The following is a 57,671-nucleotide window of genomic DNA, read 5'->3' as shown; positions in this document are numbered from 1 at the left end:
ATTTCATCAACTATTAATCAGTTGCCTTCCTATTTAAAAACGACTACAATTTTACTGTTATATATATGAACGAAAAAAATAGAATAGGAGGGGAAACTATGCCAAGGAAAGTATGGCTATTAGTAGCTGGGATGATTATTAATGTCACGGGTGCTTCTTTTTTATGGCCTTTTAATACAATTTATTTGCATGATCACCTAGGCAAATCTTTATCTGTGGCCGGAATGGTATTAATGATCAACTCGCTTACTGGTGTAATCGGAAACTTGCTCGGCGGTGTTTTATTTGATAAATGGGGCGGTTATAAATCAATTTTAGTAGGGATTGTCATTACACTTGTATCGATTTTAGGTCTTGTGTTCTTCCACGGTTGGCCGTTATATGTTGTGTGGCTAGCGTTAATCGGCTTCGGTTCTGGGATGGTCTTCCCATCGATGTACGCGATGGTTGGTACGGTTTGGCCAGAGGGCGGAAGACGAGCGTTTAATGCGATGTATGTTGGACAAAACGTCGGTATTGCGATTGGAACAGCGTGCGGTGGTTTAGTTGCTTCATATCGTTTTGATTATATTTTCTTAGCGAACTTTATTTTATACTTTGTTTTCTTCTTAATTGCTTTTATCGGATTCCGTGGTATGGAAGACAAGAAAGAGCCAGGAGTGCAAAAAGAAGTCGAAACGAAAAAAGGGTGGTCACTTACACCTGGATTTAAAGCACTTCTTATCGTGTGTGTAGCATATGCTTTATGCTGGGTTACATACGTACAGTGGCAAGGAGCGATTGCAACACATATGCAAGAATTGAATATTAGCCTTCGTCACTATAGTTTATTATGGACGATAAACGGAGCGATGATTGTTTGTGCGCAGCCACTTGTTAGTATGCTAATTCGTTGGATGAAGCGTTCTTTAAAACAGCAAATTATGATTGGAATCTTCATTTTTGCGGCGTCATTCATTGTGTTAAGTCAAGCGCAGCAATTTACGATGTTCCTCGTTGCGATGGTAACATTAACAATTGGTGAGTTATTTGTATGGCCTGCGGTTCCAACGATTGCAAATATACTTGCACCAAAAGATAAATTAGGGTTTTATCAAGGGGTCGTAAATAGTGCGGCGACTGTAGGGAAAATGTTCGGGCCGGTCGTTGGCGGAGCAATTGTGGATTTATACAATATGGAAGTATTGTTTATAGCAATCATGGTAATGCTTGTAGTAGCGCTTATAGCAACGAGTATTTATGATAAACGAGTAAAAGTAGAAGAAACAGTTGAAGAAAAAATTGCAGTTTAGTTTGACGGAACATGTTCACATGTTTTAGAATATATTTAAATAAAACAACCTTTAGAACAAGGGAGATAGCTCGGCTGTCTTAAGATGAATTCGTTAGTTATTAAGAGTAACGATTAACCGAGAAGTCCTCGCTTTAAGTAAGCCCTTAAGAGATACTAGGTGAAGGATAGTTCACTTAACTTATATGTGTAATAACAGTGAGAAGGAGTAGTAGTAATAGAAGCTGGTTTAGAGAGTTGACGGTCGGTGCAAGTCAATCCACGTTTCGTTATGAACTCGCCTTTGAGTTGCAGTTGTGAAACTAATAGTAGCAATTGCCGTTAATCCACGTTACGGATCTAAGCGAATGTATATTTTTACATTAATTTAGGGTGGTACCGCGGGAATCTATAACCTCTCGTCCCTTTCTAGGGATGAGAGGTTTTTTGTATTTTGGGCGGTGAAAATAAATAGAATTTCAAGGAGGGTATCTCATGAGCTTTAATCATCAAGACATTGAGAAGAAGTGGCAAGGGTACTGGGAAGAGAATAAAACATTCCGTACGCCAGATGAGACAGAAAAACCAAAATTTTATGCACTAGATATGTTCCCATATCCATCAGGTGCAGGCTTACACGTAGGACATCCAGAAGGTTATACAGCGACAGATATTTTATCTCGTATGAAGCGTATGCAAGGATATAACGTTCTTCATCCAATGGGATGGGATGCATTCGGTCTTCCAGCCGAGCAATATGCACTTGATACTGGAAACAGCCCAGCTGAATTTACAGAGCATAATATTAATACATTCCGTAATCAAATTAAATCATTAGGTTTCTCTTACGATTGGGACCGTGAAGTAAATACAACAGATCCAAACTACTATAAGTGGACACAATGGATCTTCCTGAAATTATTTGAAAAAGGTTTAGCTTACGTTGATGAAGTACCTGTAAACTGGTGCCCAGCACTTGGTACAGTACTTGCAAACGAAGAAATCATTGACGGTAAGAGTGAGCGTGGTGGACATCCAGTTGAGCGTCGTCCGATGAGACAGTGGATGTTAAAAATTACAGCTTACGGAGATCGTCTATTAGAAGATCTAGATGAGCTTGATTGGCCTGAAAGCTTAAAAGATATGCAACGTAACTGGATCGGTCGTTCTGAAGGAGCAGAAGTACACTTCAACATCGACGGTACAGACGAGAAGTTCACGGTGTTCACAACGCGCCCTGATACACTATTTGGTGCAACATACTGTGTACTTGCTCCGGAACATGCACTTGTTGCAGAAATTACAACAGCAGAACAAAAAGAAGCGGTAGAAGCTTACATTAACGCTGTAAAAATGAAGAGTGACCTAGAGCGTACAGAACTTGCGAAAGAGAAAACTGGTGTATTCACTGGTGCTTACGCAGTTAACCCAGTAAACGGTGAGAAATTACCAATCTGGATCGCTGACTATGTTCTTGCAACTTACGGAACAGGTGCTGTAATGGCAGTTCCAGCTCACGATGAGCGTGACTATGAATTCGCATCAGTATTTAATCTTCCAATGAAGGAAGTTGTAAAAGGCGGAGATATTACGAAAGAAGTGTACACAGGTGATGGTGCACACGTAAACTCAGCATTCCTTAATGGATTAAATAAAGAAGAAGCAATCGCAAAAATGATTGAATGGCTTGAAGCAACGAGCGCAGGAAATCAAAAAGTAACGTACCGTCTACGTGACTGGTTATTCAGCCGTCAACGTTACTGGGGTGAACCAATTCCAGTAATTCACTGGGAAGATGGTACAATGACAGCTGTGAAAGAAGAGGAATTACCATTAGTTCTTCCGAAAACAGAAAACATCCGTCCTTCAGGTACAGGTGAATCACCACTTGCTAACATTGACGAGTGGGTAAATGTTGTTGATCCTGAGACTGGTAAAAAAGGTCGTCGTGAAACGAACACAATGCCGCAATGGGCTGGTAGCTGCTGGTACTACCTACGTTACATCGATCCAAACAATAGCGAAGCACTTGTAGATCCTGAAAAAGTAAAACAATGGCTTCCAGTTGATATTTATATCGGTGGTGCAGAACATGCTGTACTTCACTTACTATATGCTCGTTTCTGGCATAAAGTATTATACGATATCGGTGTAGTTCCAACAAAAGAGCCATTCCAACAATTATTCAACCAAGGTATGATTCTAGGTGAAAACAACGAGAAAATGAGTAAATCAAAAGGTAACGTTGTAAACCCTGATGATATCGTAGCAAGCCACGGTGCAGATACACTTCGTCTATACGAAATGTTCATGGGCCCATTAGATGCTTCAATCGCTTGGTCTGAAAATGGTCTTGACGGAGCTCGTCGTTTCCTAGACCGCGTATGGCGTCTATTCGTTCAAGATAACGGTGAATTAAGTGAGAAAATTACTGATGCACCAAATAAAGAACTTGAAAAAGCTTACCACCAAACAGTGAAGAAAGTAACAGAAGACTATGCAGAACTTCGCTTCAACACAGCGATTTCTCAAATGATGGTATTCATCAACGATGCATACAAAGCTGAAACACTTCCGAAAGAATATGTAGAAGGTTTCGTAAAAATGATTGCACCAGTTGCACCTCATATCGGGGAAGAGCTATGGAGCAAACTTGGATACAATGAAACAATCACATATGCAAGCTGGCCAACATTTGATGAGTCTAAACTTGTAGAAGATGAAGTTGAAATCGTTGTTCAAGTTATGGGCAAAGTTCGCGCAAAACTAACAATGAGTAAAGACGCATCAAAAGAAGAAATGGAACAACTTGCACTTGAAGCAATTCAAGACCAAATTGAAGGGAAAACAGTTCGTAAAGTAATTGTTGTTCCTGGAAAACTTGTTAACGTTGTTGCAAACTAAATCATTTAAAAAAGCTCAGAGCGTTTATGCTCTGAGCTTTTTTGTGTAGAAAATAATCTCAGGGTCACCTTCATCTAAATTTTCAATTATTCCACTACGTACAAATAAAAGAGCGGAATTCCAATACAGACAAACACCTATTTTTCTATAGGAAATATGATAAAAAAGGTAGGCTAAATTGAGTAGAAGAGGTGAAAGGAATGAAAGGGATGGACAATAATGCACCACATGGTTTCTTCGGGAGTGGGTCGGATAGTTATGAACAAATGATGTTAATGGGAGGAGGACAACAAGGATACGGTGGAATTCCGAGCTGGATGGGCGGAACACCTGGAGGGTTTTCTACATCAGTAGCGGGTGTACAAACTGGAATTCCAACATTAACAGGAGGATTTCCATCATCGGTAGCCGGAGTGCAAACTGGAATCCCGACATTTGTTGGCGGAGCAGCGGGAGGAGTACCAGTAGGCGTACCAACTGCATTTCCATCTTTCGTTGGAGGAGTACAGACAGGATTTCCTGTACCAGGAGTAGGTGTTATAGCAGGAGGAGTAGGTGGATATCCGCAAGTAGTTCACGGTTACCATGGTCATCATCACCATCATCAAGGTCAACATGGCCATCATGGTCATCACCATCATCAAGGTCAACATGGCCATCATGGTCATCACCATCATCAAGGTCAACATGGCCATCATGGTCATCACCATCATCAAGGTCAACACGGCCATCATGGTCATCACCACCATCAAGGTCAACACGGCCACCAAGGTCATCACCACCATCAAGGTCAACACGGCCACCAAGGTCATCACCATCATCAAGGTCAACATGGTCATCAGGGGCAACAAGTACATCACCAAGGCCACCACCACATTCATCCGCAAGCTGTTCTTTATCAAACTCATCAAGTCCAACACGGTCACCATGGACAGCACCACCAAGGCCAACATCATGGACACCATCACCAAGGCCATCAAGGCCAACACGGTCACCAAGGTCATCAAGGTCAACATGGCCACCACGGTCAACAGCACCAACAGCACCAACAATATCAGCAATATCAACAACAGCAACAATCTTCTCCTTGGACAGGTGGAATTGGAGCAGGGGCAGCGGCAGGAGCAGCTAGTATTAGTGGAGCAGCAGGACACGCGGGGCACGCGGGTCATTAATGAGTTGCAGAAAAAAAAACATAGTAAAAAACTGCTAGGAAATCCTAGCAGTTTTTTTCAGCTTCTTGGCGCTGACGTTCGATTTCAGCACGAAGTTGTGGCTCTGGTGCTTGCCAGCCTTCTGGCTTTAGAATCTTACCGTCGCCTTCACGGAATCGAGGCTTCCCATCAGGGAATAGTTTTGCCATGTTGGCATTGTTTACAATTTCGAATCCTTTATCTGGACGTACACCCATTTCTGTAAACGTTCCGAATGCAAAGTAAATAAGGTCAATCAGTGCATCGTATTGATCTTCAACAGTTGTTGCTTCTAGAAATTCTTCTAGCTCTTCTTGCATAAAACTCGCACGAATTTTTGCGCGCTCTTCTGTTAATTTTGTTGGAGTATTTGTCACAGGATGTCCGAATACTTCATGCATTTTCGCAACAAGTTCGTATCCTTTATCTAAACCTTTTTCGTTTGTCATGTTGTTTCAATCCTTTCTCGTTTTCTGCCGAATTTCATTGTAACATAAGGTGATTATGAAATGAAAAGAACATCTTATCGAAATAAGATGTTCGCTCGTTATTCTTCTTTTTTTATTAAAAGGGATGAAATAAGATCGATGCCAAAAATACCGACCAGTAACATTGGTATAACGACAAGCAAGTAACGTGTGAAGGAAACATTTTTTAAGTATGTATGAGCAAATAAAAAGACGCCGAGAAATAAAATACCATTTAAAATAGGCTTTACTAATTTTTTAGACATAAGCTCCCCCATAAATATCTTCTCTCTCTATTTAATAATAAAAAACTCCTCTCTCCGTTGTATCATGCTGGAGAGAGGAGTTCAATCATTTCTCATTCAATGACACCAGAATTTGTAATATTTACGGTGTATTTTATATGAACTGGAACATCTTTATACATTTGTCTCCATTCTTCTAATTTGAATGGGCGATAATGTTGCTTATACTTTGCACCTAGCCCGAGAGGATCGACGTTTAAAGATTTAAACTGCTTAATTAATTTGGCAGCCTGTATGTCCAATTGTTTTTGGACATTTTTTTCAATCTTTTTTGTGTTCTTGTTATTTTCTAAGTTAATTTGTTTCGATAGTTCTTGAATACGTGCATCAAGATGAACGTGAATGAAAAAGGAAGGCTTCCCGTTTTTAATTTTTATATCGTAAGTTGGAACAGAACGAATATTATTAATCATTACGTACGCAGAATCTGTTTTAAATTCATGTGAATCTAATTTATGTTTCTCTAATAGTCCTTTAAATATGAACATATCTTTTTCCGCAATTTTACCGATATATTTATCCTTTTTAAAAAGGCCAATTCCGGTAATTTTTATTTTATCACCATGCTTCTTTAGAATGGGAATATAGTAGTCTTTTCCTTCTTGATAATAGCGAAATGCTCCTATATGTAGATTATCCGCTGGTAAAGGTCCGGTCTCCATGTTATGTTCTAGCAATTTTTTTATATAAATTGCAACGTTGTATGAAGTCGAATATTTGCCTTTTAAAAGTTCAGTACCATTCCCATCTAATAAAGCAGCATATAAAGCGTTCCCTATATTCACATCTCGAAGTAATGTATCGAATGAAGTAGACATTCCTGTTTTGGCAAGTCTTATTGTATATAGAGCGACACGCATTTGTCCGCTAGCAAATGGTTGAGAAGACTCTAAAGATGTGTCTGCTTTTACTTGTTTTACCGCATTTGCACTGCCTTCAAAAACTTGAACTTTATTTCCTTTTTTCTGAATGGGACAAACGAATGTCACTTTTACTTTATTATCTTTTGCGACATCAAAAACGCTTCCTTGAATAAGTTGTACATCATCGATAATATTTTTTTGTAAACATCCAGTTAGACTGAAGAATGTTATACAAGAAATAAGTATTAATTTACTTGTGCTTTTGATTTTTTCCATTTTCTTTTCACCCACACAATAATAAATAGGATTGGGATGTATACATAAATGAGCCAAGAACTAACTTTTGACGCATTACTAATAAAATTATTAATATCATGTCTGTTTGTTAAAAGTTGTGAAACAATGACAGTGATAAGGAAGAAAGCAATTAGAACACCTCTTTGTTTCACGCGAAATATTTCGTGAGTTCCTCTCGTTGCCGCCCATAAAGGAAGGATGAAACTTGTAATAATAACGAGTGCATAAGCCGAAATTGCAATATATTCTAGCCTTTCTATGAATGGTAATTGAATGACTTGGGTCATAGAAAGTTGTGCCCATATTGTTTTTAACAACTGCTTCTCACTAAAAAAGGTAAAGGCTAAAAGGGTACTAAATAAATATAAAAGGTTTGAAAATAGTGCTCCGTATTGAGCGAATTTATGAGATTGCATAGGTTTTTTCACAAAAGGATAAACCATGAGATAAATCTCAAACCCTGTCATACTGTAGATTGACAGATGCGCTGCTTTTAAAATATCTGAAAAAGAATGTGTAAATATAGGAAGTAAATTATCCCAATGTGAGTATTTCAAAACAAATAGGCTAAGAAATAAATAGCCCAATGTACCGCCAACTGAGATTACGCAAATACCGGTAATGACACGAAATCCAGAGGAAATAATGTAATAACTAACTAAGCATAAAAAGAGTGTTAACATAAAGGTGGAAGCGGTCGGAAACATCCATACTTGAATAATTTCAACATATGTTCGGATGACCGAAATACTAACGATTAAAAAATAAGCCATAAAGATGATGCTAATGCCATTTCCTAGCCATTTTCCAAATGTTTGCCGATGTAAATCAACTAAATTCCCATTTGTTTCTTTTAATAAGACATACATCATCCATATAAGAATATGGATGAAAATCCCTGTGATTATAACCCCCATCCAGCCGTCGTATCCAGCAGCTTTTGCGATAATTCGAGCGAATCCGAGAACTCCAGCACCAAACTGTGCACCGTGAATTAAGAAGAAAACAAAGATAGGAGATATTTGATATTTTTCTTGAACTTTACTCATCAATGCACCTCATTTCTCAATCATCAAAATCTGATCTATGTTTTGTTGAAATTCCTTTCGCAGCCTTTTTGACATGTTGTGGCCTTGCTTGTACATCTCTCGTATCAATCATTGTTAATGGAAAACGGATCCAAGAATCTTTAACTGATTGTTGCCTTGTCGGATAAAATAAAGCGTACGGCTTACGTAAGGAAGTAAGCCGGAATAGATGAGTAAATAAGAAGATAAATCCAAGAGAAATCCCGAACAATCCACCTATTTCTGCAAACATAAGAAAAGGAAAGCGTAGTAATCGAACAGCGTTACCCATTTTATAAATAGGTGTAATAAAAGAAGCGAGTGCTGATAGTGCAACGATAATTAATAAAATGTTACTCGTTAACCCAGCTTGTACAGATGCTTGCCCGATTACGATACCGCCTACAATACCGAGTGTTTGTCCAACTTTCATCGGTAACCTTGCGCCGGCTTCTCTTAATAAATCAATTGCGAGTTCTAAAAAGAGCGCTTCAATTAAAGGTGGGAATGGTACCTGTGCCCTTGATAAAATTAAAGTTTCAAGTAAATCACTTGGAATAAGTTCATAATGATAATTTAAAACTGCAACGTATAACGGTGTAGCGCAAATTGAAAATAGAACGGCGATTAATCTTAAAATCCTTGAAAATGTAGCGTATAGCCAAGAGACGTTATAGTCTTCTGGTGAAATGAAAAAATCGAAATAGGATACAGGTGTTAGTAGAACGCTTGGAGAACCATCAACAAAAATAGCGATTTTCCCATCAATTAGTGCTTTTGTGACTCTATCAGTACGTTCTGTATTGATATAGAGAGGGAAAATCGATTTTTCACCCATTAATTCTTGTATATAAGCACTATCATTAATTTGATCATACTCAAGAGCACGTAATGATTCCTCGAGGAAATCTACATTATCTTTTTCAGCGAGGTTGTCTAAATACATCATGACAACTTTTGTTTTGGAAAACTCGCCGATAATCATTTCTTTAGTTTGTAAATCCAAAACAGGAAGACGTTTTCGAACTAAATTAATGTTCGTATCAATATCCTCTACGAAACCTTCTTGTGGACCAATAACAGTTGATTCGTTTAAAGGAGGGGTTGGCGCACGATAATTATCAATTGCAATGTTTGCAAGCATACATTTTTGATCTTGCTGATTTAATTGAATGATCGCATGCCCCTTTAAAACCATATCCTCAATTTTTTGTAAATCGTTCGTAATTGTAATGCCGCTCATCGGAATATGTTCTTTTAGTTGTTCTAGAGAAGCACAAGGTTTCTCTAAAAGAGTAGGCATTAAATATTTCTGTAATTTCTCTCCATCAAGTGAAGGGCGATAGTAAGAAATCCAATAAGGCATCGTTTCATCGTCAGATGTATGGTAATTAATAAAATCACTAGACTTTTTAAGTTTCTCTATTAAATCTTGTAGGGAATGAATACGGTCTTTTTCTGGTTTTGTAAAGTCATAAATACTATTACCTCCAGAGCTTTGTTGCTTACTTTGAGAAGGTTCATCTTGCTTAGTATTTTGTTTTTTATCCTGAGAAGAATCACCTTGCTTAGCGCTTTGTTGCTTATCCTGAGAGGAATCCTCTTGCTTAGCGCTTTGTTGCTTATCCTGAGAGGAATCCTCTTGTTTAGCACTTTGTTGTTTATCTTGAGAGGAATCACCTTGCTTAGCGCTTTGTTGCTTATCCTGAGAGGAGTCCTCTTGTTTAGCTTGTTGCTTATCCTGAGAGGAGTCCTCTTGTTTAGCTTGTTGCTTATCCTGAGAGGAGTCCTCTTGTTTAGCACTTTGTTGCTTATCCTGAGAGGAATCCTCTTGTTTATCGTTTTGTTGCTTACCTTGAGAGGAATCCTCTTGTTTAGCGCTTTGTTGTTTATCTTGAGACGAGTCCTCCTGTTTAGCACTTTGTTGCGTATCCTGAGAAGAATCTTTTTGCTCGTTATTTTTACCTTTATTATGTTTCATACTTCTAGTCTGTTCTTCGTTATCATCCTCTTGATTGTTAGAATGCTGCTCCCAGTTATCTGTTTCGTTTGCTTCTGGTGTATTTGATTTTTTTTTCTTACGTAACCAATTCCAAATCATATGTACGCCCTCTTTAATCTTGTAATATAGTGCTATTTTGTGGCTAATTTTGTATATTATTCATTTATTTATGAAAAGAAGAAGGAGATTAGTTTACATAGAAAAAAATCTTTAGTAAGCAGTTCATACTATAACAGGGAGAGGGAGAGTCTGTGCAAATTGTAAAAAAGGAGAAGTTCGTTTTAAAAGAGTTTATGTTTGAAAATGGCAGAGAAATTCCTGTTCAAATGGGATACGAGACATATGGTACGTTGAATAGAGAAAGGTCAAATGTGATTTTGGTTTGTCATTATTTTAGTGCAACAAGTCATGCGGCAGGAAAATATACAGTGCATGATGAGGAGTCTGGTTGGTGGGATGGGCTCATTGGACCTGGGAAAGCAATTGATACAAATAAGTATTTTGTTATATGTACGGATAACCTTTGTAATGTGCAGGCGAGGAATCCATATGTGATTACAACAGGACCGAAATCGATTAATCTAGAAACTGGAGAAGAATATGCTATGGATTTTCCGGTTTTTACATTTCTTGATGTAGCTCGTATGCAATATGAGTTAATAAAAAGCATGGGAATTTCAAGGTTACACGCTGTAATCGGACCGTCGGCGGGGGGAATGATTGCACAACAATGGGCGGTTCACTATCCACATATGGTAGAGCGGATGATTGGCGTTATTACGAACCCACAAAATCCAATTATTACGTCGGTAAACGTAGCGCAAAATGCGATTGAGGCAATTCAACTGGATCCAAGTTGGAAAGATGGAAAATATGGAGAAGAGCAGCCTATAAAGGGGCTTCATTTAGCGAGTAGAATGATGTTTATGAATGCGTTTGATGAGCATTTTTATGAAATGGCATTTCCTCGTAATAGTATAGAGATAGAACCTTATGAAAAGTTTTCTACATTAACATCATTTGAAAAAGAGATAAATACAGCGACATATAGAAGTATAGAGTTAATAGATGCAAATTCATGGATGTATACTGCGAAGGCAGTTTTATTGCATGATATTGCACATGGGTTTTCTTCACTAGAAGAATCTCTTTCTAACATAGAAGCGAATGTACTTATGATTCCGTGTAAACAAGATTTGCTTCAGCCGTCTCGTTATAATTATAAAATGGTAGATATTTTGCAAAAACAAGGAAAATATGCGGAAGTGTATGAGATTGAAAGTATAAATGGGCATATGGCAGGAGCATTTGATATTCATTTATTTGAAAAAAAGGTTTATGAATTTTTGAATCGGAAAGTATCTAGTTTTGTGTAAAAGACAAATGATGGGGAAAAGGTGCAATGTTTGTAGTAGGCACCTTTTTTTACATAATTTGTAGACGGAAAATATATGTAGCGATTGCTATACCGAAAAACGCTATGCTGAGCAATAGAAATAAGAATGACATTTCTTGTGGGGAGTTTATTTTTCTATTATTTTTCATACTAAGAGCAATAATTGCAGCGAGTAAGAACACAATGCCCATAATGAAAAGAAAAAGCGTCATTTTAATCGACTCCTTTCATAAAACAAGTATATTGAGGATACAATGTGCTAGTTATGTTTGTAAAGAATAAATTTTTAGAGAAAATTGAGAAATAGTTTTTCGATTCTTTGCGTTCTTTCTTTTGCGTGCTAAAATTGGTAGAGAATGTTTGTGAAAAAGAAACTAAAGGTTTTATTGTATATAAGGAGGAACTACATATGACAGAAGTTAATACAATTACTACAGAAGAGGTACAAGAGCGTTTAGAAAATGGAGAAACGTTATTTCTAGTAGACGTAAGAGAAGATGAAGAAGTAGCGGCAGGAAAGATTCCAGAAGCTGTACATATTAAAATGGGCGATATCCCACATAAAGTAGATTTCTTTAATAAAGAGAATGAATATATCTTTATTTGTCGTTCGGGAATGCGCAGTGAAAATGTATGTCATTATTTAAATGAGCAAGGGTTTAAAACAGTGAACATGGTTGGCGGTATGCTTCAATATGAAGGTGAAACGAAATAGTTAATAGTTAAAAACTTGAAGCGAGTCTGTTTCAAGTTTTTTTCTTTTGCATACAGTATAAAAAAGGAGGAGGGGGAAATGGGAATTAATTTGCGTAAAGTGAAAATTATTAATAATACAGGCGCTGTTAATGTCGGTGACTGTTATGATATCTCGCCTTTAGCTGTGGCGAAAGTATATGCAGGTGCTGGAGGATCGAGTGCGGCTATTTTTTTAAATGGAAAAAGGCAGCCAGAAGCGGTGATTAGAACATCGGTATTTCTTCCGCCTTTGGCAACAAGTACACGTACGTTAGGTTCATAAAGGAAAGGTAGAGTGTAATTATGCCTGCGCATATAAAAGAATTTGTTATTGTTAATAATACTGGGAATATATTTACAGGTGATAATTTGAGTGATACTTCATTTACTGCTTCGAAATCATATAGTGGTTCAATGGGGTGCACTTGGATTGATGTTGTTACAGTAATAGGGACGGAGACGAAGCTTTGTTTACAGCCGGGTGATTCGGTGACGACAACATATACAAGAGGCACTCCTGCTGGTACTGTAACAGGAACAAATATGGGGCAAAGTGTAAATGCATCGGGTATAGCACAAGCTGTCCCTAATACAGATAATATGGATTCAATTGCAGGACTCCCTTAAGGAATTAAGGGAGTTTTTATTTATTTGAAATAAAAATAGTCTTGGAGATTATTTTTGTAAATAGATTAAGAAGAGGTTTATTTATTATGAAAAAGACGGTTTGTAGGTGGTGAAAGTGTGAAGAATCGTGATAATAATCGGAAGCAAAATTCGTTAAGCTCTAATTTTAGAATTCCACCCGAACTTATTGGACCTACGTTCCCCCCTGTTCCAACTGGATTTACAGGTATAGGGATTACTGGTCCAACAGGTCCACAAGGTCCGACTGGACCGCAAGGACCGAGAGGATTTCAAGGTCCAATGGGGGAGATGGGTCCGACTGGACCTCAAGGTGTGCAAGGGATTCAAGGGCCAGTTGGACCAATAGGCGCAACGGGACCAGAAGGGCAGCAGGGAGCACAAGGATTGAGAGGACCACAAGGAGAAACTGGAGCGACAGGACCTCAAGGGGTGCAAGGGTTACAAGGTCCGATTGGTCCAACGGGAGCGACTGGGGCACAAGGTATACAAGGAATACAGGGATTACAGGGGCCAATTGGAGCGACGGGACCTGAGGGACCTCAAGGAATTCAAGGCGTCCAAGGGTTACCGGGTGCAACTGGTCCACAAGGAATACAAGGAGCACAAGGGATACAAGGAACACAAGGACCGAGTGGAAATACAGGTGCAACCGGAGCAACGGGTCAGGGGCTAACAGGTCCGACTGGAATAACAGGCCCAACAGGGATAACTGGACCATCTGGAGGACCTCCTGGTCCAACGGGGCCAACTGGTGCGACAGGTCCGGGTGGCGGACCGAGTGGAAGTACAGGTGCGACTGGAGCAACGGGAAGTACTGGGGCTACAGGAAGTACAGGGGGAACAGGAGCAACGGGAACTACAGGTCCGACTGGAAGTACGGGAGCACAGGGCTTGCAAGGAATACAAGGAATTCAAGGGCCAATTGGCCCAACAGGTCCAGAAGGACCGCAGGGGATTCAAGGTATTCCTGGTCCGACAGGAATAACTGGTGAACAAGGAATCCAAGGAGTTCAGGGTATTCAAGGGGGAACGGGAGCAACAGGAGATCAAGGTCCACAAGGTATACAGGGGGCTATAGGTCCTCAAGGGGCCACAGGAGCAACAGGAGATCAAGGTCCACAAGGAATTCAAGGAGTACCAGGGCCATCAGGAGCAACAGGACTACAAGGAGTTCAAGGGATACAAGGTCCAATGGGCGATATAGGACCAACAGGTCCAGAAGGCCCAGAGGGACTTCAGGGCCCGCAAGGAATACAAGGAGTACCGGGGCCAGCTGGAGCAACGGGTCCAGAGGGGCCACAGGGGATACAAGGCATTCAAGGACCGGTAGGAGCAACAGGCTCACAAGGTCCCCAAGGAATTCAGGGAATTCAAGGTGTGCAAGGGATAACGGGAGCAACAGGAGTACAAGGAGCAACTGGAATTCAAGGTATACAAGGAGAAATAGGAGCAACGGGTCCAGAGGGTCCCCAAGGAGTGCAAGGTGCTCAAGGGGCGATTGGTCCAACAGGTCCAATGGGCGCACAAGGAGTGCAAGGAATACAAGGGATTCAAGGCCCAACAGGTGCACAAGGAGTGCAAGGTGCTCAAGGAATACAAGGAATTCAAGGTCCGACGGGTGCAACAGGAGATACGGGAGCAACTGGGGCGACAGGGGAAGGCACTACAGGTCCAACAGGAGTAACTGGTCCGACAGGGGTAACAGGCCCATCTGGAGGACCAGCAGGACCGACCGGCCCAACGGGGCCATCAGGTCCGGCGGGAGTGACTGGTCCATCGGGTGGACCACCTGGCCCGACAGGAGCAACTGGGGCGACAGGAGTAACAGGGGATACCGGGGCGACGGGCTCAACTGGAGTGACAGGAGCGACAGGAGAAACGGGAGCAACCGGAGTGACAGGGTTACAAGGTCCGCAAGGAATCCAAGGTGTGCAGGGAGAGATAGGTCCGACGGGTCCCCAAGGTGTTCAAGGTCCCCAAGGAATTCAAGGAGTAACGGGGGCCACTGGAGATCAAGGTCCGCAAGGGATTCAAGGCCCACAAGGCGATATAGGTCCAACAGGCCCACAAGGAATTCAAGGCCCACAAGGTTCTCAAGGAATCCAAGGAGCGACAGGGGGAACAGGAGCACAAGGCCCACAGGGAATCCAAGGTCCGCAAGGTGACATAGGTCCGACTGGGCCACAAGGTCCAACTGGAATCCAAGGGATACAAGGAGAGATAGGTCCAACAGGTCCAGAAGGCCCAGAGGGACTTCAGGGCCCGCAAGGAATCCAAGGTGTGCCAGGGCCAGTTGGAGCAACGGGTCCTGAGGGTCCTCAAGGGATACAAGGCATTCAAGGACCGGTAGGAGCAACAGGCCCACAAGGTCCACAAGGAATACAGGGAATACAAGGTGTGCAAGGGATAACGGGAGCAACAGGAGCACAAGGAGCAACTGGAATTCAAGGGATACAAGGGGAAATAGGAGCAACAGGTCCAGAGGGGCCCCAAGGAGTGCAAGGTATACAAGGGGCGATTGGTCCAACAGGTCCGATGGGCGCACAAGGAGTGCAAGGTATACAAGGGATTCAAGGAGCAACAGGAGCACAAGGAGTGCAGGGACCACAAGGAATTCAAGGAGTGCAAGGTCCGACGGGAGCAACAGGAGAAACGGGAGCAACCGGAGCGACGGGAGAAGGAACTACCGGTCCAACAGGAGTAACCGGTCCAACAGGGGTGACTGGCCCGTCAGGAGGGCCTGCAGGACCGACCGGCCCAACGGGGCCATCAGGTCCGGCGGGAGTGACAGGTCCATCAGGTGGACCACCTGGCCCGACAGGAGCAACAGGTGCGACAGGAGTAACAGGAGATACCGGGGCGACAGGCTCAACTGGAGTGACAGGAGCGACAGGAGAAACGGGAGCAACCGGAGTGACGGGTTTACAGGGTCCGCAAGGAATCCAAGGTGTTCAAGGAGAGATAGGTCCAACCGGTCCACAGGGTATTCAAGGTCCGCAAGGAATCCAAGGAGTAACGGGGGCAACAGGAGCACAAGGTCCACAAGGAATTCAAGGCCCACAAGGCGACATAGGTCCAACCGGCCCGCAAGGAATTCAAGGTCCACAAGGTCCTCAAGGAATCCAAGGAGCGACGGGGGCAACAGGAGCACAAGGCCCACAGGGAATCCAAGGTCCGCAAGGTGACATAGGTCCGACCGGCCCACAAGGCCCGCAAGGAATTCAAGGCCCGCAAGGAATCCAAGGTCCAACGGGAGCAACAGGAGCAACCGGAGCGACCGGTCCCCAAGGAATTCAAGGCCCACAAGGAATCCAAGGCCCGCAAGGAATTCAAGGTCCAACGGGAGCAACAGGAGCAACCGGAGCGACCGGTCCCCAAGGAATTCAAGGCCCGCAAGGAATCCAAGGTCCAACGGGGGCTACAGGAGCAACCGGTTCACAAGGTCCAACTGGAGATACAGGTCCAACCGGAGCTGGAGCAACAGGAGCGACCGGGGCGACTGGAGTTAGTACAACTGCAACGTATGCGTTTGCGAATAATACATCAGGAACCGCTATTTCCGTTTTATTAGGTGGTACGAACGTACCATTACCGAACAATCAAAATATTGGCCCAGGAATAACCGTTAGTGGTGGAAATACTGTATTTACAGTTGCGAATGCAGGAAACTATTATATAGCCTATACAATTAATTTAACGGCAGGTTTACTTGTAAGTTCTCGTATAACTGTAAATGGCAGTCCGCTTGCGGGAACGATAAATGCCCCGACAGTCGCTACTGGTTCATTTAGTGCAACAATAATCGCTAACTTGCCTGCTGGAGCTGCTGTTAGCTTACAGTTATTTGGAGTAGTTGCAGTAGCTACATTATCTACGGCAACGCCAGGGGCTACTCTAACTATTATTAGATTAAGTTAATAAGCAGAAAACCTTGAAACTTTTATGTTTCAAGGTTTTTTATCCTTGTATTTGTAAGTAAACTCGTTAACCAGGGGGAGTGGATACCCTCTAATTATTTAAAGTTTCACTTTATTCACTTGAGCAAAAACATCGCAGTTCGAAAATATATTATAATAGAATGAAAAGAAAGAAATTTGGCAGAAAGGGAGGGTGGCGATGCAGGAGATGGTTAAAGATTTTTTTGGACGCCCACTTCAAGATTTACGTATATCTGTCATTGATCGTTGCAATTTTAGATGTACATATTGTATGCCAGCGGAAATATTTGGGCCAGATTATGCTTTTTTGAAAGATGAGTTTTTACTAACTTTTGATGAAATTGAGCGTTTGGCAAAATTATTTGTTAACATCGGTGTACGAAAAATTAGAATTACTGGCGGTGAGCCACTACTTCGTAAAGATTTAGCAAAACTTATTGCACGTCTTGTGAAAATTGATGGGCTAATAGATATAGGGTTAACTACAAATGCTATCCATTTAACGAAACAAGCGAAGGCATTAAAAGAAGCTGGATTACATAGAGTGAATGTTAGTTTAGATGCGATAGATGACGACATATTTAAGAATATTAATGGTCGAAATATTAATACGAAACCGGTGATTAAGGGAATTATAGCAGCTAAAGAGGCGGGGCTGGAAGTAAAGGTAAATATGGTTGTGAAAAAAGGGATGAACGATCATCAAGTACTTCCGATGGCTGCGTATTTTAAAGAGCAAGGAATCACGCTTAGGTTTATTGAGTTTATGGATGTTGGTAGTACAAATGGGTGGAATTTTGATCAAGTCGTTACAAAACGAGAATTGATTGAGATGATTCATAAGGTGTATCCGCTTGAGCCAGCTGAAGCCCATTACTTTGGTGAAGTTGCGAAGCGATATCGGTATGTTGGAACAAATGTTGAAGTTGGTTTTATTACATCTGTTTCTGAGTCATTTTGTGCCTCTTGTACGAGGGCGAGAATTTCGGCAGATGGAAAGTTTTATACGTGCTTATTTGCGACAGAGGGTTTGAATGTAAGAGAACTTCTTAGAGGGAATCTTTCGGATGAGGAGTTATTAAGTGTTATACAAGATGTATGGATGAATAGAAAAGATAGGTATTCGGATGAACGGACAGAAGAAAGTGCAAAAAATCGTCCGAAAATCGAAATGTCTTATATAGGAGGATAAGAAAGGGGGCTATCGCATGCAGGAGCGATATTCAAGACAAATATTATTTTCTGGTGTTGGAGAAGAAGGACAGAGAAAAATAAGAGAGAAGCATGTGCTTATTATTGGTGCTGGTGCTCTCGGTGCGGCAAATGCAGAAGCGATTGTTAGAGCAGGGGTTGGAAAAGTAACGATTGCTGATCGTGATTATGTAGAATGGAGTAATTTACAAAGACAACAACTATACACAGAAGAAGATGCAAAGCAGTATAAACCGAAGGCGGTAGCGGCTGCAGAGCATTTAAAAGCGATTAATTCTGAGGTGGAAATAAATCCGGTTGTGACGGATGTAACGGTGCAAGAAATGGAAGAATTAGTGAATGATGTAGATTTAATATTAGATGCGACAGATAATTTTGAAACGCGTCTTCTCATTAATGATATTTCACAAAAGTATAATATTCCATGGATATATGGTGGTTGCGTCGGGAGTTACGGAGTAACGTATACAATTTTACCAGGGAAAACACCGTGTTTTCGCTGTTTAATGGAGCATCCGGCGAGCGGAGCAACATGTGACACAGCTGGTATTATACAACCGGCAGTACAATTAGTAGTTGCGCATCAAATTACGGAAGCGCTGAAAATATTAGTAGAAGACTTTGGGGCGCTTCGTGAAACGATGTTATCGTTTGATCTTTGGAATAATCAACAGATGGCATTTAAAGTGAATAGGCAGAAAAAAGATACTTGTTTATCTTGCGGAAGGTTACGTACATATCCGAGCTTAACATTTGAAGCACAAACAAAAACAGAAGTGTTATGTGGGCGAAATACAGTACAAATTCGCCCGGGTGTGCGGAAGAATTTTAATTTAGAAGAAATTAAAAAGCGCTTACAAAGAAGCGTAGAGATAAAGGCGACACCTTATTTATTATCATTTCCGGTAGAAGAATATCGTTTTGTTTTATTTACAGATGGCAGGGCGTTTATTCATGGGACGAATGATATGAATGTAGCGAAAAGTTTATATGCAAGGTATATAGGTTGAACCTAAAGGAAACCCTTTAGGTTCAACGGAGAGAGGATTATGAATTTCTCGTATAATCTCCACTTTTTCCACCTGTTTTTTCAAGTAAGTACGTTTCGCCGATAATCATACCTTTATCGACAGCTTTACACATATCATACACAGTAAGAGCGGTAGCGGAAGCAGCTGTTAAAGCTTCCATTTCAACACCGGTGCTACCTTCTGTTTTAACTTTTACTTCAATGAGTAAACGATATTGTTCTTCTGATTGTTTCCAATCGAAAGAAACGTCAACACCTTTTAATAATAAAGGATGGCACATTGGGATAATATCAGAAGTTCGTTTCGCGGCCATAATGCCTGCGATTTGCGCAACTGCTAATACGTCACCTTTCCCAATTTCATTGTGAGAGATTTTATCGTAAATTTCTTTCGTAACGACAATGCTAGAGCACGCAATTGCTGTTCGAACGGTTGTTTTTTTATCGCTTATATCAACCATTTTTGCGCGTCCTTGGTCATTAAAATGTGTAAATGAAGACATGGAATTCCTCCTTGAAGTAATTTCTATTGAATACATAAAGTTTAATCGAGATAAAAAAAATTGCAAATATGAGGTGAGAAACGATGGTAGAAAAACGAATTCCAATTCAAGTTGCTGAGGCAGTAGAACGGGTAATGAAATATGCGAAGTATGGTGAAGTAGAAGAAATTTCTATTACGGAAAGTTACGGGAGAATTCTCGGGGAAGATGTTGTCTCAGATCATGACGTTCCTCATTTTGATCGTTCCCCTTACGACGGTTTCGCCATTCGAGCAGAAGATACGAAAGGAGCAACCCAAGAAAATCCAATTGAATTTGAAGTAATAGGAGAAATCGGGGCGGGGTCTGTTTTTTTAGAAGAAGTAGGAGCTTTTAAAGCGATTCGCATTATGACAGGAGCAGCTATTCCAGAAGAATGTAATGCAGTCGTAATGCTCGAGCTGACAGAAGGGTTTGAGAAGAACGGGAAAACATATATGAAGTTAAAACGCCCTTTTAATAACGGTGACAATGTGTCGTTTAAAGGAGAAGACATAAAACAAAATCAAGTTCTCGTTAAGAAAGGTGTTGCAATTAATCCAGGTGTTGCGGCCTTACTAGCAACGTTTGGATATAGTACTGTGAAAGTTGTAAAACAGCCTGTTGTCGGTATTGTAACAACAGGAAGTGAATTACTAGAAGTACATGAGCCGTTACAGCCGGGGAAAATTAGAAATAGTAACTCGTATATGATCGCAGCTCAAATTATGAAAGCTGGCGGGAAAGTTCGTTATTATGGTCAACTCGCCGATGAGCTAGATGCATGTTTTACAGCTGTTCAATTAGCGATGGATGAGGTCGATATTTTAATTACAACAGGCGGTGTATCAGTAGGAGATTATGACTACTTACCAGCTATTTATGAAAGGTTACAGGCGAATGTACTCTTTAATAAAATAGCGATGAGACCGGGAAGTGTAACGACAGTAGCTGAAGTTGATGGGAAGTTACTTTTCGGTTTATCAGGAAATCCGTCTGCTTGTTATGTAGGCTTTGAATTATTTGTGCATCCAATTATAAAAACGTATTTGTATGCGAAGGAACCTCACGTATATAGAGCGGATGCTATTTTACAAAAAGATTTTTCAAAGCCAAATCCATTTACTCGTTTCGTAAGAGCAAACGTAACGATTGTGGACGGGGCGTTACAAGCGATGCCGGTTGGTTTAGATAAATCGAGTGCGGTATCTTCACTTGCAGATGCGAATGCTTTTATCGTGTTACCTGGAGGAACGAGAGGATTTGAGACTGGGATGAAAGTATCCGTATTATTGTTAGAGCACTCTGAGGGATGTGATTGGCCATGGGCAAAGCCCCTTCAATCTTACAAATAGTAGGATATCAAAATAGCGGAAAAACGACACTTGTAGAGAAAATTGTGCATGTGTTAGCTGAAAGTGAAATAAAAGTTGCTACAATTAAACATCACGGGCACGGAGGTTTTCCAGAAGTAGCGCAAAAAGATAGCGAAAGACACCGTAAAGCTGGTGCTGTCGTAAGTAGTGTAGAAGGTGCTGGATTGCTTTCACTTTCTTCACTAAGAAAGAAATGGTCCTTGCAAGAAATTATTCGCTTATATGAGTTTTTTGAAGTGGATACAATTTTAATAGAGGGCTATAAAAAAGAGAACTACCCGAAAGTAGTGTTACTTCGTTCTGCGGAAGACGTTGAACTTTTACATAAAGTAGAAAATATAGTGGCGATTATTACGTGGTATGATGTCCCGGCAAATATACGAGAAGAATATGAAGTATTTCATATAACAGAAGAAGAGTTGTACATAGACTGGTTTTTACAAGCGGTTAGGAGTGCGAAATGACAAATACATATTATGAAGTAATTGATACAGAAATCTCGATTGAAGAGGTAACGAAGAAAGTGATTCGACGTGAATGCGGTGCTGTTACAACATTTATTGGAACGGTTAGAGAGTTTACGAAAGGGCGTCGTACATTATACTTAGAGTATGTTGCTTATAAGACGATGGCAGAAAAGATGCTAGAGAAAATTGGTCTGGAAGTGAAAGAGAAATGGCCGGGTACATATGTTGCGATTACACATCGCATCGGTACGTTGCAAATTTCTGATATAGCGGTTGTTGTTGCTGTTTCAACACCACACCGTAAAGCGGCTTATGAAGCAAACGAATATATTATGGAACGCATAAAACAAATTGTTCCGATTTGGAAAAAGGAGTTTTGGGAAGATGGTGACTCATGGATTGGTGATCAATTAGAAAAAACACCATATCCGGCGGGAGAGCCTGGGAAGGAGCTATAAGTATGATTCGAGTATTGTTATTTGCGCACTTGCAAGAAGAGGCAGGAACAAGTGAATTACAAATAGAGAAAGAAAATATTACGGTTGCAGAGTTAAAAGATGTTGTTGCGAAAGAATATAATGTACCAGTTTCAGAGCCAATTATGGTTGCGATTAATGAAGAATACGCAAATGAAGATGACAGGGTCCAAGATGGTGATGTGGTTGCACTTATACCACCAGTGAGTGGTGGTTAATATTGGATTCATTAAAACGACTTTCCTAAGTAGGGGAAGTCGTTTTTTTATGGCGTTTTTGAGAACACTAACTTATAGGATAAGGAGGACGTTATGAAAAAAATATGTGTAATTATTACAGCGATATGTTCTATCTTTTTCTCTTCTCCAAGCGATTCTTTCGCGAAAGAATCAAGAGAACAGCTTTTAGAGAGTGCGTTATTGAATAGGTACTATTCGGTTATTAGACAAGTGACAGAAGATCAATATGAATGTGATGCAGTTATAAATATAAAGCGTCTCGGCAGGAAAGATGAATTTGTTCCTAGATTTGAAGTGATGCTACAATTTCTTACATTTCAAGGGGCGCATAATCCGCCAAATGACAAAGTTACACTTACTTTGGAGGATTATTTAGATCATATAAAGGTAAAAAATGTGGAGCGAGAAAAAAATGTTTCTAATGATGTTGTAGAAAAGATTTGTGTTCGCAAAAAAGAAAAAATGAAAGCTCATTCTAATGATTGAGAGCGGTAACTTATTCCGCTATTTGCGGGATGATTAAAGTTTCAATTTATGACATTTTACAGAGAAAGGTAATGGGCGATGGATATATTTTTAGCAATTTTACCAGCTATATTTTGGGGGAGTATTGTGTTATTTAACGTAAAACTGGGCGGGGGACCGTATAGTCAAACGCTTGGAACAACGTTTGGAGCACTTATTTTCTCAATTGTTGTTTATATTTTTATGAAGCCAGTATTAACACCTACTGTGATTGGGGTTGGAGTTGTGTCAGGTTTATTTTGGGCGCTTGGTCAGGCGAATCAATTGAAAAGTATTGATTTAATGGGCGTTTCGAGGACGATGCCAATTTCAACAGGACTTCAATTAGTTGCGACGACTTTATTTGGCGTTATCGTATTTCATGAATGGTCCACGACAATATCGGTCGTCCTTGGGATTTTAGCGCTCGTTTGTATTATTGTCGGTGTTATTTTAACATCACTTCAAAGTGAAGAAGAAAAGAATGCAGAGCAAGCAGCAAATTTTAAAAGAGGTATCATAATTTTATTAATTTCAACAGTCGGTTATTTAGTTTACGTAGTAGTGATTAGACTATTTAACGTAGATGGTTGGTCAGCTTTATTACCACAAGCAGTTGGTATGGTATTAGGAGGGATTTTGCTTACCTTTAAACATCATCCATTCAATAAATATGCAATCCGAAATATTATTCCAGGATTAATTTGGGCAGCTGGAAATATGTTTTTATTCATTTCGCAGCCGCGTGTTGGAGTCGCAACAAGTTTCTCGCTATCGCAAATGGGGATTATTATTTCCACGCTTGGTGGGATCCTTATATTAGGTGAAAAGAAAACGAAACGCCAATTAACGGGTATCGTTGTCGGTATCGTTTTTATTATTGCAGCCGGAATTATGTTAGGTATAGCAAAAAGTTAAAGGAGGTATTGAAATGTATAGTGATTTAGAAGGAAAAGTGGTCGTTATTACAGGATCAGCAACTGGTCTTGGTAGGGCGATGGGAGTAAGGTTTGCTAAGGAAAAAGCGAAAGTGGTTATTAATTATCGCTCACGAGAATCAGAAGCAAATGATGTGTTAGAAGAAATTAAAAAGGTAGGCGGAGAAGCGATTGCTGTAAAAGGTGATGTCACGGTCGAATCAGATGTTGTGAATCTCATTCAATCTGCTGTGAAAGAATTTGGTACGCTTGACGTTATGATTAATAATGCAGGGATAGAAAACGCGGTACCGTCGCATGAAATGCCACTTGAAGATTGGAATAAGGTAATTAATACAAATTTAACAGGTGCTTTTTTAGGAAGTCGTGAAGCGATTAAATATTTTGTAGAACATGATATTAAAGGGTCTGTCATTAATATGTCTAGTGTTCATGAGAAAATTCCGTGGCCACTATTCGTGCACTATGCAGCGAGTAAGGGTGGTATTAAACTGATGACAGAAACGTTAGCGCTAGAATATGCGCCAAAAGGTATTCGAGTAAATAATATTGGACCAGGTGCAATTAATACGCCGATTAATGCAGAAAAGTTTGCTGATCCTAAAAAACGTGCTGACGTAGAAAGTATGATACCGATGGGCTATATTGGAAACCCTGAAGAAATTGCAGCAGTAGCAACTTGGCTCGCTTCTTCAGAGGCGAGTTATGTAACGGGCATTACGCTATTTGCAGATGGTGGAATGACGTTATATCCATCGTTTCAAGCTGGGCGTGGGTAATATAAAAGGACGAAGAGATAAAACTCTTCGTCCTTTTTTTACAAAAAAAATAGCGGCCAGCTATTTTAAATTTAGTGATTAATTGTATCTTGAAGAAATTCTGTTGCTTGATGTTCAGTAACATTTTGTACGAGCGCGACTTCGCTAATCATCATTTTTCGTGCATTATCTAGCATTTGTTTTTCGCTCGCATTTAATGCTCTCTCTTTATTGCGGCGAAGTAAATCCCGAACAACTTCTGCGCTATCTTGTAAATTGCCATTTTTCATTTTTTCCATATTCATTGTATATCTTTGTTTCCATGATAGTGATGGGTCTGACTCCCCGTTTTGAAATTCAAGAAGTATATCATCTAACGTACCTCGATCAACGATATAACGAATACCCGATTTTTTTAATTGATCCATCGGAAGCATTACTTGCATATCTTTACTAATGATGCGTATCACACAATATTGACGTGAAGTACCTAATATTTCTTTCTCTTCAATTGCTTCAATGATTCCTGCACCGTGCATTGGATAAACGATTTTATCACCAATTTGAAACAAATCATCCACCTCCATATGTGGTAACCACTTTTAATGATAGCATACGTATGTAAAAATGTCAAATTTTATATAATAACATAATATTTATATTCGAGTCAATAAGATAAAGTGCTTTTTTATGTTTTTTTTGGGGACCTTATTTATCGTGATTTTTTTAGAAAAATAGTACAGGTGAAGAAAGAAGGCATATCCACTTATTTTTAAGCATAAAATGTAAAAGCGCTAATACAATATACCTAAATCCGTTCTTTGCAAAGGAGGGAGAGAAGGTGGGGCGCACAATAAAAATTGATATTACAAATAAAGTTGTAGCTAAATTTAGACAAAATTATTTGGAATTATATACGAGTAAATTTATGATAGGTAAGTTTTATGTCTATACTGAAGATAAAGAATATGTGTTAGAAGACGGATATATATATGAGAATGGAAAGTTTTATCGCATCATAGATACGCACCGTGGCAATAATCAAGCGGCGGAGGGCTGCGATCTAGGACGGTGTTAACATGATTCGTGTGAAAGTATTTGATGAAAGTCACGAAAAAGACTTAGAAGATGCTGTAAATGTTTTTTTGAAAAAGATTGATGATAGCAACTTTGTAGATATTAAATATCAAGTTGGTGTTTCCATTAACGACGATGAAAACCAAATTTATTGTTTTTCAGCAATGATCGTTTATAAAGCATAAAAAAGAGCTGGGTGAGCCAGCTCTTTTTTATGCTTTATGTTGGGACAACATGTGTCGGTAATACATTCATAATAGATTGGGGGGCGCCTAATTTCTTTGTCGTTAAAAGAGGCTCCCCTGTTTCATGGTTTTGGGCATCTTTACACATACCAAGGTGATAACGATCACCTAAAAATGGATCAATATAAAAACCATTTTTGAATACTTTATCATTTGGATGTTTTTCATGATGAATATCAGAGCAGTTAATGCAATAGAACATAGCGTTCAACCCCTTTTTATTTTGTTTGAAAAAAGTGAGTCGGTAGTCATTTCGCTCCTAAGGAAATGTTGAGGAGAAGAGAAATAACTACCTACTCAAATGGTGGGCATATTCCTTCTGATTTGTCATATCTCGCGTATTGTCCCTGAGGGAAGGAGGAGAGACGAAGTACGCATGATATAAGTAAGGCGTTTCTTTCAATATGAATGATGGAGTTTCATGTTGAGAGAAGTTTTTATTTTGTATTGCCTTTGTGAGTATATTATGAGGAAATGCTAAGAGGGTGTTTGTCCTGTTGAAAAAATGTTGAGAATTTCTCAACAGTAAAAGAATTAGCGTTGACATGAAACTAAAAGGTGTTATATCATCGAAGTGAAACCAAAAGGTGTTATGTTATAACGCCGAGTAAAGGAGAATGAAAATGGAACAACAAAATACATTAAATGATATTAAACAAACAATCGTTTTTAACGCGTCCATTCAAAAGGTATGGAGTGTAGTATCAACTGCAGAAGGGATTGCGTCATGGTTTATGCCAAATGATTTTGTATTAGAGGTAGGACATGAATTTCATGTGCAATCGCCATTTGGGCCATCACCATGTAAAGTGTTAGAAATTGATGAGCCAAACCATTTATCTTTCTCATGGGATACAGATGGCTGGGTTGTTTCATTTAATTTGAAAGACTTAGGAGATAACAAAACAGAATTTACGTTAATTCACGGCGGCTGGAAACATCCTGATGAAATTCTTCCGAAAGCGAATGCGAAGAGCTCTATTATTCGCGATAGAATGAGCGGTGGTTGGGTAGCGATTGTAAATGAAAAACTGAAAAAGGTTGTCGAAGGCTAAGTGTCCTCGTCAGCAGCGAAATATGATGTATTTCAAGCAATTGCTGATCCAACCCGCCGAGAAGTAATACGGTTATTAAGTGACAAAGAGTTACCGATTTCCAAAATAACGGATCATTTTCCGATGAGTCGTACTGCGGTTGTAAAGCACCTTCATATTCTTTCGGAAGCGAATTTAGTAAGTGGAAGAAAAAGCGGAAGAGAGAAGATATATCGTTTGCATCCAGAACCATTAGAAGAATTACAACAGTGGCTCTCGTATTATGAACGTTTTTGGGATAATAAATTATCCATGCTGAAACATATTGTGGAGAATGAAGAATAAAAAAAGGGTGACCAAAATGGTCATCCTTTTTATTGTTGCTCACTTGTTTGTGTAGCTGGCTTTAATAAAAGCCAAGCAATAATTAATGTAAATACTGCTAATACGAAAGTGCTCATATAAATGACATGTACGCTTGATGCTAATGCGGATTGTGATTCGGTTACTACGTTTGCTGTAGTACCGCCATGTCCACCAGATACAAGATCAAGATTTTTAATACCACGTGCGTGAATCATCGTATTGAAGATTGTACCGAATATTGCAGCACCTAACGTTTGACTAAATGTATTAATAAATGTATTTAAACCAACAGCTGTTCCGCGTGTATGAGCTGGTACGGCTGCTTGAATTGTTACCATGTAAATCGGTGTCACAAGCCCCATTCCTAAGCCGAATAATCCGACTGCTACATAAATAAGGAACGATGGTGAATTTGTTGATAGTGTAAATAATAAGAACGTAGCAACTGATAAGATGCTAGCTCCAAGTAAAATAATTTGTTTCGTTTTTAACTTGCCAACTAAGTTACCCGAGAACATAGCCCCAAATGTCCACATAACAGGAATTGGCATTAAAATGAGTCCAGCTTCTGTTGCATTTTTTCCTAAAACACCCTGGCTCCAAATTGGAAGATACACAGTAATACTAATAATCATTGCGCCAGCAATAAGAGTTAATATATTTATCGTAGATAATGTACGGTTAGAGAAAAGTGCTAGCGGAATTAATGGTTCCGGAGATTTTTTCTCGATGAACAAGAAAATAATGAATGAAATAGCGGCAAAGATTAATAGGCCGATAATTGTCATGTCTCCCCAGTTTTGCTTACTGCTACCTGTTAATAATGCATATAGTAGAGCGATTGTACTTAATGAAAAAACTGTTGCACCAAGATAATCGATATGATGTTTAGCAGGTTTAATAGATTCTTTGTAGTAAATTACAATCATTAAGCAAGCGATAATTCCGAATGGGACGTTTAAGAAGAAAATATAACGCCAAGAAAGAGAATCAACTAAAAATCCACCTACTAACGGTCCGATAACACCGGATACACCCCAAACGGCACTCATCCAACCTTGTGCTTTCGCGCGGTCTTTCGCTTCGCTATATAAGTCTCCAATAATCGTCATTGTGATTGGCATAACAGCACCAGCACCGATACCTTGAAGCGCGCGGAAGAAAATTAATTGTTCCATCGATGTAACGACTCCGCAAAGTGCAGAACCGACTAAAAAGATTGTAGCCCCGATCAGTAAAACCTTTTTACGACCGAATAAATCAGCGAGCTTTCCGTATATTGGAGTCGAAACAGCTGTTGCAAGCATATAAATTGCATATACCCAACTAACAAGTTCGACGCCTGACAAATCACTCGTTATACGAGGGATTGCTGTACTAACAATCGTTCCTTCTACCGCAGAAAGAAACGTCATTAACATTAAAGACATCATGACTTTTTTTCTCATTTGTTTTCCCCTTACCCTTTTTAAATATTCAACAATATAAAATATAAAGGTACTAAGGTATATAAAGCAACAAAAAAGCAATGGAAAGTTACATGGAGCAGATGTTTATCGCTTCTTGTCGGTAAGTCGATATATTTGAGAAATCGCCGATATAAGTTGTAGAATCGCTGATAAATTTGGAAAATCGCCGATATAATTACAGAATCGCTGATATATCTGTGGAATCACCGATAATAATTTCATGTACCTATAAAAAAAAGAAACAGGAATCCCTGTTTCTTTTTTAATATTGCATTTTCGCGTTTTCTCCAGCTGTCGTTCCAGCAATTCTACCAGTAACAAGGGCTGATGTAATATTATAGCCACCAGTATAACCGTGAATATCAAGAACTTCTCCGCAGAAATATAAGCCGTTCGTAAATTTAGAAGACATTTCTTTCGGATTAATTTCTTTCACGGATACACCTCCGCCAGTAACGAATGCTTTTTCAATTGACTGCGTACCATTTACATTCACAGTAAACTCTTTAAAGTCTTTCACAAGTGCACGAATCTTTTCGTGAGAAACTTGTCCAGCTTGTTCACTACCGTCAATTTCATTTTTTTCTAATAAGAATAGGAAGTAACGTTCAGGGACATAACCTTTTAAAACGTTTTTAATTCCTTTTTTCGGATCTTCTTTCATTTGTTTCAGCATGCGCTGAAATAATTGCTCACTATTTTCCTCTGGCAATGCATCAATACTCATTTGTATTGTATTCGTTTTAAACTTTTTAAGTGCTTTCACGACGAATTGACTACAGCGAAGAGCAGCAGGACCAGATAGGCCGAAATGAGTGAAGAGCATGTCCATTTTGTGAGAAATGATAGCTTTTCCTTTCGGGTTTAATACGCTTAAGTTTATATCACGTAAAGCAAGACCTTGTAATGAGCGATCACGTATAAACGGCTCGTTTGACAGGATAGGTACTTCTGTTGGGAATAATTCTGTAATTGTATGACCTGCTTTTTCAGCCCAAGCGTATCCGTCTCCAGTAGATCCAGTTTGAGGAACTGATTTTCCGCCAACAGCGATAACGACGTGATTTGTTTCTAACACTTCGCCTGTTTGCAGTATAACTGCTTTCGTTTGACCATTTTCATATTCAATCGTTTCAACAGGTGTATTTGTACGGATTTTTACACCTAAGTTTTTTAATCGTGTTAAAAGTGCGTCTACAACAGATTGCGCTTTGTTTGACACAGGGAACATGCGACCGTGGTCTTCTTCTTTCAATTTAACACCAAGATTTTCGAAGAATGTAATAATATCTTCATTATTAAAAATAGAAAAAGCGCTGTATAAGAAGCGACCGTTTCCTGGTATATGTTTAACAATTTCATCAAGTGGTAGACGGTTCGTTACGTTGCAGCGTCCGCCACCAGAAATCGCAAGTTTACGCCCAAGTTTATTTCCTTTATCAAGAAGTAAGACATTTGCGCCTTCTTCTGCAGCACCAATTGCAGCCATTAGCCCAGAAGGACCGCCGCCGATGACAATAACATCATAATGCATAATATATCGACCTCATTTTCTACATTTCCTGCCTAAAAGAATAGCATGTTTTCCCTTAAAAGAAAAATAGAGTGAAGTACTGCTTAATGAGAGAATTGTGGTACAATACAAAAGTTAGAGTTCAGCACTATCCTGCTATTTGTAGGCGATAAGACTAAAACCTCAAGATTTAGGAGAAGTAAATAGGGAGTCTGTTAGCCTGTAAATGCTCGAATGGTTCAACTAATAAGGAGTAGGAGAGAAGTCTCCAACTAATTATAGTTTCACTTTATGTAGATGTAGGAGGATTTTTGTATGTCCGATTCGAAATTTCTGCGCGGAACGCTTATTGTTACGCTAGGGACATTTTTAGTAAAGTTCTTAGGCATGATTTACGTCTTTCCGTTTCATGCATTAGTAGGCACAGAAGGCGGAACGCTCTATACATATGGATACATTCCATATACGATCTTTTTAAGTATCGCAACGGCAGGTGTGCCGCTTGCTGTTTCAAAATTTGTTTCCAAATATAATGCGCTTGGCGATTATAAAACGAGCCGGAGAATGTTCCGCTCGGGAATGGTTATGATGATAGTAACAGGAGTTCTTTCGTTCCTAGTACTGTACATGACGGCGCCATTGTTTGCAGAAGCGATGCTTGGTAAACAAAGTATACACAATAATGTAGGAGAAGTTACGACGATCATTCGTCTTGTAAGTTTCGCACTTATTGTTGTACCAGCAGCGAGTTTAATTCGTGGTTATTTCCAAGGTCACCAGTCTATGGGACCAACTACCGTTTCACAAATTATTGAACAAATTATTCGTATCGTCTTTTTATTAGCTGGTAGTTTTATCGTTATTAAAGTACTTGGCGGTACAGTTGCAACAGCAGTTGGAGTAGCGACGTTTGCTGCGTTCGTTTCAGCGGTTGGAGCACTCGGTGTGTTAATTTGGTACTGGTTAAAACGTAAAAAATATTTGGATCAATATTTAATTGAACAAACTGTACCAGAATCAACAGTAAGTACCGTTCAATTGTTTAAAGAGTTATTCGCATATGCGATTCCTTACGTTGTAATTGGGTTAACAATTCCTTTATATCAACAAATTGATACATTGACATTTAACTCAATTATGCAGGCGATTGGTCAAGGTGATATCGCAGAGCGAGCGCTTGGTATTTTCACAATGTGGACGCATAAGTTAATTATGATTCCTGTATCACTTGCAACAGCGTTTAGTTTAACGCTTGTACCAGCAATTACAAAATCATTTACTGAAAAACAATACCGCTATTTGAAATTACAAATTACACAAACATTCCAAGCAAATATGTTTTTAACATTGCCAGCAGTTATCGGTATTTCAACACTTGCATATCCAATTTACACTGCTTTCTATGACTCAGATCCATTAGGTGGACAAGTATTAATGTGGTATGCACCAGTTGCATTGTTATTTGCTTTATTTACAGTAACAGCGGCAATTCTTCAAGGGATTAATCAGCAAAAGCATGCGATTGTCGCGCTTATTATGGGTGTTATTTTGAAATTTGTATGTAACGTAATCTTTATTCGTTATTTCGGTACAGTAGGAGCAATTCTAGCGACCGCAGTTGGTTTCTTAGCTTCTGTTTGGTATACAAATCGACAAATTAAAAAATACGCACACTATTCATTCGGTGTTGTATATAAAAGAACATTCCAAATTGCAGTACTGACACTTATAATGGTCGTTGCTGTAAAACTATCACAATGGCTTCTATCCTTCATGATTTCGCCTGATGGCCGTATTGGTGCTCTTATAACAGTTGCGATTTGTGCAGGTATTGGTGGTCTTGTTTACGGATTGTTAGCAATTCGCACAGGAGTACTTGAAAGAGTATTTGGCGGAGAAGCATTAGATAAAATTCAACGTAAACTTGGTAGTAGATTTAAAATAAAGTTGAAATCAAGAGGGGCGTAATTACGTCCCCTTTTCTATGATAAATAAAGAAGGTGAAAAACGTGAGATTAGATAAATTATTAGCGAATATGGGATATGGAAGTAGAAAAGAAGTAAAGAAATTATTGAAAGATGGCGTTGTGAAAATTGATGGAACGCCAGTAAAAGATGCGAAAGTTCATGTAAATGTAGAAGAGCAAGAAGTTATGATTCACGGTGAAGTTGTGGAATACAAAGAGTTTGTTTACTTAATGATGCATAAACCACAAGGTGTTATTTCAGCGACGGAAGATGATAATCATGAAACAGTAATAGATTTATTAGAATTAGAAGATGCAATCTTTGATCCGTTCCCAGTTGGACGACTTGATATCGATACGGAAGGTTTCTTATTGATAACAAATGATGGGAAGTTATCACATCAATTATTATCTCCTAAAAAGCATGTGCCGAAAAAATATTATGCACACGTTGCAGGAGTAGTAACAGAAGAGGATGTAAAAGAGTTTGCTAAAGGTGTTATTTTAGACGATGGCTATGAAACAAAGCCCGGTGCGCTTACAATATTGAAAAGCGATGATATTTCTGAAATTGAGCTTGTGATTACGGAAGGGAAATTCCATCAAGTGAAGCGTATGTTTGAAGCGGTAGGGAAAAAAGTAGTCTACCTAAAAAGAACAGAGATGGGTCCGTTAGTATTAGATGAAGAACTAGAACTTGGACAATACCGAGAGCTAACAGATGAAGAAGTAGAAATGTTAAGAACATATCAAGTAGATACTGAAAAGTAGTACCTTTATAGGTGCAGAAAAAACCCCTTTCTAATAGTTAGAAAGGGGTATGTATTTATTTACATACAATTATTTTTCGTTATGAGGTCATTCTCACTTTCTTTCCTGTTGTTGTCCACTTACCGCGGCAAGGGCTATACACGAGTTCATTAAACTGCAACACATTTAGATCACGTTGTATCGTTCGCGGTGTGATCCCGAACTCATCTACAAGGTCTTTCGTCGTTACCGTTCCGTTTTCATTGATGTACATATAAATTGATTTAATGCGTGTTAGCATACGAGTAGTTGTAGGTTTCAAGAGAAAACCACTCCTCTACTAGTTTTTTTGACCCCATTCAGGAAAGAAGGTCGTTACTACCATTGTACTCTACATGATAAAATTCATGCTTTAATCTACTTAAATTTTACAAAAGTTTAACAAATATTTATATAGAAAAATATTGGTAGTTGACATTGTATATATGGTCAGTCAACTAACACATAAAATTCTACGTAAAACGCCAAATTCCTGCAAATTTTTTTGAAAAAATAAAAGAAAAACTAATAAGAAATGTCTGAAATATTACAATTGTTCGGTATTTAGTTTTCGTGTATGGCATAAGGGATTTCGGTTTGCTATGATGAAAGAGATAATATAGTGAAGGATGGATGCGTGATGTCAGCGATTAATTGGACTGAAGAAGTTGCAAAACGAAAAGATGATTTAATTCGTGATACACAACAATTTTTACAAATTAAAAGTGTATGGGAAGAAGAATCGGCGAAAGAAGGCGCACCATTCGGTGAAGGTGTAGAAAAAGCGCTATCTTTCATGTTACATAAAGGAGAAGCTGAAGGTTTTGCTTCTAAAAATTTAGAAGGATATGCAGGTCATCTTGAAATGGGACAAGGAGAAGAGTTAGTAGGTATTCTTTGTCACGTTGATGTTGTACCAGAAGGAGATGGCTGGACGACTCCTGCGTATAGTGCGGATATTCGCGACGGAAAGATTTTTGCACGTGGTGCAATTGACGATAAAGGCCCAACGATGGCAGCATATTATGCGATGAAAATTGTGAAAGAATTAGGCTTACCTCTTTCAAAACGTGTGCGTATGATTATAGGAACAGATGAGGAAAGCAATTGGAAATGTGTAGATCACTACTTTAAAAACGAAGAAATGCCAACAATCGGTTTTGCACCAGATGCAGACTTTCCAATTATTAATGCAGAAAAAGGAATTTCTGATATACAAGTTGTGCAAAATGGTAGTGAAGAGAAAAAAGGTACATATGAACTTGTTTCATTTGATTCAGGGCGTCGTTTAAATATGGTTCCTGATTTTGCAGAAGCAGTTATTACAGGAGAAGATGTAAATGCACTTACAGTAGCATATGAAGAGTATTTACAAACTGCTAAAAAAATAGGGAAATCGACTATAGAAGGCAATACAGTGACGTTGCAAATAGAAGGAATTTCAGCGCACGGATCTACTCCTGAAAAAGGAGAAAATGCAGGTTTATTATTAGCAAACTTCTTAACTACAGTTTCACTTGATGGAAAAGCAACTGCATTTGCGACATTTGCAACAGAAACATTTACTGGTGATATTTTTGGTGAAAAAGCTACTATTGCTTATAAAGATGAAATTAGCGGTCCATTAACAGTGAATGTTGGTCGCCTTTCTTATACGAAAGAGAATGGTGGTAATTTAGGATTAAACGTACGTTACCCAGTTACGACTAACTTTGAAGAAATGATTGCAAAGTTAAAAGAATATGTAGGTACGTATGGATTTGCAGTAGCAGACTATTCTAACTCTCGTCCGCATCACGTTGATAAAGATCACGAATTAATTCGTACGTTGCAACGTGTATATGAGGAACAAACAGGTGAAAAAGCTGAATTGTTAGCAATCGGCGGAGGTACTTATGCTCGCTCATTAAAAGCTGGTGTGGCATTTGGACCGCTATTCCCTGGAAAAGAAGAACTTGCGCATCAAAAAGATGAGTACATTGAAATTGAAGACTTATTAAAAGCAACAGCAATTTATGCGCAAGCAATTCATGAACTAGCGAAGTAAAGTGAAACTTTAATCGCCGATATATGAATAATGACCGCTCTCTACTTTAGAGGGCGGCTTCTTTTTAATTGAATGAGATAAGAAAGAAAAGAAACAATAGAAAGAAGGAGACGGTGTACATGGATAGGCATTATTTTGTCGCAATTACGTTACCAAATCATATAAAAGAAGTGCTGTCTAACTATAAAGAGGATACGAATGAGGAATTACCATTTCGCTCGTGGGTACATAAGGAAGATTATCATATTACCCTTTCCTTTTTAGGAGGTGCGACAGAAGAACAGTTAAAAGGGATAAAGAATGGATTACAAACACTTACAAAAACAAAAGAACTATCGTTCACGTTACAAGGTTTTTCAACGTTTGGTAGAGAAGATCAGCCCCGTATTTTTGGGGCGAAGGTAAGTGAGAATCACGGTTTGTTTCAGTTGCAAAAGCAAGTACATGTCATTTGTGAAGAAAATGGATTTTCTCTAGAAACACGCCCGTATCATCCGCATATTACTGTTGCTCGTAAATGGATAGGAGAAGAAAAGTTTCATTTAGAAAGTATAAAAGAAGTACCTGAAATATCATTTCAAGCAGATACAATTACTTTATACGAATCCCACGTGAAAGAAACCCCGAAGTATAAATCGATTGCTGAAATAAAATTACAAAAATAGAATGGTGAAAACGTTTTTTATGCAGGTGAATATACTATAGAGAAGAATGGAGTTACTGTATAGAGTCTTGTTGATAAGAAAAGCCTTATCATTTGCAGCTCATTTTATCTCGCTCATTAAAGTTTCACTTTATTTTAACTTTGAGAATGATGGTGATTTTTTTATGTTGAAAGTAAAACGTCCATTTGATGCCTATTTAGATGAAATGAATAAAATTACAATTTTGCTCCCACATGCGTATGGAACAAGTCGGACATTTCGTTTGCAAGAAGGAAGTAATGTGAAAGATTTACCGATTGCTCATACGATTGCGCTTCCAGATGCAACGAAGTATGAGTGCTTTATAGAAGAGCCGCTAGATGTGGGAAAGTATTATACAGTACGAGATGAACGGAATGAAGAAACGGATTTACAAATAGGTGCTGTTATTCGAACAACAATTTTCGATGAAAAGTATTATTACGAAGGTACAGATTTAGGTGCTGTGTATCAAAAAGAAGAAACGACATTTAAAGTATGGGCCCCGACTGCAAGGCTTGCGAAAGTAAGAATTTATAAGAGCGATAAAGAATATGCCGATCATGAAATGTACAGGGGAGAAAACGGAGTTTGGATTCAAACATTACAAGGTGATTTAGACGGAGCACGCTATACATTTCTCGTTTGTATTAATTTAATATGGAACGAAGCTGTAGATCCTTATGCAAAGTCGGTGACGGTAAACGGAAAACACGGTGTTGTTATCGATTTAGAAAAAACGAATGTAACAAGAAGAGAAGGATTACCACCATTACAATCAATGACAGATGCCATATTGTATGAACTGCATATTCGTGATGCGACTATACATCCAAATAGTGGAGTGATTCAAAAGGGAACATATAAAGGATTGATGGAAGAGGGAACAACAGGACGGAATGGGACTTTAACAGGGTTGTCTCATATAAAAGATTTAGGTGTTACACATGTTGAACTATTACCGTTATATTGTTTCGGTGGTGTAGATGAGGCGAATCCTTCGTCTGCCTATAATTGGGGCTATAATCCATTATATTACAATGCACCAACAGGATTTTATGCTACAAATCCCTCTGATCCGTATAACAGGATAGTAGAGTGTAAACAGTTGATTGAGACATTTCATGAGCATGGCATTAGGGTAATTATAGATGTTGTATATAATCATGTTTATGAAAGAGAGCTATCATCATTTGAAAAGCTTGTTCCAGGATACTATTTTCGTCATGGTGAAGATGGTATGCCTTCTAATGGGACGGGAGTCGGAAATGATATAGCATCTGAACGGAAAATGATGAGGAAATTCATTGTAGAGTCTATTTTATATTGGCTTACTGAATATAATGTCGATGGATTCCGATTCGACTTAATGGGAATTTTAGATGTTGATACAATGAATATGATAGAAAAAGAAGTGCGAAACATAAAACGAGATGCTTTGTTATTAGGAGAAGGATGGGATTTACAAACACCGCTTCCTCGTGAGGAAAAAGCAACGTTAAATAATGCGAAGAAAATGCCACATATGGCACAGTTTAATGATCAATTTCGTGATGGGATAAAAGGGAGTACATTTCATATAAATAAGCGTGGTTTTGCATTTGGTGGGCATGTAGACTGTAATCATTTGCAGTATATTGCAGCAGGAAGTCTTTTAAGTATGAAAGAAACAGGGCTGTTTCTAGAGCCGGCGCAAAGCATTAACTATGTAGAATGTCATGATAATATGACGATGTGGGATAAACTAGTGCGCAGTAATGAAGAATCAGAAGCGATTTTGAAAAAACGTCACCTGCTAGCGAGCGCAATGGTTATTCTTTCACAAGGTATTCCTTTCTTACATGCAGGACAAGAGTTTTATCGTACGAAGAAAGGAAATGAAAATAGCTATAATGCAAATGATGAGATCAATCAATTAGATTGGGATCAAAAAGAGAAAGAAATAGAGACCGTTAAATATATAAAAGGTTTAATTGCGATTCGTAAAGAGCATGGGGCATTCCGATTACAAAACGCAGACCTTATAAAAAAACATATGACTTTTTTACAAACATCTACAGAAGTACTTGCATATCACCTAGTGCATGCAGAATCGTTTGGGCCGTGGAAAGAGATTGTCGTTTTATTTAATAGCGGTTTAGAAGCTAAAACTGTGCAACTTCCGAAAGAAGAAACGTGGCATGTGATAGTAGACGAAAAGCAAGCGAAAATAGAGCCAATTTCTTCATTTAGAGGAAAGGAACTTAGGCTCGCTCCAATTAGCACGTATATATTGACGATAATGTGACAAATCGCTACTTGACGATGAGAATGTAATAAATGTAGAATTGACAAAGGTGACGATTTTGATAAGTTGTCATTCTATGACAGGTTTTGTAAAATAAAATAGAGAATTTTTGGCTGAGGCTAATTTTTCTTTTCATTTACAGTAAAATATATGAATCCACAACATGTGTAGAAATGTTGCGGTTTTTCTTTTCATAACTATAAAAGATAAGGATTTGTTAACGGGTAATGAATATGGAATGGTTGGAACAATTATTAGGAAAAGAGTGGAGTCTTGTACCGGCTGGTGGAGTAACGGGCGATGCATATATTGCGCAAAACGGACAACAGAAGTTATTTTTAAAGCGGAATACATCGCCCTTTTTAGCGGTATTGTCAGCAGAAGGAATTGTTCCAAAATTACTTTGGACAAGAAGGGTAACGAACGGTGATGTAATTTCTGCTCAAAAATGGCTTCCGGGACAGAAGTTAGAGCCAGAGGATATGAAACTAGAACGTGTTGCGAAACTTTTGAAGAAAATTCACTCCTCTAAAGCGCTTGTACAGATGATTCAAAGACTTGGGAAGCAACCGCTTCACGCACAAGAGTTATTACAACAACTGCAACTCGTTTTAAGAGGAGATATAAGGGATGATGAAACAATTCAGCAAGGCCTTCAATATTTAATGGATTCATTAAAAGCTATTGAATACAATGAATTCGTTGTATGCCATTGTGATGTAAACCATAACAACTGGATATTGTCGGATGAAGATGAGTTGTTTTTAATTGATTGGGATGGAGCTGTAATTGCTGACCCAGCTCTAGACCTTGGTATGTTATTATATTGGTACATTCCGCGCCAGGAGTGGAGTGAGTGGCTCGGTTTTTATGATATTGAAATGGATGAATCGCTGCTTAGGCGCATGAGATGGTATGTGATAGCACAAACGATTTTGTCTATTCAATGGCATACAACAAAAAAACAGCAAGCAGAAGCTGAATATTGGCATCAATATTTACAGCAACTACTTGCTTCAGAATAATACTTAAGAAAAATTGTCCATTCCAGCAATCCACTGAGTAAGTTGTTCTTGATTATTGGAAATATGGTTGTCCAAATTAGAGGAAGATTTACCCGATTGACTATAAGAATATACATCGTTTAGCATTGTTTTAGCGTCACTACTTATATTATCGTTTGCGAGTAACGATTGAATGAGGCGCTCTAATTGCTCGCATTCTGAAACTGTCCCGCAGCAATCACTTTGGTGGTTGACTAAAATATCTTTCAGCACTTCTAATTGATGTTGTTGATTAATTGGCATGAACGGATCATCCTTTCGATTGTTTTTCTCTTCAAATGTAAGAGAAAAAGCTGTTTCGTCATGGAATGTTTAATGCTGTATGTAGTTTTTATCAAAATGGTACATCTTATACTTGAAAGAAACGGACCGAGTGCTCGTACGTACTTGGTTTTTTGTTTGGTAGATTGATTAAAAAAAGAAAGAAGGAATTATTCCTTTAAAATAGTTTTGTAAAGAGAGGGAGACATCTATGCGTTTAAGACATAAACCATATGCAATGGATCGAATTAACGAGTATTCACATATCGTAATCGGAAACCCAGAGGAGCGCGCTGGTAACTGGAAAGAAGTATTTGGAAATGAACAACCAATTCATATTGAAGTAGGTACAGGTCGTGGCCGCTTTATGTATGATATGGCAAAAGCGAATCCACATATTAATTATATTGGAATTGAAAAATTCACAAGTGTTGTTGTAGATGCACTTGATAAATTAATTGAAGAAGAAGTGCCGAACTTAAAGTTAATTAATAAAGATGCTGAAGATTTAACAGTTTTCTTTGCAAAAGGTGAGATTGATCGCGTTTATTTAAACTTCTCAGATCCATGGCCAAAGAAGCGTCATACGAAGCGTCGTTTAACGTATAAAACGTTTTTACGCAATTATGAAGAAGTGTTAGTAGAAGGCGGAGAAATTCATTTCAAAACAGATAACCAAGGTTTATTTGAATATTCTCTTATGAGTATGGCTGAGTATGGTATGTTACTAACTTACTTAAGCTTAGATCTTCATAACAGCGACTTTGAAGGTAACATCATGACTGAATACGAAGAGAAATTCTCTAGTAAAGGTCATCGTATTTACCGAGTTGAAGCAAAATATCGTACAGAGCCTATGCAGTAATGCATAGGTTTTTTTATATCTAAAATAATCAGAATTTTATGTTAAAATTAATTGAAAGGGGGATGTGTAATGGAACAGTTACGAATTGGAGATATAAAAGTAACGTGGTTAAAAGGCGGAAATACACATTTAGATGGAGGGGCAATGTTTGGTGTTGTGCCGAAAGTACTTTGGTCACGTAAATATAAACATAATGACACAAATCATATTTACTTACGAACAGATCCGTTACTTTTACAAACGAAAGATGGAAATATGCTCATTGATTCAGGAATAGGAAACGGTAAGTTGGATGAGAAGATGAAACGAAATCAAGGTGTAACAGAAGAATCATCGGTTTATGAATCGTTAGAAAAACAGGGATTAAAGCCTGAAGATATTCAATATGTTTTAATGACACACCTTCATTTTGATCATGCATCTGGCCTAACAAAATGGGATGGGGATCACCTTGTACCAGCGTTTCCAAATGCGAAAGTTTACGTAAGTGAAACAGAGTGGAATGAAATGAGGAACCCAAATATTAGATCCCGTAATACATATTGGAAGGAAAATTGGGAACCGATTGTAGATCAAGTTGTTACGTTTCAGCAAGAAATAGAAATTACAGATGAAATCAAGATGGCACATACGGGTGGGCATAGTGATGGACATGCAGTCATCATTTTGGAGAGTCAAGGGGAAACGATGCTACATTTAGCAGATCTGTTGCCGACGCACGCGCATCAAAATGTATTATGGGTAATGGCATACGATGATTATCCGATGACCTCGATTGAAAATAAACAAAAATGGATGAAGTATGGTGCTGAAAAAGAGGCATGGTTTACGTTTTACCATGACGCATATTATCGCGCTGTGAAGTGGAATGAGGAAGGTCATATCGTAGAAAAAATAGAACGGAAAACGAGTATAGAAGCATAAAAATAGGAGGTTGCTCCAGAATATCTGTTAGAGCAGCCTCCTATTTAGATATGCTATATAAATAATGAAGCATATCTCCATTATAATATTTAGTCGTGAATTCTTTTTCTTTAATCATACCAAGCTTCTTAGCAACTTTTTGTGAAGCAATATTGTCATGTTTAATAATTGAATAGACTTTTGATAGTCCTAATTCATTAAAAGCATATTTTTTAATGCCTTTAGTAATTTCACTTGCGTAACCTTTGTACCAAAATTCTTTTTTTAGCAAATATCCAATTTCTATGACCTGTTCAACATCAGTATCCTGCATGCTTAAACCGGCGTTTCCTATAAACTCATCAGTTTCTTTTAGATACATCCCCCATAAGCCAAAGCCAAAATCTTTATATCGTTTTATATTTCTATCTAACCAGGATTGAACATCAGCATCAGAAAAATTATGTTCATAAGCATACATTACATCTGGATCTTGCAACATCATTTTTAAATCATTAAAATCATCTTGTCTCATTGCCTTTAGGTATAAGTATTCGGTTTCTAATATCATCTATCATCGAAACTCCTTTTATTTCTTTTGCAATAAAAAAATAAGAGGTTCACCTAATGGGAACCCTCCTTTTTATGCTGCTATAACCTCTAAAACAGTACCTGTTTTAGCATCAACTAAAAATTCAAATCGTTCTTGTATATCATCTAACATTGTTGTAAGACCGCCGCGATAAACTTCATATGCGACATCATATTTTTCAAATGTCTCTGGAACCATATGTACCCAAGAGCCAGTAATTTCACCTTTATGACTTAATGCTTGTTTCACCATTTTCAATGCTTTTTCTGAAGAAATATGGGATTGTTCTTGTACTTTGTTTGCAACGAGATAACCAGCTGCGAACCCAACGCCAAGACCTGCTACTAAACCTTTCCAGCTCATATATTCACCTCAATTCTATAAAATAAAAATAGTGTACCAATAATAATTATAAAGCAAATACAGCTAAAAAAGAAGAAACTAGAAACATTTCGAAAATTTCGTTACAATAAAAGAGGTATTCTACTAAGGTTTGAAAGAAGGGGACTTCGTGAATAAAGAGACATTACAATTATTTCGTACGTTAACAGAATTACAAGGTGCATCAGGTTTTGAACATGATGTACGCCGTTTTATGAAACAAGAATTAAGCAAATATGCGGATGAAATTGTACAAGACGGTTTAGGTAGCGTATTTGGTCTGAAAAAAGGGGACGAAACTGGCCCGCGTGTTCTTGTAGCAGGTCATATGGATGAAGTAGGTTTCATGGTTACGCAAATTACGAAAAACGGAATGCTTCGTTTTCAAACGTTAGGCGGCTGGTGGAGCCAAGTTTTATTAGCACAGCGTGTACAAGTTATGACGAAGAATGGTCCTGTTATTGGGGTTGTTGGTTCTATTCCTCCTCATTTATTAAGTGACGCGCAACGTGCAAAACCGATGGATATAAAAAATATGTTAATTGATATAGGTGCAGATAGCTATGAAGATGCGATTGAAATTGGTGTAAAACCAGGACAACAAATCGTGCCAATCTGCCCATTCACACCGATGGCAAATGAGAAGAAAATTATGGCGAAAGCTTGGGACAACCGTTACGGATGTGGCCTTGCAATCGAATTGTTAAAAGAATTAAAAGATGAAACATTACCAAATACATTATATTCTGGTGCTACTGTACAAGAAGAAGTAGGCCTCCGCGGAGCGCAAACAGCTGCAAATATGATTCAACCAGACATTTTCTATGCGCTTGATGCAAGTCCAGCAAACGATGCATCTGGTGACAAAACACAGTTCGGTCAATTAGGAAAAGGTGCTCTTCTTCGTATTTACGATCGCACGATGGTAACACATAGAGGAATGCGCGAATTCATTTTAGATACAGCAGAAACAAACAACATTCCGTACCAATACTTTATTTCACAAGGTGGTACAGATGCTGGCCGTGTACATACAAGTAACTCTGGTATCCCATCAGCAGTAATTGGTGTTTGTGCACGCTACATTCATACACACGCTTCAATTTTACATGTTGATGATTATGCAGCGGCGAAAGAATTAATTACGAAGCTTGTAAGAACAACAGATAAAACGACGTTAGAGACAATTAAGAATAACGCGTAGAGAAGAAGGGCGAAAAACCCTTCTTTTTTTAGGTTGAAGAGATGACCCATCCATGAGTGGGAGCGGTCAGTGCTTAATTGGTGTTCGAATGATGTATGAAGACCCCAAGTAGGAAGTGAGAGGAAGGCTGTTTTTGTTTTTGAAGACGGTAATGTTGCTAGAAAAAACCTTCTTTTTTAGGCTGAATAGATGACTTGGTGATATGTGGTAGTGGTTGATACTTAATTCGTATCTGATGCGGATATTAGAATAGAATGATGAATTTTTATAGAGGTGAACGAAATGAAGGTAGTAGTTGGATCGGAGAATAAAACGAAGGTTGGCGCTGTGGAGAAGGTTTGGAAAGATGCTGAAATTACATCTCTTTCTGTTCCTTCAGGAGTAGCAAATCAGCCGTTTTCAGATGAAGAGACGATGCAAGGAGCGATTAATAGAGCAAAGCGAGCGCTAGAGGAAGGAGGAGCTCAAATTGGTATTGGGCTAGAAGGCGGCGTAATGAAAACGGAGTACGGTTTATTTATGTGTAATTGGGGCGCGCTAGCAACAAGTGATGGTAAAATATTTGTTGCCGGCGGGGCACGTATTACGTTACCGGATGATTTTTTAGCACCTCTTGAAGAGGGCAAGGAGTTAAGTGAAGTGATGGAAGAGTTTGTACAGAGAAAAGATATTCGTAGTCACGAAGGTGCAATCGGTATTTTTACAGATGATTATGTTGATCGCACGGAATTATTTGTACACGTTGTTAAGTTACTTGTTGGGCAATATAAGTATGACAAAAAGCAAGCATAAACCTTGCACCATGCGTGATGTATGGTAGTATAAAAGAAAGATTATAACATGAAAACATGCACTCGTTAGAGGAGGAAATATAGATGAAGTCATTAGAAAGCATGGAGCAATTCCAACAATTAAAAAATGAAGAGAATGTAGTCTTTATGTTCTCAGCAGAATGGTGCCCAGACTGCCGTTTTGTAGACCCATTTATGCCAGAAGTAGAAGAGAAATATAGTGATTTCTCATTTTACTATGTAGATCGTGATGAGTTTATTGATCTATGTGTAAAATTAGACGTATTTGGCATTCCGAGCTTTGTAGCGTACAATAAGGGTGAAGAAACTGGTCGCTATGTAAACAAAGATCGTAAAACACAAGAACAAATCGAAGAGTTTATTGAAGGTTTAAAATAAGGCAATTTGCCAATTGAATTGTAAAACAACCTCTACCTTCGCGGGGGAGGTTATTTTTTTGGAAGGGAGGAAAAAGAGATGAAGATGACAAGTAAAAAGATGAAAGACGAGTTAATGAAGAAATTATCTCGCCCAGAATGGGACTTTCAGTATGATAGCGAGAAAGAAGTTCTACGTATTGAACAGAAAGACTCTAAAAAAGGTATTAACGTATCGCTTCCAGGAGTTGTGGCAAAATGGGAAGTGAATAAAGAAAAAGCAATTGAAGAGGTTGCTTATTATGTACAAGAAGCGCTAATTGCGATGCATAAAGAAGAAAATAGCGGAGCGAAAATTTTACCTGTTATTCGCTCTACTTCTTTCCCGAAACAAGCAGAAGAAGGAAATCCGTTTATTATGACGGATCATACGGCGGAAACACGTATTTACTATGCGTTAGATTCGAATAAAACGTATCGACTAATCGATGAGCGTCTGTTACAAAAATTAGAACTTACAGAACAGCAAGTACGTGAAATGGCATTATTCAATGCTCGTTCATTAGGTTATGAATTTAAACAAGACACAGTAGCGGGTAATACATTCTACTTTTTAAACACAAATGATGGATATGACGCGACGCGTATTTTAAACGAATCGTTACTACAATCGATGCGTGAAAAGATTTCTGGTGACATGGTTGTTGCTGTTCCTCACCAAGATGTATTAATTATTGCTGATATCGTTAACGAAATCGGTTATGATATTATTGCACAAATGACAATGAAATTTTTTGCCGAAGGGCATGTTCCGATTACATCACTTTCATTCGTATATGAAGATGGAGACTTTGAACCAATCTTTATTTTAGCGAAGAATCGGAAGAAGACAGATGGAAAAGAGAAAGGATGAACGAAGTGAACGTTTTTTACAACCTTGAAGGAATTGGTGACACTTTAATTGTTGCCTTACAAGATATTACTTTAGAGAACCGTACTTTTGATCGCAAAGGAGATGTTGCTCGCGTTTATGATCGTGAAAGCAACGTAACGGGAGGATTCAACATCTTTAATGCATCTTCTTATTTAGAAGTAACAGAAACAGGTAACCTTACATTAACGAAAGAGCTTGTTGAGAAAATCAACGAAATTTTAGCGAAGAACGGCTTTGAAGAAACAGTAGAAGCAGATCTTTCTCCGAAATTTGTTGTAGGTTATGTAGCTGAAAAAGAAAAGCATCCAAATGCTGATAAGTTAAACATCTGTAAAGTAGAAATCGGTACAGAAACATTACAAATCGTATGTGGCGCACCAAACGTTGATGCAGGACAAAAAGTTGTCGTTGCAAAAATCGGTGCTGTAATGCCAAGTGGTATGTTAATCAAACCAGCTGAGCTTCGCGGTGTTCCTTCTTCTGGAATGATCTGCTCTGCACGTGAATTAGAGCTTCCAGACGCTCCACAAGAAAAAGGTATTCTTGTATTAGAAGATAGTTTTGAAGTTGGACAAGAATTTAAATTTTAATTGATATAAGAAAAGAGAGGTTGTCCTTTTGGGCAGCCTCTCTTTTTTGTCATTTTTGTTGGTAAGTCGAAATTTCGTGTTGAATCGTTAATATATTGAGAGTTGTGATAGATATACTCAAAAAATCGTAAATATGATAAAGGTGTCACCTTTTGTCTTAAAATCTATATTGTATTTTATAAACAAACTAGTTAAAATTTAGAAAAATAGAAGGGGATAGACGTATGAAACAACAACCAAAAATCGCAGAACTTCTAAAACGAATTGAAACTTCAAAACAGCAAGATGTTGAGCTAGGTACTTATGAAATATATGTGTTTAGTGAAAGTGAATTAGAAAAAGGACAAATCGGTTACCGATATGATAAACATAAAAAGTCATTAATAAGTGAAGAAAACGGAAAGTGGCAAGAAGGATGGATTGTAATTGGATATGAAACGGATATGGGCGATCCAGTTTTCGTAAATATAGATGATGATGCTTATCCAGTTTATACTGCAGAACGTGGTACAGAAACATGGCAGCCAGTTTATATTGGAAATATGGATGAGATTATAGGGCAATTATAAGAAAAACTTTGAATCCGGTGCAAAGTGATGGGAGAGAAGTATGAAGTATATAAAAATAATGAGCATGATTGCATTCATTGGAATATATATGGCCGGTTGTTCACAAGAGCAGCCGAAAAAAGAAACTACATCTTCTATACAAGAGAAAAACAAAGATACCAAAGAAGACGCACCGGTAGAAAAGCAGCAAGAACAAGAAAAGAACGAAGAATCGCAAGTAGAACATAGGCAAGAGGAAGTATCAGCCGAGGAAAAGAAAGAAGAAACTACGCCAGTGCAGCCAATTGAGCAACCAGTGCAAAATAATGAACAAAAAGTAGAGAGTAATGAAAAGCAAGGAAAGTTTCTCGTCGTTATTGATCCAGGGCATCAACAAAAAGCGAATTTAAATTTAGAGCCGATTGGACCAGGGGCAACAACGCAAAAATATAAAGTGACAGACGGTACAACAGGTGTTGTGACGAAAAAGAGAGAGGCTGTACTTGTATTAGAAATGGCTTTTTTATTAAAAGAAAAGCTTGAAGAAAAAGGGATACAAGTGTTAATGACAAGAACGTCACAAGACGTTGATATAAGTAATAAAGAACGGGCGACATTCGCAAATAATCATAAGGCTAATTTATTTTTACGTCTTCATGCAGATGGTTCTGAAAATCCAAACCAAAGTGGATTTGCTGTATTGACGCCGGCAGAAGGAAGTCCGTATACGAAAGAGATTTATGCGGAAAGTCTTCAAATCTCTCAAACGATAGTAAATAAAATGAGAGAAAATCAGCAAGTGAAAGTAAATGGAATTAAATTTAGGGATGACCTTTCTGGATTCAATTGGTCCAAAGTACCTGGCGTACTATTAGAACTTGGGTTTATGTCAAACTATGAAGAAGACAAAAAATTATCTGACCCGCAGTATGTAAATTCTTTATTGCAAAGTGTAACGGATAGTGTAGATGCATATCGGAAGAGTAAAGCTTAAACGCAGTCTTACATGAAAGGCTGCGTTTTTCCATATGAAAACACTCGTAAATTAGAATATTGTGGATAAATATGACATGCTTAATTTTACCTGCACTTTTTGCCGAATGCTGATACAATAAAGGATGTTACTATTTAGTAGAAAGAGTGGTAAGCATGTTAGATTGGATGAAAAAGCTGTTTAACAAAGAGGAAGAACAAACAGCGATGAATAAAGAAGTACCAAAGCAAATTGAAAGTCAGCCGAAAATTCCTCGTGTAAACCACTACACTGAAGCAAGAGAAGCACAAATGGCAAGTAGGAATGCAGGTAAATGCCGTTTTCCTTTAGTACCGGATAATGGGTTCGATGAAGAGGATGAAAGCGAAGTAAATCGCTTTGAAGAACAACCTGTTCAAGGAGTAGCATATGAAGAACCGACTGCCCAAAGAGGAATAAAGGTGGAAAGAAGCAGACGACCGTATGTGGAAAAGGTTGTTTCTACATATGAAGAACCGGAAGTGCAATATGAACCGGTGCGGGAGTCTGTCGTTAAAAAGGCATCTGCACCTTCGCAAGAGAGTAACCGTAGACCATTTCGTCCAACAGAAATGATTTCGCCAATTTATGGATATAATCGTCCTTCAGTAGAGAAAAAGGTTGAAAAGCAGGAGGAAGTAAAAGAAAGAGAAGATCTTGAAATATCTGTAGAGGGAAAAGCAGTTGTTGATGCATGGTTAGAGAAAAAAGGATATAAATTATCTGATTTCTCAGAAGGGCAAGCAACGTCTTCTGCTCCAGGTGAAGTAGTTGAACAGAAAGGCCAACAGGGCAAAAAAGAAGAAAAATCAGTTGTTGATCAATGGCTAGAGAAAAACGGTTATGAAATTGAACGCCAAGTGCCTTTAGTAGAAGAAAAAGAAGTGATTAAAGAAATGAGTACACCGCAGGAAGTTTCAGCGGATGAATTACTCCATAAAACAGTAGCTGAGCAGATGGAAAGTGCTAAGCTAGAAAAAGATGTAGTGGTGTTAAACGAAAACAATCTACAAGAAGAATTAGTAGCTTCTAAAGTAGAGCACGAGGATACAATATTATCAGAAGAAATTAAACGTAATACAGAAATAAAACAACCTACTATTGAAGTAGAAAAGCAAGCTCCAGAAGAATCAGTGATTGTCAAAGCAGAAGAAAAACTTGAAGAAACAATCATTGTGGAAATACCAGAAGAGCTAGAAGAAGTGGAAGTAATTACAGAAACAGAAGAGCTAGAAGAAGTGGAAGTAATTGCAGAAACGGAAGAGTCAGAAGAAGTGGAAGTAATTGCAGAAGCAGAAGAGCTAGAAGAAGTAGAAGTAATTGCAGAAACGGAAGAGTCAGAAGAAATGGAAGTAATTACAGAAACAGAAGAGCTAGAAGAAGTAGAAGTAATTGCAGAAACAGAAGAATCAGAAGAAGTGGAAGTAATTGCAGAAGCAGAAGAGTCAGAAGAAGTAGAAGTAATTGCAGAAGCAGAAGAGTCAGAAGAAGTAGAAGTAATTACAGAAACAGAAGAGTCAGAAGAAGTAGAAGTAATTGTGGAAACGGAAGAGCTAGAAGAAGTGGAAGTAATTGCGGAAACAGAAGAATCAGAAGAAGTGGAAGTAATTGCAGAAACGGAAGAATCAGAAGAAGTGGAAGTAATTGCGGAAACAGAAGAGCTAGAAGAAGTAGAAGTAATTGCGGAAACAGAAGAGCTAGAAGAAGTAGAAGTAATTGCGGAAACGGAAGAGCTAGAAGAAGTGGAAGTAATTGCGGAAACAGAAGAGCTAGAAGAAGTAGAAGTGATCGCAGAAACAAAAGCGCCTGTAGTAGAGACATTTGTAGCACTTGAGGAAATTCAGCAAGAAGATGAAGTAATTGAACAAAACAGTGAATTCATACATGTAGCTGAGGCTGATGAACAGACAAAGAACGATGTTCAAAGCTTTGCGAATGTTTTAATTGCAGAAACAGAAGAAAATAAACGAGTTGAAGAAGAAGCACCGGTCGTAGAAGAGCAATCAGTTGAAGAAGAAGTGCCGGTCGTAGAAGAACAACCCGTTGTAAAAAAAGAAGAACCAAAACGTGAGAAAAAGCGTCATGTACCATTTAATGTTGTTATGTTGAAACAAGATAGAACACGATTAATGGAAAGACATGCAGCTAGAGCAAATGCAATGCAGCCTTCTGCTAATGTACGAGTAGAGAATAAGCCAGTACAACAAGAGGTAGCAGAACCACAAGTGGAAGAAAGCCCAGTGCAGCAAGTAGTGGCAGAACCACAAGTGGAAGAACGCCTAGAGCAACAGGTAGTAGTAGAACCACAAGTGGAAGAACAACCAATGCAGCAAGTAGTAGCAGAACCACAAGTGGAAGAACAACCAATGCAACAAGTAGTGGTAGAGCAAGTACAAAAGTCAATTTCAAGTACAGAACCAAAAGAGAAAGCATATGTTGTAAATCAAAGAGAGAACGATATGCGAAATGTATTGCACACCCCACCGACATATACTGTTCCGCCATTAGCGTTGTTGTCAATTCCACAGCAATCAGCGCTAGATAATACAGAATGGTTAGATGAGCAAAAAGAATTATTAGATACAACGTTTAATAATTTTCATGTTGGAGCACATGTTATTAATGTATCGCAAGGGCCAGCAGTAACTCGTTTTGAAGTGCAACCAGACCCAGGCGTGAAAGTAAATAAAATTACAAATTTAAGTGATGATATTAAGTTAAGTTTAGCTGCGAAAGATATTCGTATTGAAGCGCCGATTCCAGGGAAGAGTGCAATTGGAATTGAAGTTCCAAATAAAGAAAGTAAGCCAGTATTTCTTCGCGAGATTTTAAGAAGTCCTGTATTCACAAAGAGTGAATCACCGCTTACTGTTGCGCTTGGACTTGATATTTCAGGGGATCCAATTGTAACGGATATTCGAAAAATGCCGCACGGACTCATTGCGGGTGCAACGGGTTCAGGTAAAAGTGTGTGTATTAACGCGATTTTAACGAGTATTTTATATAAAGCGAAACCACATGAAGTGAAGTTAATGTTAATTGATCCGAAGATGGTTGAGCTTGCACCATACAATTCTGTTCCGCATCTTGTAGCACCTGTTATTACGGATGTAAAAGCAGCGACAGCTGCGTTAAAGTGGGCAGTTGATGAGATGGAGCGTCGTTATGAATTGTTTGCGCATGCTGGTGCTCGTGATTTAACTCGCTATAATACAATTGTAAGTGAGCGAGATATTCCAGGTGAGACATTACCTTATATCGTTATCGTTATTGATGAGTTAGCCGATTTAATGATGGTAGCACCAGGTGATGTTGAGGAAGCAATTTGTCGTATTGCGCAAAAAGCACGTGCTTGTGGTATTCATTTATTAGTTGCGACGCAGCGTCCATCTGTAGATGTTATTACAGGGTTAATTAAATCAAATATTCCAACGCGTATTGCGTTTACTGTATCATCTCAAGTTGATTCACGTACGATTATCGATATTGGGGGCGCGGAAAAATTACTTGGCCGTGGTGATATGTTATTTTTAGGGAACGGTACATCTAAGCCAGTTCGTGTACAAGGTGTATATGTATCGGATGATGAGATTGAAAAAACAGTTGATCATGTGAGAAAGCAAATGAAGCCGAATTACTTATTTAAGCAAGAGGATTTATTAGCGAAAACAGAACAGGCTGAGTCGGAAGATGAGCTGTTCTTTGATGCATGTCAATTTGTTGTAGAACAAGGGGGAGCGTCCACATCTTCTGTACAGCGAAAATTCCGTATTGGTTATAATCGCGCAGCACGTCTCATTGAAGAGATGGAATCGCAAGGGATTATTTCTGAAGCGAGAGGAACTAAGCCGAGAGATGTCCTTATTTCTGAGGATGAATTTGCTGCTATGCAGGAAACGAATGTATAGTCCACGGTTTTGCTGTATACTAATAGAAAATGTTGGATAGTAAAGTAGGGAGTAAAGCGACATGAAAGAAATTGAATTAAAATTAAAAGGTGAAATAAATCGACTAACAAATAAAACATTTAAATTTGACGAACGCGTTGGGGAAGGTTGGTTCTCCGCCGTTTACTTTTTAAAAACTAGAGAAATTATTGAAGAATTTCGCCCGAAAAGTGTTGTAACGATGCAATTTTTCCAAAAAGAAAATGCAGTTCTTTGCGGAACAGATGAAGTAATTGCATTGCTGCAAACATTCGCTAAAAATCCTGAGGAACTTGAAATTAACTCTTTAAAAGATGGCGATAAAATTAGTCCATTTGAAACAGTGTTAACAATTCATGGTCCTTATGAGAATTTCGGATTTTTAGAAGGTGTTATTGATGGGATTTTAGCTCGTCGTACATCGGTTGCAACAAACGTATATAATGTTGTCCAAGCTGCACGTAGTGTAGATAAAGAAAAACCAGTTATTTTCATGGGAGATCGTGACGATCATTATACACAACAAGCTGGTGACGGTTATGCAGCATACATCGGAGGTATGAGCGCACAAGCGACGCATGCAATGAATGAATGGTGGGGCAGAAGTGGTATGGGAACAATGCCTCACGCATTAATTCAAATGTTTAATGGTGATGTTGTAGAAGCGGCAAAAGCATATCATAAGAAATTCCCAGAAGATGAATTAGTTGTACTAATTGATTACAATAATGATGTTATTACAGATGCACTTCGTGTAGCGCGTGAGTTTGGATCAACATTAAAAGGTGTGCGTGTAGATACGTCTCGCACAATGATTGATCAATACTTTATTCGCCATCCAGAAGTACTTGGAACATTCGATCCACGTGGTGTAAACCCATCGCTCGTATTTGCACTTCGCAAGGCGCTTGATGAAGAAGGATTCCAGCATGTAGACATCGTTGTAACTGGTGGATTTGATGAAAAACGTATTCGTGAATTTGAAGCTCAAAAGGTACCTGTTGACATATACGGGGTAGGAAGTAGCTTGTTAAAAATGAATATTGGCTTTACTGGTGATAATGTAGAATTAAATGGGAAACCAGAAGCAAAAGCTGGTCGTAAATATCGTCCAAACCCACGTTTAGAGCGTGTTCAATTAGAAAAAAGAGAAGATATGTAAAAGAGAGAAAAACTGATAGGTGATTGACCCTATCAGTTTTTCTGTTATCATAGTATAGCGGCTTCTTTTTTGCTATAATGGACTTGTTATGGACATATAAAGAAGTACGTACGAGTTTATCCTGATAAGTGAAGGGAAAGAATAACTTCACTACATCAAAAATGTATGATGATTACCAAAATAAGAAAAGATTCATATACTGTCTTATAGATAGGCCGTTGTATTAGTTCGAAATGTTGGAGGTTCTTTAAGATGACAGTTTACCATTTTGTAGGAATTAAAGGAACAGGAATGAGTTCATTAGCGCAAATTCTTCATGATATGAAGCATACTGTTCAAGGGTCTGATTATGAAAAGCGTTTCTTTACACAAACAGCGTTGGAAAAGCGTAGTATCTCGATCCTTCCTTTTGATAAGAATAATGTAGAAGAAGGACAAGTGATTATTGCAGGAAATGCATTTCCTGATACGCATGAAGAAATCGTAGCAGCAAAAGAATTAAACATCCCAGTCCATCGTTACCATCACTTCTTAGGTGACCTGATGAGCCAATACACAAGTGTTGCTGTAACTGGTGCACACGGAAAAACATCAACAACAGGTTTGTTAGCCCATGTAATGCAAGGTGCACACCCGACATCTTACCTTATTGGAGATGGAACAGGGCATGGGGTAGAAAATAGTAAGTATTTTGTATTTGAAGCTTGTGAGTATCGTCGTCATTTCTTGTCTTACAATCCAGACTATGCAATTATGACGAATATTGATTTTGATCATCCAGATTATTTTGCAGACATCAATGATGTATTCAGTGCATTCCAAGAGATGGCATTGCAAGTGAAAAAAGGCATTATTGCATGTGGAGATGATGAAGAACTTCAAAAAATTCAAGCGAAAGTACCTGTTATTTTCTATGGATTTGGAGAAGATAATGATTTCCAAGCACGTAACATTCAAAAGAGAACAGATGGCACGATATTCGATGTATTCGTTCGTAATACGTACTATGACACGTTCAAAATTACAGGATACGGCAACCATAGCGTATTAAATGCATTAGCAGTAATCGCGCTTTGTCATTATGAAAACGTTGATGTAGAAGCAGTAAAACATCAATTAACAACTTTTGAAGGCGTAAAACGTCGCTTTAATGAAAAGCCGATGGGAGAGCAAGTAATCATCGATGACTACGCACACCATCCGACAGAGATTAATGCAACGATTGAAGCTGCTCGTCAAAAACATCCAGAGCGTGAAATTGTCGCTGTATTCCAGCCACATACATTCTCACGTACAGAAAAGTTCTTAGATGAGTTCGCAGAAAGCCTAAGCAAAGCTGACCAAGTATACTTATGTGATATTTTCGGATCAGCACGTGAAAACAAAGGTGAATTAACAATCGAAGATCTGCAAAAGCGTATTGACGGTGCAGAATTAATTACAGATACAACAACGGATGTATTAAAGAAACATAAAAACGGCGTTCTAATTTTCATGGGCGCAGGTGACATCCAAAAATTCGAAGCAGCTTACGTAAAAGAAGTTCAAGTTGCAGAGAAATAATAGAAAAGACGCATAGCGGTGGCTGTGCGTCTTTTTTTGTTGTGTTCGATATATTTTAAAAAGCGTTGATATGTTGGTATTGTTTATTCTTTTTGTAGAGCTGTTTTAATAAAACGATATATAGTGAACTAAAAAGTACATATCCAATTAAATAATAGAATGAAAACATATCGAATTGTTTTGTTATGATGATGCGAATCGCGAAAAATGCAAATGGAAGAGCGATTAAAAAGCTAGTACTAAAGGAAATCACTGTTTTAAAAAATTTTAATAAATGCGTATTCCAATGGGTTTCTCTACAGATGAACCAAATGTTACTTGCGATAAAGGCTAGTACAAATAGTAAATTAGCTGAAATGTTTATAAAACCAAGTGCGATAGGTACTGATAAAGCCCCAAGTGGAGCGATTGATAGACCTGTAAAATATTTAATAAATGTATTTGTAGATTGCTGTGCATTTTGAATAACATCTGTATATTCACCTGCAATTTCCTGTGCTAATTCTTTTGGAGGAAGAAATTCTTCAATGACTTGTGAAGGGATGATTTCTAATGGTATCTCTTCACTTTCTTTACTTAATGCATTTTCATATAAATCGGATTTAATTTCTAGCATATGTTGTTCTCTCGCTGATGTAGGTAAGTTCATTAAACCTTTGTGAAGGTCATCTAAGAAAGAAGCAATGAGTTCGTTTGAAAAGAATTGTTCCTTGTTCATTTTTTATCCTCTCCTTTAGCTAGTAACATTAGAGCATGATACACTGCATCATAATCATGTAAGCGACTATTTAAAATTTCTCTCCCTTCATCTGTAATTCGATAGTATTTTCTTTTTGGACCATCACCGGACTCTTCCCAATAGGAAATAGCCCAATTGTTTTTCGTGATTCGATTTAATATAGGGTAAATCGAACCGTTCGGGATATGAAACACAGGGATATCTTGTAAGGCACTTGTAATTTCGTATCCATACATAGGTTGTTTGCTTATTAAAGACAAAATAGCGAGATCAAAAACACCTTTACGTAATTGAATTATAAAATTATCATTTTTTTCCATACTTTAACTATATATGATTCGTATCTAGATATCAATCATATATAGTTGTTGTTCTGATATCAAACTGAAAAAAGTGTGAACATTTAACATTTTTTATCCATAAATGTTAGAATAATAAGAAAACTAAAAAGGGGACTAAAAAACATGTTCACACTCCGAGTAGATGACGAAATCGAACTACAATTACTAGAAAAACATCATAAAGAGGAATTATATCAATTATTAGATCAAAACCGTAATCATTTACGAAAATGGCTCCCTTGGGTAGATGGGACAAAATCTGCTGATGCTTATGATGAGATTTTTCCGATGTGGTTAAAGAAGTTTGCAGAGGGAGACGGTTTTGAAAGTGGTATACGTTACAAAGGAAAGCTCGTTGGGATGGTAGGTATTCATCCAGTGAGCTGGGGGAAGAAAGCCGCGAGTCTTGGGTATTACCTTGCAGAAGATGCTGGAGGAAAAGGCGTTATGACGCGTAGCGTGAAGGCTGTGCTTCAATATGCATTTGAGAATTTAAAATTAAATAAAATGGAAATCAGATGCGGTGTTGAAAATGCGAAAAGCCGCGCAATTCCAGAGCGTTTAGGGTTTAAGTTAGATGGTATTTTACGAGATGAAGAATGGTTATATGATCATTTCCATGATGTCGCTGTATATAGTTTATTAGCTTCAGAGTGGAAAGAAATTCGATGAACGAGAAAATTCGTATTGTTCCGTATGAAAGTACGTTTCAAGAGGAAGTAGTAGATCTTATCGTTCATATTCAGCAAAAAGAGTATAATGTTCCCATTACGAAAGAAGAGCAACCTGATTTACTTGAAATAGAAACATTCTATCAAAAGGATCACGGAAACTTTTGGGTAGCAATTTATGATGGGAAAGTAGTTGGAACAGTAGCTTTATTAGATATTGAGAATCTTCAAGTAGCGCTAAGAAAAATGTTCGTGAAGAAAGAGTTTCGCGGAAAAGAATGGGGCGCGTCACATATGTTGCTTCAAACAGCAATTTCATGGGCTGAGGATAAAAAATTGAAAGATATTTACTTAGGAACAACAGTAAAATTTTTAGCGGCACATCGTTTTTATGAAAAGAATGGTTTTCAAAGTGTGAGTATAGACGAGTTGCCGAAAAACTTTCCGGTGCTACAGGTAGATAAGAAATTTTATAGGTACATTGTGTAAAAGGTCATTTAGAAATGGCCTTTTTCTATGAACCAAAATGGAAATAGTGGTATAATTTGGATTAGGGGGTGTAGGTATGAACTTTCCAATTCAAAGAAGTAAGTCAGTAGTCATTTTCGTTTGCCTTACGTTAGTTTTTATGTTTATATATCCAATTGTCATGCTTTTCACTAATAAAGCGCATTGGATGTCAGCGTTGATTGGGATGGGTTTATGCTTCATTGTAAATGTACCACTCGTTTGGGAAGTATTTATTAAAAAACATAAAGTAGAAAATGGCGTATTAAAGTACGGTATTTTAAATGATGATATTGTATTAAAAGATGTGAGAATTATACGTCAGGTCGGAAAGTCTCTTGAAATTACGACGAATGCATATAAAGTACATATAATTGCGATGCCGCAAAATATGGATGAATTTTTGGCGCTTATAGAGAAAGAAAATCCACATGTGAAAATAGAAATGGTAGGAAAGAAATGAAATATGTAAAACCTTTGTTTAGAAATATTATTTGTGCTTGTTGGTTGCACTAGAGTATATATGAAATGGGATCTTCCTTTATATGTTCCGATATCAATCGGTACTATCGCAGTGGCACTTTTATATTATTTTCATTTTCAGCAAACAAAAAGTAAGAACAGTAGATCGATATAGGGTGAGGATAATAAAAAAACGCTCGGATATAATTCCGAGCGTTTTTTATTATTTTAAGTTCTCTGGGTTTAAAGCTTCTAATTCAGGTACAACGAAGCGTCCGTCTTTACGGATTAGTACGTCGTCGAAGTAAATTTCACCGCCGCCGTATTCAGGGCGTTGGATGCATACTAAGTCCCAATGGATGTTTGAGTTGTTACCATTCCATGCATCGTCGTAAGCTTGTCCAGGAGTGAAGTGGAAGCTGCCATCGATTTTTTCATCGAATAGGATGTCTCCCATTGGATGTAAGATGTATGGGTTTACGCCGATTGCGAATTCACCAACGTAGCGTGCGCCTTCGTCTGTATCGAAGATTTTATTAATGCGTTCTGAATCGTTTGCAGTTGCTTCAACGATTTGGCCGTTCTCGAACTTAAGTTGTACATTTTCAAATGTATAACCGTTGTAAGGAGATGGTGTGTTGTAAGAAACTGTACCGTTAACAGAGTCACGAACTGGTGCAGAGTATACTTCACCA

60 protein-coding genes, 1 pseudogene and 1 other annotated feature (1 of these 62 running past the window's edge) are annotated in these 57,671 nt (G+C 38.3%); of the genes and pseudogenes, 42 read left to right on the top strand and 19 right to left on the bottom strand.

Translation table 11 applies throughout. The annotated features are described in order from the left end of the window. The first annotated feature begins 98 nt into the window (after positions 1-98). Positions 99-1,292 carry an MDR family MFS transporter gene (locus tag N2V79_RS23265; protein WP_001137538.1) on the top strand — a complete coding sequence of 398 codons (1,194 nt, stop codon included), beginning with the start codon at positions 99-101 and terminating at the stop codon, positions 1,290-1,292. Positions 1,293-1,480: 188 nt separating this feature from the next. Then, positions 1,481-1,700: a binding site (T-box leader), on the top strand. A gap of 65 nt (positions 1,701-1,765) precedes the next feature. Beyond that, positions 1,766-4,174, top strand: a complete 2,409-nt coding sequence (gene leuS, locus N2V79_RS23260; protein WP_340720249.1) for a leucine--tRNA ligase — start codon at positions 1,766-1,768, stop codon at positions 4,172-4,174. Positions 4,175-4,198: 24 nt separating this feature from the next. Here leuS and N2V79_RS23255 read toward each other — a convergent pair. Beyond that, positions 4,199-4,279 (bottom strand): annotated as a pseudogene (locus N2V79_RS23255) (GNAT family N-acetyltransferase); the annotation flags it as partial. A 95-nt stretch (positions 4,280-4,374) separates the two neighbouring features. On the opposite strand from N2V79_RS23255, the gene N2V79_RS23250 reads away from it, so the two are divergent. After that, a complete protein-coding gene (locus N2V79_RS23250) occupies positions 4,375-5,349 on the top strand; it encodes a hypothetical protein (RefSeq protein WP_340720248.1) in 975 nt (324 codons plus the stop codon). A gap of 44 nt (positions 5,350-5,393) precedes the next feature. Here N2V79_RS23250 and N2V79_RS23245 read toward each other — a convergent pair whose 3' ends face one another. The 5 genes from N2V79_RS23245 to N2V79_RS23225 form a co-directional block, all read right to left on the bottom strand. Continuing rightward, the gene (locus N2V79_RS23245; protein ID WP_043935254.1) at positions 5,394-5,816 is read right to left on the bottom strand and encodes a haloacid dehalogenase; all 423 of its coding nucleotides are present in this window, start codon (positions 5,814-5,816) and stop codon (positions 5,394-5,396) included. Positions 5,817-5,914: 98 nt separating this feature from the next. Then, a complete protein-coding gene (locus N2V79_RS23240) occupies positions 5,915-6,100 on the bottom strand; it encodes a hypothetical protein (RefSeq protein ID WP_000038781.1) in 186 nt (61 codons plus the stop codon). Between the two features lie 92 nt (positions 6,101-6,192). Beyond that, positions 6,193-7,278, bottom strand: coding sequence for a spore germination protein GerHC (gene gerHC, locus N2V79_RS23235; protein ID WP_069356328.1), 1,086 nt, complete (start codon positions 7,276-7,278; stop codon positions 6,193-6,195). Then, positions 7,248-8,348 (bottom strand): spore germination protein, encoded by a 1,101-nt coding sequence (locus N2V79_RS23230; protein ID WP_069356327.1) that lies wholly within the window; start codon positions 8,346-8,348, stop codon positions 7,248-7,250. The genes gerHC and N2V79_RS23230 overlap by 31 nt, the downstream gene beginning before the upstream one ends. 16 nt (positions 8,349-8,364) lie before the next feature. Beyond that, entirely contained in the window at positions 8,365-10,467 is a 2,103-nt protein-coding gene (locus N2V79_RS23225) for a spore germination protein (protein ID WP_340720247.1), read from the bottom strand. 152 nt (positions 10,468-10,619) lie between these two features. On the opposite strand from N2V79_RS23225, the gene N2V79_RS23220 reads away from it, so the two are divergent. Next, on the top strand, positions 10,620-11,744 hold the full coding sequence (locus N2V79_RS23220; protein ID WP_340720246.1) for an alpha/beta fold hydrolase: 1,125 nt from the start codon (positions 10,620-10,622) through the stop codon (positions 11,742-11,744). A 49-nt stretch (positions 11,745-11,793) separates the two neighbouring features. Here N2V79_RS23220 and N2V79_RS23215 read toward each other — a convergent pair whose 3' ends face one another. Next, the gene (locus N2V79_RS23215) at positions 11,794-11,976 is read right to left on the bottom strand and encodes a hypothetical protein (protein WP_000171889.1); all 183 of its coding nucleotides are present in this window, start codon (positions 11,974-11,976) and stop codon (positions 11,794-11,796) included. A gap of 197 nt (positions 11,977-12,173) precedes the next feature. On the opposite strand from N2V79_RS23215, the gene N2V79_RS23210 reads away from it, so the two are divergent. From N2V79_RS23210 to N2V79_RS23185, 6 genes are all read left to right on the top strand, one after another. Continuing rightward, entirely contained in the window at positions 12,174-12,479 is a 306-nt protein-coding gene (locus N2V79_RS23210) for a rhodanese-like domain-containing protein (protein WP_000141254.1), read from the top strand. A gap of 78 nt (positions 12,480-12,557) precedes the next feature. Further along, complete coding sequence (locus N2V79_RS23205) at positions 12,558-12,782, top strand: spore germination protein (RefSeq protein ID WP_000512463.1); 225 nt, start codon at positions 12,558-12,560, stop codon at positions 12,780-12,782. 20 nt (positions 12,783-12,802) lie between these two features. Beyond that, positions 12,803-13,126, top strand: coding sequence for a hypothetical protein (locus tag N2V79_RS23200; RefSeq protein WP_001110852.1), 324 nt, complete (start codon positions 12,803-12,805; stop codon positions 13,124-13,126). 117 nt (positions 13,127-13,243) lie between these two features. Beyond that, a complete protein-coding gene (locus N2V79_RS23195) occupies positions 13,244-17,065 on the top strand; it encodes a BclA-related collagen-like exosporium protein (RefSeq protein WP_340720245.1) in 3,822 nt (1,273 codons plus the stop codon). 198 nt (positions 17,066-17,263) lie between these two features. Then, on the top strand, positions 17,264-18,277 hold the full coding sequence (gene moaA, locus N2V79_RS23190) for a GTP 3',8-cyclase MoaA (protein WP_088023171.1): 1,014 nt from the start codon (positions 17,264-17,266) through the stop codon (positions 18,275-18,277). A 16-nt stretch (positions 18,278-18,293) separates the two neighbouring features. Continuing rightward, a complete protein-coding gene (locus N2V79_RS23185) occupies positions 18,294-19,307 on the top strand; it encodes a molybdopterin-synthase adenylyltransferase MoeB (protein WP_078400693.1) in 1,014 nt (337 codons plus the stop codon). Between the two features lie 37 nt (positions 19,308-19,344). Here N2V79_RS23185 and moaC read toward each other — a convergent pair whose 3' ends face one another. Further along, positions 19,345-19,830 carry a cyclic pyranopterin monophosphate synthase MoaC gene (gene moaC, locus N2V79_RS23180; RefSeq protein ID WP_000094153.1) on the bottom strand — a complete coding sequence of 162 codons (486 nt, stop codon included), beginning with the start codon at positions 19,828-19,830 and terminating at the stop codon, positions 19,345-19,347. An 83-nt stretch (positions 19,831-19,913) separates the two neighbouring features. On the opposite strand from moaC, the gene N2V79_RS23175 reads away from it, so the two are divergent. The 7 genes from N2V79_RS23175 to N2V79_RS23145 all read left to right on the top strand — a co-directional run bounded on the left by N2V79_RS23175 (position 19,914) and on the right by N2V79_RS23145 (position 24,627). Beyond that, positions 19,914-21,203, top strand: coding sequence for a molybdopterin molybdotransferase MoeA (locus tag N2V79_RS23175; RefSeq protein WP_053563525.1), 1,290 nt, complete (start codon positions 19,914-19,916; stop codon positions 21,201-21,203). Beyond that, the gene (gene mobB, locus N2V79_RS23170; RefSeq protein WP_340720244.1) at positions 21,173-21,688 is read left to right on the top strand and encodes a molybdopterin-guanine dinucleotide biosynthesis protein B; all 516 of its coding nucleotides are present in this window, start codon (positions 21,173-21,175) and stop codon (positions 21,686-21,688) included. The genes N2V79_RS23175 and mobB overlap by 31 nt, the downstream gene beginning before the upstream one ends. After that, positions 21,685-22,149, top strand: a complete 465-nt coding sequence (gene moaE / locus N2V79_RS23165) for a molybdopterin synthase catalytic subunit MoaE (protein ID WP_000185943.1) — start codon at positions 21,685-21,687, stop codon at positions 22,147-22,149. Before mobB ends, moaE begins: the two co-directional genes overlap by 4 nt. 2 nt (positions 22,150-22,151) lie before the next feature. Further along, positions 22,152-22,385, top strand: a complete 234-nt coding sequence (moaD, locus tag N2V79_RS23160) for a molybdopterin converting factor subunit 1 (protein WP_000621772.1) — start codon at positions 22,152-22,154, stop codon at positions 22,383-22,385. Positions 22,386-22,478: 93 nt separating this feature from the next. Beyond that, positions 22,479-22,892, top strand: a complete 414-nt coding sequence (locus tag N2V79_RS23155; protein ID WP_088023165.1) for a DUF3888 domain-containing protein — start codon at positions 22,479-22,481, stop codon at positions 22,890-22,892. Positions 22,893-22,970: 78 nt separating this feature from the next. Next, entirely contained in the window at positions 22,971-23,828 is an 858-nt protein-coding gene (gene glcU / locus N2V79_RS23150; protein WP_000350865.1) for a glucose uptake protein GlcU, read from the top strand. Positions 23,829-23,841: 13 nt separating this feature from the next. After that, positions 23,842-24,627 (top strand): glucose 1-dehydrogenase, encoded by a 786-nt coding sequence (locus N2V79_RS23145; RefSeq protein WP_053563527.1) that lies wholly within the window; start codon positions 23,842-23,844, stop codon positions 24,625-24,627. 71 nt (positions 24,628-24,698) lie between these two features. Here N2V79_RS23145 and N2V79_RS23140 read toward each other — a convergent pair whose 3' ends face one another. After that, positions 24,699-25,193 (bottom strand): CarD family transcriptional regulator, encoded by a 495-nt coding sequence (locus tag N2V79_RS23140; protein ID WP_000451442.1) that lies wholly within the window; start codon positions 25,191-25,193, stop codon positions 24,699-24,701. Positions 25,194-25,447: 254 nt separating this feature from the next. Here N2V79_RS23140 and N2V79_RS23135 point away from each other — a divergent pair, with 254 nt between their 5' ends. Both N2V79_RS23135 and N2V79_RS23130 read left to right on the top strand, forming a co-directional pair. After that, a complete protein-coding gene (locus tag N2V79_RS23135) occupies positions 25,448-25,684 on the top strand; it encodes a DUF2553 family protein (protein WP_000533806.1) in 237 nt (78 codons plus the stop codon). A gap of 1 nt (position 25,685) precedes the next feature. Beyond that, a complete protein-coding gene (locus tag N2V79_RS23130; protein WP_000621751.1) occupies positions 25,686-25,868 on the top strand; it encodes a sporulation protein Cse60 in 183 nt (60 codons plus the stop codon). Between the two features lie 34 nt (positions 25,869-25,902). Here the strand turns inward: N2V79_RS23130 and N2V79_RS23125 are convergent, their stop codons facing one another. Further along, positions 25,903-26,130 carry a DUF3973 domain-containing protein gene (locus N2V79_RS23125; protein WP_016080023.1) on the bottom strand — a complete coding sequence of 76 codons (228 nt, stop codon included), beginning with the start codon at positions 26,128-26,130 and terminating at the stop codon, positions 25,903-25,905. A gap of 421 nt (positions 26,131-26,551) precedes the next feature. On the opposite strand from N2V79_RS23125, the gene N2V79_RS23120 reads away from it, so the two are divergent. Both N2V79_RS23120 and N2V79_RS23115 read left to right on the top strand, forming a co-directional pair. Further along, positions 26,552-26,983, top strand: coding sequence for an SRPBCC family protein (locus N2V79_RS23120; protein ID WP_000437769.1), 432 nt, complete (start codon positions 26,552-26,554; stop codon positions 26,981-26,983). Beyond that, a complete protein-coding gene (locus N2V79_RS23115) occupies positions 26,984-27,307 on the top strand; it encodes an ArsR/SmtB family transcription factor (RefSeq protein ID WP_000098837.1) in 324 nt (107 codons plus the stop codon). Between the two features lie 29 nt (positions 27,308-27,336). Here the strand turns inward: N2V79_RS23115 and N2V79_RS23110 are convergent, their stop codons facing one another. Together N2V79_RS23110 and N2V79_RS23105 are read right to left on the bottom strand one after the other, a co-directional pair. Continuing rightward, positions 27,337-28,776, bottom strand: a complete 1,440-nt coding sequence (locus N2V79_RS23110) for an MDR family MFS transporter (RefSeq protein ID WP_088023162.1) — start codon at positions 28,774-28,776, stop codon at positions 27,337-27,339. Between the two features lie 283 nt (positions 28,777-29,059). Next, on the bottom strand, positions 29,060-30,331 hold the full coding sequence (locus N2V79_RS23105; RefSeq protein ID WP_078400688.1) for a BaiN/RdsA family NAD(P)/FAD-dependent oxidoreductase: 1,272 nt from the start codon (positions 30,329-30,331) through the stop codon (positions 29,060-29,062). A 294-nt stretch (positions 30,332-30,625) separates the two neighbouring features. Here N2V79_RS23105 and N2V79_RS23100 point away from each other — a divergent pair, with 294 nt between their 5' ends. Further along, positions 30,626-32,278 (top strand): putative polysaccharide biosynthesis protein, encoded by a 1,653-nt coding sequence (locus N2V79_RS23100; RefSeq protein WP_001284026.1) that lies wholly within the window; start codon positions 30,626-30,628, stop codon positions 32,276-32,278. 41 nt (positions 32,279-32,319) lie between these two features. Beyond that, positions 32,320-33,048, top strand: coding sequence for a pseudouridine synthase (locus N2V79_RS23095; RefSeq protein WP_001234948.1), 729 nt, complete (start codon positions 32,320-32,322; stop codon positions 33,046-33,048). Positions 33,049-33,127: 79 nt separating this feature from the next. Here N2V79_RS23095 and N2V79_RS23090 read toward each other — a convergent pair whose 3' ends face one another. Beyond that, positions 33,128-33,349, bottom strand: a complete 222-nt coding sequence (locus tag N2V79_RS23090; protein ID WP_000805512.1) for a DeoR family transcriptional regulator — start codon at positions 33,347-33,349, stop codon at positions 33,128-33,130. Positions 33,350-33,706: 357 nt separating this feature from the next. Between N2V79_RS23090 and pepV the strand changes: the two genes are divergently transcribed. From pepV to N2V79_RS23070, 4 genes are all read left to right on the top strand, one after another. Further along, entirely contained in the window at positions 33,707-35,113 is a 1,407-nt protein-coding gene (gene pepV, locus N2V79_RS23085; protein WP_001274237.1) for a dipeptidase PepV, read from the top strand. A 119-nt stretch (positions 35,114-35,232) separates the two neighbouring features. Then, positions 35,233-35,778, top strand: a complete 546-nt coding sequence (gene thpR / locus N2V79_RS23080) for an RNA 2',3'-cyclic phosphodiesterase (RefSeq protein WP_340720243.1) — start codon at positions 35,233-35,235, stop codon at positions 35,776-35,778. A 163-nt stretch (positions 35,779-35,941) separates the two neighbouring features. Further along, positions 35,942-38,083 carry a type I pullulanase gene (pulA, locus tag N2V79_RS23075; RefSeq protein WP_340720242.1) on the top strand — a complete coding sequence of 714 codons (2,142 nt, stop codon included), beginning with the start codon at positions 35,942-35,944 and terminating at the stop codon, positions 38,081-38,083. A gap of 227 nt (positions 38,084-38,310) precedes the next feature. Continuing rightward, entirely contained in the window at positions 38,311-39,108 is a 798-nt protein-coding gene (locus N2V79_RS23070; RefSeq protein ID WP_002094168.1) for a phosphotransferase family protein, read from the top strand. A gap of 3 nt (positions 39,109-39,111) precedes the next feature. Here N2V79_RS23070 and N2V79_RS23065 read toward each other — a convergent pair whose 3' ends face one another. Continuing rightward, positions 39,112-39,390 carry a YtzH-like family protein gene (locus N2V79_RS23065; protein WP_001122235.1) on the bottom strand — a complete coding sequence of 93 codons (279 nt, stop codon included), beginning with the start codon at positions 39,388-39,390 and terminating at the stop codon, positions 39,112-39,114. 229 nt (positions 39,391-39,619) lie between these two features. On the opposite strand from N2V79_RS23065, the gene trmB reads away from it, so the two are divergent. Both trmB and N2V79_RS23055 read left to right on the top strand, forming a co-directional pair. Continuing rightward, positions 39,620-40,273 carry a tRNA (guanosine(46)-N7)-methyltransferase TrmB gene (gene trmB / locus N2V79_RS23060; RefSeq protein WP_001239383.1) on the top strand — a complete coding sequence of 218 codons (654 nt, stop codon included), beginning with the start codon at positions 39,620-39,622 and terminating at the stop codon, positions 40,271-40,273. A gap of 69 nt (positions 40,274-40,342) precedes the next feature. Next, a complete protein-coding gene (locus tag N2V79_RS23055) occupies positions 40,343-41,197 on the top strand; it encodes a YtnP family quorum-quenching lactonase (protein ID WP_088023157.1) in 855 nt (284 codons plus the stop codon). Positions 41,198-41,237: 40 nt separating this feature from the next. Here N2V79_RS23055 and N2V79_RS23050 read toward each other — a convergent pair whose 3' ends face one another. Both N2V79_RS23050 and N2V79_RS23045 read right to left on the bottom strand, forming a co-directional pair. Then, positions 41,238-41,747, bottom strand: coding sequence for a GNAT family N-acetyltransferase (locus N2V79_RS23050; RefSeq protein WP_053563534.1), 510 nt, complete (start codon positions 41,745-41,747; stop codon positions 41,238-41,240). Between the two features lie 72 nt (positions 41,748-41,819). Next, on the bottom strand, positions 41,820-42,131 hold the full coding sequence (locus N2V79_RS23045; protein WP_000118541.1) for a PepSY domain-containing protein: 312 nt from the start codon (positions 42,129-42,131) through the stop codon (positions 41,820-41,822). A 148-nt stretch (positions 42,132-42,279) separates the two neighbouring features. Here N2V79_RS23045 and N2V79_RS23040 point away from each other — a divergent pair, with 148 nt between their 5' ends. The 10 genes from N2V79_RS23040 (at position 42,280) to murC (ending at position 54,256) form a co-directional block, all read left to right on the top strand. After that, complete coding sequence (locus N2V79_RS23040; protein WP_001031517.1) at positions 42,280-43,353, top strand: M42 family metallopeptidase; 1,074 nt, start codon at positions 42,280-42,282, stop codon at positions 43,351-43,353. Between the two features lie 282 nt (positions 43,354-43,635). After that, positions 43,636-44,145, top strand: coding sequence for a DUF84 family protein (locus N2V79_RS23035; protein WP_340720241.1), 510 nt, complete (start codon positions 43,636-43,638; stop codon positions 44,143-44,145). A gap of 83 nt (positions 44,146-44,228) precedes the next feature. Beyond that, positions 44,229-44,543 carry a thioredoxin family protein gene (locus N2V79_RS23030; protein ID WP_000838193.1) on the top strand — a complete coding sequence of 105 codons (315 nt, stop codon included), beginning with the start codon at positions 44,229-44,231 and terminating at the stop codon, positions 44,541-44,543. A 78-nt stretch (positions 44,544-44,621) separates the two neighbouring features. Continuing rightward, entirely contained in the window at positions 44,622-45,434 is an 813-nt protein-coding gene (locus N2V79_RS23025) for a DUF1444 domain-containing protein (protein WP_000784605.1), read from the top strand. Continuing rightward, positions 45,431-46,045 carry a YtpR family tRNA-binding protein gene (gene ytpR / locus N2V79_RS23020; RefSeq protein ID WP_001006777.1) on the top strand — a complete coding sequence of 205 codons (615 nt, stop codon included), beginning with the start codon at positions 45,431-45,433 and terminating at the stop codon, positions 46,043-46,045. Before N2V79_RS23025 ends, ytpR begins: the two co-directional genes overlap by 4 nt. Positions 46,046-46,269: 224 nt before the next feature. Further along, entirely contained in the window at positions 46,270-46,614 is a 345-nt protein-coding gene (locus N2V79_RS23015) for a hypothetical protein (RefSeq protein ID WP_053563535.1), read from the top strand. A gap of 40 nt (positions 46,615-46,654) precedes the next feature. Next, positions 46,655-47,587: an N-acetylmuramoyl-L-alanine amidase gene (locus tag N2V79_RS23010; RefSeq protein ID WP_053563536.1), complete on the top strand. Its 933-nt coding sequence runs from the start codon at positions 46,655-46,657 to the stop codon at positions 47,585-47,587. Positions 47,588-47,742: 155 nt separating this feature from the next. Beyond that, positions 47,743-51,513: a DNA translocase FtsK gene (locus N2V79_RS23005; RefSeq protein WP_340720240.1), complete on the top strand. Its 3,771-nt coding sequence runs from the start codon at positions 47,743-47,745 to the stop codon at positions 51,511-51,513. 61 nt (positions 51,514-51,574) lie between these two features. Continuing rightward, a complete protein-coding gene (locus N2V79_RS23000) occupies positions 51,575-52,693 on the top strand; it encodes a nicotinate phosphoribosyltransferase (RefSeq protein ID WP_000658372.1) in 1,119 nt (372 codons plus the stop codon). Positions 52,694-52,945: 252 nt separating this feature from the next. Next, on the top strand, positions 52,946-54,256 hold the full coding sequence (gene murC / locus N2V79_RS22995) for a UDP-N-acetylmuramate--L-alanine ligase (RefSeq protein ID WP_000219468.1): 1,311 nt from the start codon (positions 52,946-52,948) through the stop codon (positions 54,254-54,256). Between the two features lie 55 nt (positions 54,257-54,311). Here murC and N2V79_RS22990 read toward each other — a convergent pair whose 3' ends face one another. Continuing rightward, entirely contained in the window at positions 54,312-54,974 is a 663-nt protein-coding gene (locus N2V79_RS22990) for an HAAS signaling domain-containing protein (RefSeq protein WP_340720239.1), read from the bottom strand. Then, positions 54,971-55,315, bottom strand: a complete 345-nt coding sequence (locus N2V79_RS22985; protein WP_043935380.1) for a PadR family transcriptional regulator — start codon at positions 55,313-55,315, stop codon at positions 54,971-54,973. Before N2V79_RS22985 ends, N2V79_RS22990 begins: the two co-directional genes overlap by 4 nt. 144 nt (positions 55,316-55,459) lie before the next feature. On the opposite strand from N2V79_RS22985, the gene N2V79_RS22980 reads away from it, so the two are divergent. The 3 genes from N2V79_RS22980 to N2V79_RS22970 all read left to right on the top strand — a co-directional run bounded on the left by N2V79_RS22980 (position 55,460) and on the right by N2V79_RS22970 (position 56,977). Beyond that, positions 55,460-56,008, top strand: coding sequence for a GNAT family N-acetyltransferase (locus N2V79_RS22980; RefSeq protein WP_340720238.1), 549 nt, complete (start codon positions 55,460-55,462; stop codon positions 56,006-56,008). Continuing rightward, positions 56,005-56,496 (top strand): GNAT family N-acetyltransferase, encoded by a 492-nt coding sequence (locus tag N2V79_RS22975; protein ID WP_340720237.1) that lies wholly within the window; start codon positions 56,005-56,007, stop codon positions 56,494-56,496. The genes N2V79_RS22980 and N2V79_RS22975 overlap by 4 nt, the downstream gene beginning before the upstream one ends. Before the next feature lie 76 nt (positions 56,497-56,572). After that, positions 56,573-56,977, top strand: coding sequence for a PH domain-containing protein (locus N2V79_RS22970; protein ID WP_340720236.1), 405 nt, complete (start codon positions 56,573-56,575; stop codon positions 56,975-56,977). 222 nt (positions 56,978-57,199) lie between these two features. Here N2V79_RS22970 and N2V79_RS22965 read toward each other — a convergent pair whose 3' ends face one another. Further along, positions 57,200-57,671, bottom strand: partial view of an aminopeptidase gene (locus N2V79_RS22965; protein ID WP_000654729.1) — the final stretch only. The gene runs 644 nt beyond the window's last position; 472 of the gene's 1,116 nt are visible here — the last part of the coding sequence; its start codon lies beyond the right edge, outside the window — the gene reads right to left on this strand; the stop codon is at positions 57,200-57,202.

This window comes from Bacillus sp. CH_70 (assembly GCF_038007045.1).
Classification (GTDB): Bacteria; Bacillota; Bacilli; order Bacillales; family Bacillaceae_G; genus Bacillus_A; species Bacillus_A cereus.
The sequence above is the reverse complement of the archived record's forward strand: the minus strand, read 5'-3'. Positions and strand labels throughout refer to the sequence as shown.

Coding starts and splice junctions, on each gene's coding strand:
- N2V79_RS23265 (WP_001137538.1), top strand. CDS start 99: ATGCCAAGGAAAGTATGGCTATTAGTAGCTGGGATGATTATTAATGTC.
- leuS (WP_340720249.1), top strand. CDS start 1,766: ATGAGCTTTAATCATCAAGACATTGAGAAGAAGTGGCAAGGGTACTGG.
- N2V79_RS23250 (WP_340720248.1), top strand. CDS start 4,375: ATGAAAGGGATGGACAATAATGCACCACATGGTTTCTTCGGGAGTGGG.
- N2V79_RS23245 (WP_043935254.1), bottom strand. CDS start 5,816: ATGACAAACGAAAAAGGTTTAGATAAAGGATACGAACTTGTTGCGAAA.
- N2V79_RS23240 (WP_000038781.1), bottom strand. CDS start 6,100: ATGTCTAAAAAATTAGTAAAGCCTATTTTAAATGGTATTTTATTTCTC.
- gerHC (WP_069356328.1), bottom strand. CDS start 7,278: ATGGAAAAAATCAAAAGCACAAGTAAATTAATACTTATTTCTTGTATA.
- N2V79_RS23230 (WP_069356327.1), bottom strand. CDS start 8,348: ATGAGTAAAGTTCAAGAAAAATATCAAATATCTCCTATCTTTGTTTTC.
- N2V79_RS23225 (WP_340720247.1), bottom strand. CDS start 10,467: ATGATTTGGAATTGGTTACGTAAGAAAAAAAAATCAAATACACCAGAA.
- N2V79_RS23215 (WP_000171889.1), bottom strand. CDS start 11,976: ATGACGCTTTTTCTTTTCATTATGGGCATTGTGTTCTTACTCGCTGCA.
- N2V79_RS23210 (WP_000141254.1), top strand. CDS start 12,174: ATGACAGAAGTTAATACAATTACTACAGAAGAGGTACAAGAGCGTTTA.
- N2V79_RS23205 (WP_000512463.1), top strand. CDS start 12,558: ATGGGAATTAATTTGCGTAAAGTGAAAATTATTAATAATACAGGCGCT.
- N2V79_RS23200 (WP_001110852.1), top strand. CDS start 12,803: ATGCCTGCGCATATAAAAGAATTTGTTATTGTTAATAATACTGGGAAT.
- moaA (WP_088023171.1), top strand. CDS start 17,264: ATGCAGGAGATGGTTAAAGATTTTTTTGGACGCCCACTTCAAGATTTA.
- N2V79_RS23185 (WP_078400693.1), top strand. CDS start 18,294: ATGCAGGAGCGATATTCAAGACAAATATTATTTTCTGGTGTTGGAGAA.
- moaC (WP_000094153.1), bottom strand. CDS start 19,830: ATGTCTTCATTTACACATTTTAATGACCAAGGACGCGCAAAAATGGTT.
- N2V79_RS23175 (WP_053563525.1), top strand. CDS start 19,914: ATGGTAGAAAAACGAATTCCAATTCAAGTTGCTGAGGCAGTAGAACGG.
- mobB (WP_340720244.1), top strand. CDS start 21,173: ATGGGCAAAGCCCCTTCAATCTTACAAATAGTAGGATATCAAAATAGC.
- moaE (WP_000185943.1), top strand. CDS start 21,685: ATGACAAATACATATTATGAAGTAATTGATACAGAAATCTCGATTGAA.
- moaD (WP_000621772.1), top strand. CDS start 22,152: ATGATTCGAGTATTGTTATTTGCGCACTTGCAAGAAGAGGCAGGAACA.
- N2V79_RS23155 (WP_088023165.1), top strand. CDS start 22,479: ATGAAAAAAATATGTGTAATTATTACAGCGATATGTTCTATCTTTTTC.
- glcU (WP_000350865.1), top strand. CDS start 22,971: ATGGATATATTTTTAGCAATTTTACCAGCTATATTTTGGGGGAGTATT.
- N2V79_RS23145 (WP_053563527.1), top strand. CDS start 23,842: ATGTATAGTGATTTAGAAGGAAAAGTGGTCGTTATTACAGGATCAGCA.
- N2V79_RS23140 (WP_000451442.1), bottom strand. CDS start 25,193: ATGGAGGTGGATGATTTGTTTCAAATTGGTGATAAAATCGTTTATCCA.
- N2V79_RS23130 (WP_000621751.1), top strand. CDS start 25,686: ATGATTCGTGTGAAAGTATTTGATGAAAGTCACGAAAAAGACTTAGAA.
- N2V79_RS23125 (WP_016080023.1), bottom strand. CDS start 26,130: ATGTTCTATTGCATTAACTGCTCTGATATTCATCATGAAAAACATCCA.
- N2V79_RS23120 (WP_000437769.1), top strand. CDS start 26,552: ATGGAACAACAAAATACATTAAATGATATTAAACAAACAATCGTTTTT.
- N2V79_RS23110 (WP_088023162.1), bottom strand. CDS start 28,776: ATGAGAAAAAAAGTCATGATGTCTTTAATGTTAATGACGTTTCTTTCT.
- N2V79_RS23105 (WP_078400688.1), bottom strand. CDS start 30,331: ATGCATTATGATGTTATTGTCATCGGCGGCGGTCCTTCTGGGCTAATG.
- N2V79_RS23100 (WP_001284026.1), top strand. CDS start 30,626: ATGTCCGATTCGAAATTTCTGCGCGGAACGCTTATTGTTACGCTAGGG.
- pepV (WP_001274237.1), top strand. CDS start 33,707: ATGTCAGCGATTAATTGGACTGAAGAAGTTGCAAAACGAAAAGATGAT.
- thpR (WP_340720243.1), top strand. CDS start 35,233: ATGGATAGGCATTATTTTGTCGCAATTACGTTACCAAATCATATAAAA.
- pulA (WP_340720242.1), top strand. CDS start 35,942: ATGTTGAAAGTAAAACGTCCATTTGATGCCTATTTAGATGAAATGAAT.
- N2V79_RS23070 (WP_002094168.1), top strand. CDS start 38,311: ATGAATATGGAATGGTTGGAACAATTATTAGGAAAAGAGTGGAGTCTT.
- N2V79_RS23065 (WP_001122235.1), bottom strand. CDS start 39,390: ATGCCAATTAATCAACAACATCAATTAGAAGTGCTGAAAGATATTTTA.
- trmB (WP_001239383.1), top strand. CDS start 39,620: ATGCGTTTAAGACATAAACCATATGCAATGGATCGAATTAACGAGTAT.
- N2V79_RS23055 (WP_088023157.1), top strand. CDS start 40,343: ATGGAACAGTTACGAATTGGAGATATAAAAGTAACGTGGTTAAAAGGC.
- N2V79_RS23050 (WP_053563534.1), bottom strand. CDS start 41,747: ATGATATTAGAAACCGAATACTTATACCTAAAGGCAATGAGACAAGAT.
- N2V79_RS23045 (WP_000118541.1), bottom strand. CDS start 42,131: ATGAGCTGGAAAGGTTTAGTAGCAGGTCTTGGCGTTGGGTTCGCAGCT.
- N2V79_RS23035 (WP_340720241.1), top strand. CDS start 43,636: ATGAAGGTAGTAGTTGGATCGGAGAATAAAACGAAGGTTGGCGCTGTG.
- N2V79_RS23030 (WP_000838193.1), top strand. CDS start 44,229: ATGAAGTCATTAGAAAGCATGGAGCAATTCCAACAATTAAAAAATGAA.
- N2V79_RS23025 (WP_000784605.1), top strand. CDS start 44,622: ATGAAGATGACAAGTAAAAAGATGAAAGACGAGTTAATGAAGAAATTA.
- ytpR (WP_001006777.1), top strand. CDS start 45,431: ATGAACGAAGTGAACGTTTTTTACAACCTTGAAGGAATTGGTGACACT.
- N2V79_RS23015 (WP_053563535.1), top strand. CDS start 46,270: ATGAAACAACAACCAAAAATCGCAGAACTTCTAAAACGAATTGAAACT.
- N2V79_RS23010 (WP_053563536.1), top strand. CDS start 46,655: ATGAAGTATATAAAAATAATGAGCATGATTGCATTCATTGGAATATAT.
- N2V79_RS23005 (WP_340720240.1), top strand. CDS start 47,743: ATGTTAGATTGGATGAAAAAGCTGTTTAACAAAGAGGAAGAACAAACA.
- N2V79_RS23000 (WP_000658372.1), top strand. CDS start 51,575: ATGAAAGAAATTGAATTAAAATTAAAAGGTGAAATAAATCGACTAACA.
- murC (WP_000219468.1), top strand. CDS start 52,946: ATGACAGTTTACCATTTTGTAGGAATTAAAGGAACAGGAATGAGTTCA.
- N2V79_RS22990 (WP_340720239.1), bottom strand. CDS start 54,974: ATGAACAAGGAACAATTCTTTTCAAACGAACTCATTGCTTCTTTCTTA.
- N2V79_RS22985 (WP_043935380.1), bottom strand. CDS start 55,315: ATGGAAAAAAATGATAATTTTATAATTCAATTACGTAAAGGTGTTTTT.
- N2V79_RS22980 (WP_340720238.1), top strand. CDS start 55,460: ATGTTCACACTCCGAGTAGATGACGAAATCGAACTACAATTACTAGAA.
- N2V79_RS22975 (WP_340720237.1), top strand. CDS start 56,005: ATGAACGAGAAAATTCGTATTGTTCCGTATGAAAGTACGTTTCAAGAG.
- N2V79_RS22970 (WP_340720236.1), top strand. CDS start 56,573: ATGAACTTTCCAATTCAAAGAAGTAAGTCAGTAGTCATTTTCGTTTGC.